The following is a 57311-nucleotide window of genomic DNA, read 5'->3' as shown; positions in this document are numbered from 1 at the left end:
GTACGCCGGGCGCTCCCTTGTCCAGCAGTTCACGGATCTGCTTGAAGGCCCATTCGACGCCGACCGCCTGTGAGGCCACCTCGTCGTCTTTGACCAGCTCCAACTTGCCGAGCAATTCACGCGGCACGTCGGCTCCGCAGAAGTTGCAGAAGCGCTTCACTTGGTCGAACGACAGCGCCGGCATCACGCCCGGCAAAACCGGGATTTCGATGCCCAAGGCGCGGCAATTGTCGACAAACTTGAAATACAGCTCGTTGCGGAAGAAGAGCTGCGTGGTGATGAAGTCTGCCCCCGCATCGGCCTTGATTTTCAAGTTGGCCAAGTCGGCTTGCAGGTCCGACGCCTCGGGATGCTTCTCCGGGTAACCGCCCACACCAAGGCAGAAGTCCGGAAAACGCTCTTTAATAAACGCCACCAGATCCGACGCATAGGCCAGGCCCTCGGGGTGTGGTTTAAAGTCCGTCTGGCCCTTGGGCGGGTCACCGCGCAGGGTCATGATGTTGTGGAAATCACTCTTCTGGAAGCGCTCCAGGATGCCCACGAGGTCGTCCTTGGAGTGGCCGACGCAGGTCAGGTGCGGCATGACCTCGTAGTCAAACAGGTCGCGTAGCAACTCACCGTATTCGATGGTGCGCTCACGGGTGGAGCCACCGGCACCGTAGGTGATGGACACGAAATCCGGATTATAAGCCTTCAGCGAGTGGGCGGTGCGCAGGATCTGGCGCGCGCCTTCTTCAGTCTTGGCGGGAAAAAACTCGACGGAGAACACTTTGCGGCCGTCTGCGAACTTGGAAATAATCTTACGAGGCATAACGCATCAATTTATTTTGATATGTTGATGGGAAATATTTCTGCGTCAATGATTATTCAGAAAAACCCAACGAATGCGGCAAAAAAACAGAGCCACTCCACGAGGAATGGCTCTGCTGTAGTAAATTTACTCGCTGCAATTTGCCCAATGGGCAAATAACTGGATGCGACTGCAGGTTGCCTAGCGGAGGCGGACGAGGAGATCCTTGGCTTCGACTTGGTCACCAGCCTTGATGGTCAGCTCGTCGACAACGCCATCGCAGGGCGCGTAAACGGTGCTTTGCATCTTCATGGCTTCGAGGACGACGAGCTTGTCGCCCTTCTTCACCTTGTTACCCACGCTAACGGATACGCTGGAGATCATTGCCGGAATCGGCGCGCCCACCTGCTTTTCGTCACCCGCATCGACTTGGGGACGCTTCTGAGCCTCGGAGGCGATGGACTTGTCCCGCACCACGCATTCGCGGGCACGGCCATTCATCTCGAAGGTCAGCGTGCGGAAGCCTTCCTCGTTGGGCTCACCGATGGTGATCAGCTTCACGAACAGCGTTTTGCCCTCTTCGATCTCGACGGAAATTTCCTCGCCGGTCTTGAGGCCGTAGAAGAACGCCGGAGTCGGCAGTACCCGGGCGTGGCCATACTCCTTGACGAAATCCACGAGCTGCTTGTAGACGTCGGGATACATCAGGTAGCTGTAAAGGTCGTCCGTATTCGCCTCGCGGCCGCGCATCTTGGTGACCTTGGCCATCGTCTCGTCGAGGTCGATTTTTTCGGCGTAGCTGCCGGGCCGTCCCTTGCGCGGCTTCTTGTCGCCGAGGACCGTTTTCACGACCTTCTTCGGGAAACCGCCCTTGGGCTGGCCGAGGCCGCCGCCGAGCATATCGATGACCGACGCTGGGAATGGCTGGCTGCCGGGCTCGAGGTTGCAAAGGTCCCTTGGCTCGATGCCACGGGTGAGCAGGAAGATCGCCATATCGCCGACCACCTTGGAGCTCGGCGTGACCTTGACGATGTCACCAAAGAGCTCGTTGACCTCCTCATAGTAGCGGACCACCTCCGGCCAGCGTGCGCCCAGACCGAGGGCCGACGCTTGCTCGCGCAGATTGGTGTATTGGCCGCCAGGCATTTCGTGCGAGTAGACCTCGGCGCTGCCAAACTTGGGCGACGTGTCGAACGGCCCGTAATATTGACGCACGGCCTCCCAGTAGATGGACAGCTCGTTGAGGAAAGTCTGGTCGAGCCCCGTGTCGCGAGGCGAACCGGCGAGCGCGTAAACGATCGAGTTCAGGTTCGGCTGCGCGGTGAGGCCGGACAGCGAGGAAATCGCGAGGTCCACCACGTCGACCCCTGCCTCGGCGGCCTTGATGATCGAGGCGCTGGCGATGCCGCTGGAGTCGTGCGTATGGAAGTGGATCGGCACGCCGACCTCCTGCTTCAGCGTCTTGACGAGCTTCTCGGCGGCCATCGGGTGGCACAGGCCGGACATATCCTTGATCGCGATAATATGCGCGCCCATCTTTTCCAGCTCCTTCGCCAGATCGACGTAGTATTTCAGGTCATACTTGTCGCGCTTGGCGTCGAGGATGTTACCCGTGTAGCACAAGGTGCCTTCGCAAACGCCGTGCGTTTGGCCGGCCACGGTTTCCATGGCGACCTTCAGGTTCGGCAAATAATTCAGCGAGTCGAAGATACGGAAAATGTCCATGCCCGCCTCGGCCGAGTGCTTGATGAAGCCTTTAATGACGTTGTCCGGATAGGCGGCGTAACCCACGGCGTTCGACCCCCGGAAGAGCATCTGGAAACAGATGTTCGGGATTTTTTCGCGGAGCTTGCGCAGGCGCTTGAACGGGCCCTCTTTCAGGAAGCGCATCGAGGTGTCAAACGTCGCCCCACCCCACATTTCCATGGAGTAAAGCTGCGGTGCGCGGTGAGCCATGGCCCCGGCGACCTGCATCATGTCGTAGGTGCGCACGCGGGCGGCGAGCAAGCTCTGGTGGGCGTCGCGGAAGGTAGTGTCGGTGATTAGCAGTTGCTTCTGCTTAGTCGTCCACTCGGCAAACTTCGTGGCACCGTGCTTGAGCAAGTAGTCGCGCGTGCCGGACGGGACGGCCTCCTTGTGGTCGTATTCCGGGACGATAACGGGGAGGTCCATTTTGGGCACCGGACGGCCTTTGACCTGGTCGTTGCCGTTGACGATCGTGTCGCCGAGGAACTTGAGCAGCTTCGTGGCGCGGTCCTTGCGCGGCTTGAACTGGAACAGCTCCGGCGAGGTGTCGATCATGGTCGTCGTCGCCATGCCGGAAACGAAGTCCGGGTGGTTCACGACGTTTTCGATGAACGGAATGTTCGTCTTCACGCCGCGGATACGCATCTCCTGCAGGGCGCGCAGCATGCGGCGGCAAGCGATGTCGAAGCTTGAGGCGGACGCCGTCAGCTTAACGAGGAGCGAGTCGTAAAACGGCGTGATGACCGAGCCGGTGTCGCCCATGGCGCCATCGAGGCGGATGCCAAAACCGGCCGCCGAGCGGTAGTTAACGATCTTGCCGTAGTCGGGCGCGAAATTCTTTTCCGGGTCCTCGGTCGTGATGCGGGCCTGCATGGCAAAGCCGTTGCGCGGCACGTCTTCTTGCTTGGGCAGCGCCAGCTCGGGGTCGGTCAGCTTTTTGCCCTGCGCGATGAGGATCTGCGAGCGGACGATGTCGATGCCGGTGATGACTTCCGTGACGGTGTGCTCCACCTGCACGCGGGGGTTCATCTCGATAAAGAACCACTCGTCGGTGTCGAGGTCGTAGAGGAACTCGACGGTGCCGGCGTTCTCGTAATTTACAGCCTTGGCGACCTTGACCGCGGCGTCACAAAGCGCGATACGGGTCTCGTCCGGGAGGTTGATCGACGGTGCCACTTCAACCACCTTCTGGTGGCGGCGCTGCACCGAGCAATCGCGCTCGTGCAGGTGCATGACGTTGCCATGCTTGTCGCCGAGGATCTGCACTTCGATGTGTTTGGCGCGACCCACGTAGCGCTCCAGGAAAACGGCGGGGTTGCCGAATGCGGTCTGGGCTTCGTTCTGCGCTTCCTGCAAAAGGTTTTCGAGATCTTCCTCTTTCTTGACGACACGCATGCCGCGACCGCCGCCGCCGAAGGCCGCCTTAATGATCAGCGGGAAGCCAACTTTCTTCGCGGCCGCCTTGGCCTTCTTGGGGTCCTTGATCGGGTCCTTCGTGCCGGGGAGCGTGGGCACTTTGGCCATCTCGGCAATTTTTCGGGCCTCGGTTTTGTCGCCCATGCGCTCGAGCATTTCGGGCTGCGGACCAACGAACACCAAACCGGCATCCGCGCAGGCGCGGGCAAAGTGAGCGTTCTCCGAAAGGAAGCCGTAGCCGGGGTGGACATACTTAACTCCCTTCTCAACCGCCATCGAGATGATGCTCTCTATATCAAGATAGGCGGCAACGGGGCCCTTTCCCACCCCAACCTTGTAAGACTCATCAGCCTTAAATCGATGAACCCCAAAGCGGTCTTCATCGGCGTAAATGGCAACGGTGCGCAACCCGAGTTCGGTCGCGCTGCGCATAATGCGCACGGCAATTTCACTGCGGTTGGCAGCAAGCAACTTATCCATACCGTAGAGAGACTAATAGCAGAGCCGCGAAGTCAAGGTTTAGTGGTTAGACATATAGCCTATGCAGGCATGATCGGTGTCCTTGCCAACTGCGCAACATATCGTGTTTGACGCTATAACTTCGACCACCTTGGCCTATCGGCCATTCGCCGCCAATAAGCGTCAACGCAATTTCAATATTCAAAAGCCGCATACTCCAGACGGAGCATGCGGCTTTTCTTTCAGTCAGTAAAAATTGTTAAAACTAGCTTTGTTGGCGACGACGGCGCATCCAAACCAAGGCCAGCCCTGTCATGGCGAGGAACCAAATCGTCTCCGGCTCAGGCACCTGGGTGACGGTTAAATCCAACGACGTTGCGTTGAGCGTCAGGAAGCCCTCGAAGCCATCCGGCACATCGCCAAAGATAAAATTGTCTTCATCGAAACCGCTGCTGGAGCCGAATTCAAAGAGCGTGTAAGTGGTCTCGGTCAGCCCGCCCGAATCGGAGATATTCAAAACGGCCGAGGTGATCGGACCACCGGCGAAAACCATGCTGCCTTCGATATCGACGAGGTCAGAGCTGGTGCCCAGTTCGAAGTCAAACTGCGTGTCGGCATCGAAATTCAGGTCGCCAGCTACTTGGATCGTGCCGGGGCTGTTGCCGGGAGAAAGCGTCGCACCGCTGTTCAGCGTAAGCGCGGCGAACTGGCCATTGCCCCCCAAGGTTGCATCGGCCAAAACCGTGGTCAGCGTGCTTTGATCCTCGCCGTTGATGATCACCACGCCACCGGAAATTTCACTGCTTTCAAAGTTGGAAATGATGCCCGCATAAGTCAGCGGCTCATTGATGCCAGAGGACAAATCGATCGAGTCCGTGCCGGTGCCACCGTCGATGTTTCCGGTGACGGAGCCGCCAATCAGGTTAACGGTGTCATTGCCGCCTTCGGTCTGGATCGCGATGCCGTTGTTACCCTGGATCGTGCCGTAATTATTGATCGTGTCATTGCCGCCACCGGTCTGGATCGCGCCGCCGGTCCCCACGCCATTGCCTTGGATCGTGCCCGTGGCGCTGTTGGCGATCTCGTCGTCAAACTCGCCCACAAACTTAATCGCGTAGCTGGACACACCGCGGATCGAGCCCGCGTTGTTAATAGTGGTCGTAGCCACGCCTGAGCCACCCATGCCGTCATCGATCAAAATGCCTCGCCCTTCACGGGAGAGATTGCCCGTAGCCGCCTGGCCATAAATATCGCCGCCTTCCATGTTGTGGATGATGCCGCCGCCAGCCGCAACACCCTCGGCATTGTTGGGGTTGCCGCCGCTGTCGTTGCCATCAGCGCCCAAACCGGCAATGGTGCCATAGTTGGTCAAGTTGAGCACGCCGTCGACATCCACGCCATCGCCGTCGCCCGTGGTGACACCGGAGAGCGAGCTGACGCGGCCTTCGATCGTGCCGCGATTGGTGACCGTGGCACCGGAGGTGGTGGTGAGCCCGTCGATATTCACGCCTGAGCCGTTAAGCCCGGTGATAAGGCCGCCGACTTCGTTGTTCACCTCAATCGTGTAAGTGTCGGCACCCCCCGTTACGCCATGGCGGCCTTGAATCGTGCCACTATTGGTCACTGTAACCCCGGTCGCTTCACCAAGGCTGATGCCGTCATCCGACTGCAGCTCCGTGCCGTTGACGACTGCGGTCGCCTGAATGTAGGCACCACTTTGGTTGATGACAAAGCTGTTGTCGCCGACGCGAATGGTGTCGCCGTTGGTGCTCTCGATGTTGCCAAAATTATTAATGGTCATGGTGCCACCGGCTTCGATTGCACGGTCAGCCTGCGAGCGGATCACCCCGTTATTCAGGATTTGGCCGCCACCTCCGACCAGCACGGCGACGTTGCCGGAGGCGTCAATCGTTCCGCCAACCATATTATTGAGGTCAAAATTCGTGCCGATGTAGCTATCAAAATCGATAGCCTGCCCGCTGCCCAAGGTCGTGATCGTGCCGGCGTTGTCCAAGTCGATACTCGGGTTGCCAGTGCCGGCATTCCACTGAATGGCGTCCGCGTCACTCGTCTGGATAAACGCACCGGAATGGTTAACCAGATTAAAAGTATTCGGCAGCGTATTAATACGCACCGCGCGACCCGTGCCATTTTGCAGAAGGAAGTTACCGTTGATCAGCGTGCTGTCGCCAGTAACCGTGACGGCGACACTACTCCCGCTGACCGTTAATACGCCGGAGCTGGTAATCTCGCCCGTGCCCGAGCTGAGCGTCTGCGGCGAGCTGCTGGCACCGTTGATCGGGTTTGGCCCCGGCGCAAACTGTGCATGCGCCAATGGCAGTGTGAGTGACGAAATGATGAGAGCAGTGGAAGTAGGCTTGGATAGCATAAGAACTTCTACTGTTAATAGACTCAGACTGGATATCAATAGTAGAGTCTAAAGAATCTAGTTACAATTATGTGAAATCTGCGGACCTTAAAACGTGATTGGCATTCGCGGCCTGACTATCTTCAATCAACGCCCATGCATTCCCCCAACATAGTTTTCGTTATCTGTGACGACCTCGGCATCAATGACCTGCACTGCGATGGCCGCGAGGATCACAACACTCCGCGCCTCGACGCCCTCGCCGCCGAGGGGACGCGCTTCACCTCGGCCTATGCCTCGCAGGCGATTTGTTCGGCCTCACGCGCGGGCTTGCTAACGGGTTTTAATCCCGCGCGCCTGCACATTACCACGTTCCTGCCCGGTCGCCCCGATGGCCCGGCCCAGCGCGTCCTCCATCCGGAAATCGAGATGAGCATCCCCACCTCGATCAAGACGCTGCCCCGCTATTTCAAAGAAGCCGGCTACACCACCGGACTTATCGGGAAGTGGCATGTGGGCAATGAGCCCGGCCCCGAAGAGCATGGCTTCGACTACGTCTACCGGCCCTCCGACGGCAAGAGCACCGAGCCTTCCGAGACCGAAGGCGGCAAGGCCGAATACGAACTAACCCACAAGGCCATCGAATTCATCGAGGCTAATCAGGACAAGCCCTTCATCGCGTATCTCGGCCACTACACGCCGCACATTCCCTACACCGCCAAGCCCAGCCTTATCGAGAAAAACAAGGACGCCTTCGAGCCCGTTTATGCCGGCCTAATCGAAGAGCTCGACAACAGCATGGGCGTCTTGCTCGACAAGATTGACGAGCTCGGCCTGGCCGATAACACCATCGTCGTTTTTACCTCGGACAACGGTGGCCTCCACGTCCCCGAGGGCGGGCATCAACGCGTTACCCACAACACGCCGTTTCGCGCTGGCAAGGGCTACGTTTACGAAGGCGGCCAACGCGTGCCGCTCATCGTCCGCTGGCCAAAGAGCATCCCCGCTGGCCGGGTGATCGATACACCGGTCAACAACGTGGACTGGATTCCGACGCTGCTGGAGCTAATTGGTGCCGAGGCCCCCACGAACCTCGACGGTGCCAGCTTTGCCCGCGGCCTGCTCGGCGGGGAAATTATCGAGCGCCCGCTGTTCTGGCATTTTCCGCATTACACCAACCAGGGCGGCCGCCCCTGCGGCGCGATGCGCGATGGCGACTGGCTACTCGTCGAACGCTACGACGTCGAGACCGCCGAGCTCTACAACCTCGCCGCCGACATCAGTGAACGCGAAGACCTCGCCGCCGAAAACCCGCAGCAGCTCGCCGCCATGCAAGCAGCTCTCGATACGTGGCGACAAGAAATCGGCGCGCAATACAACACGCCGAACCCCGACTGCAATGAGGAACTTTTCCGCAAGCTCTACGTCGACACCGACCCCAGCCAGTTCGACCCGCTCAATGCCACCGACGAGCAATGGGCCGAGATCCAGCAGTGGTCCAAAGACATGCTCCAAGCCCGTGGGAAGTAGACAAATTTAAAAGTTCCTTGAGCCCCAGGGAGGTCTGCCATTTAGTTACAATGGATGCACCCCTTAGACTACACCATCGTCGCGGCTTATTTGGTCGGCCTGCTCGGCATGGGCTTCTACCTCGCGCGCAAGGCCAGCCAAAGCGCGGATGACTACTTCCTCGGGGGGCGCAAGATGCCGTGGTGGGCGCTCGGGGCCTCCGGCATGTCGAGTAATCTCGACGCCGCCGGCACGATGACCATCGTCACGCTGATCTACCTGTTCGGCCTGCACGGCTTTTTTATCGAGATGCGCGGTGGCGTCGTTTTGCCCATTGCCGTCTTTCTGGCGTTCATGGGAAAATGGCACCAGCGCTCGCAAGTGATGACCACCGCCGAGTGGATGGAGCTACGCTTTGGCGCTGGTTGGGAGGGTAAGCTCGCGCGCCTGCTCGCCGCCCTGACCTATCTGATCATCACCGTCGGCATGGTCGTGTTTTTCATTGCGGCAGCGGGTAAATTCCTCGCGGTGTTCCTACCCTTCGAACCCGCGACCTGCTCCGTTGCGATGGCTATTATCGCACTGGTGTATACCATGGTCTCTGGTCTGTACGGCGTAGTCTGGACGGATGTATTTCAGGCTTTCCTCATTGGCGCGGCGGCGATCTATGTTTCCCTTCGCGCATGGCTTCTGGTCGATCCCGAGCTACTCGCCGCTTGGCCGGGCGCGGACTACAACACCGTCTTCCCCAGGCTTGGCAGCGCCGTGGGCGACTACGAAATCTTTGGCCTGTTCCTGCTCGGCTGGTTGGGCAAAGGGCTCATGGAGGGGCTCGGCGGCTCGGGTGGCTCCGCCTACATGGCGCAGCGCTTTTACGCCGCGCCGGACGAGCGCGCCTGCTCGCGCATCGCCATGCTCTGGGCGGTGTTGTTTGCCTTTCGCTGGCCGATGGTGCTGGGCTTTGCCGTGCTGGCCATCCACTTGGGCATCGGGCAGGATGACCCCGAGCGCATTCTTCCCCTGGTGCTCCAATCAGAGTTTTTTCCCGCCGGCATTCGCGGCATTGTCGTAGCGGCGATCTTTGCCGCATCGATGTCTACCTTCGACAGCACGATCAACGCGGGTGCATCCTACGTCGTCAAAGATGTATTCCAGTTGGCCAAGCCACAGGCTTCGCAACGCGCCCAAGTCATTGCGGGTTATGTGGCCTCGATTGGCATTGTTGCCGCTGGTCTTGTACTGGCGCTGCTAACGGTGGAGTCCGTCGTCGATGTGTGGGTAACGATCGTCATCCAGCTCTTCCCTGCCTTCCTTGTGCCGTTCACGCTGCGTTGGTATTGGAGCCGCTTCAACGGGCTCGGATTCGCACTGGGGATAGTCTTCGGCTTCGGCGCGTCGTTCTCGTTGGTCTTTGTCGACCTGGGCCTAAACGAGCTTCAAATTCTGCTGAGCGTGATGGGGGTGTCGGCCATCGGTTGCTTGCTGGGAACATTTCTCTCGTCCCCAACCTCCCGGGTAGTGCAGGAAAATTTCTACCGCCAGATTCGCCCCTTTGGGCTCTGGCCACGTGCTTGGAAAAAGGATGACACCCGCGAGCATCGCCGCGACATGACGAGACTTATCGCTGCCCTGGTTTGGCAGATCGCGACTTTCCTACTACCGATGACGTTCGTGCTCAAGCTATACCCCAGCTTCACCGGACTGTTCGTACTTTGGCTGGCGCTTTTGGTCTACCTGCTTCGCACTGAAGCCACACCAGCCAATGATAACTAGCTGATTTAGACTGGTCCTGATGTGGGATATCACCTTCACTAAGACTCAGCATGCACCGCTACTTTGGCAAACATCTGGACCGCACGACGGCCCGGCACGACCACCGGCATAACTGGCAAAAAATCGCCCGGCAGTGTATCATCATCACCGTGGCCACGGCGCTGCTCGTGCTCGGGGGCCTGCTGCTCAAGGACCAGATGCCGGACATTGAGGCGTGGATCAAAGCACAAGGTCACTGGGCTGGCGCGATATTCATTTTGGTGTTCTGCATTGCAGCACTGTTCTTGGTGCCAGCGAATTTATTCATCTTCATCGCAGGCGTTTTGTTTGGCTTTGGCTGGGGCTATGGTTACACAGCCATCGCGTTGTGCTTCCTGATGCTCGCTCAATTTTGGATCGGCCGCCACTTGCTGAAGGGGCGTATGGAGTCCTTCATGGCGCATCACCCGAAGTTCAACGCGATCGATAAAGCCGTCTCCGAAAAAGGACTACGCGTGGCGTTCCTGCTTCGACTTGGCCCAGTGCCGGTCGGCCCACTAAGCTACATTCTGAGCGTGAGCCGCATCACGTTTCGCACGTATGTCATTGCGTCACTGGGGGCCTTCGTCAGCCCGCTCGCGGTGGTGTATTACGGCAATCTCGCTGGCCACCTGACCAAGCTCGCCACCGGCCAGGAGCACCACAGCGCCGGGCACTACATCGCGATGGGCGGCGGCGCGGTCGTGGCGGTCATTGCAACAGTTTACATCAGCCATGTGGCGCGCGAGGCGTTGAAGGATGCGTAGGCGGTTGGCTTTAGCCATCCGCATTTCAATGCAGCGATGCATGTTGGCTTTACGATACATACCGGCTAAAAAGCACGTGCTTAGCCATAGCAATATGTCGGCCTCTAAAGAGACCGACCTACGTCTAAAAATCCGAATCCTGAAACATATAATACGTCAGGTCGAAATGGCCGGCGAGCGGGGCGCGGTTCGCAAAATTCCACTCCGTAAACCAATCAAAGGTCTGCCAGAAATCGGGTTCATTGCGCAGCGCGCCGTATTTCTTTTTCCACGCGGTCCAGTCGGCAGTCGTCTTTACCGCCTTCAAATGCTGAAGCATCGTCAACGCATCACTCAGCTCTACTTCGACGAGTAAGTTCGGGAAATCGCCGATTACGCTTTTATAAACGCTCATCGTATCGAGCTCGGGTTGGGCGGCACCATTCTCGTCGAAGACCAAGTCGTTAAAGGCATAGGCTCGGTTGGCGACAATCGTATAAACGTGGTCCTGCGCGCCGTCCTTTAAACGCACGTAAGTCAGACTCGGCAGAAACGGCGTGAAGCTCTGGTGCGTTCGCATAGTCAGCCCGGCGACGGCGTTTTCCCAATCGGCGATGCTCTCAATTCTCTCCGGTAAAGTCACCTTATCGCGGGTCTGCGCGGGGTTGAGCGGATCAGGCGGACCGCTCACCTGCTCCCCGAGTCGCGCCTGAATCTGCGCAAGCACGTGGCTGATCGGGTCGGTGTCGTCGCCCTTCACGGCGCTGGGCGCATCCTCACCGGGGAACGGCATGGTAAAGAGGATGTCCTGCCCGATACCCTGCGTCCATTGGTTACGGTAATGCTGGCGCTCGCTCGGTGGCAGCAGCCGCAAAAAGTTGTCTTCGAACTCCTGGCGCAGGTAGCCCATAAAGGTCCACGTGCTGAGCTTTTCCTCGGTGCTGCCCCAGTAAGTGTAGTCCGCGACGAGCGAATAATACAGCCGCTCCAGCCCACTAAAATCGACGAGCCAAAACGTTGGCGGGATGCCGCCCTTACGTCCGTAAACCACGCTGGCGTTAGTCTCGTTGCGCAAGATCGTCAGCCACGCGTTGGGGTTCTTTCGGCCGCCATCCCAGATGTCGGTTATCGCATAGCCATCGGGTTTGTATTGATACAGCACCTGCTTGTAGGCCTGTTCGTAAGCTTCGTTGCCACGCTCGCTGAAACTCATAAAATCCTCCCAATGCTTCATGCCGAGCTCGGGGTTGAGCACCGCCGGATCGCTCTCGGGCTTCACGAAAAAAGCCCAGAAGTAATCCTTGATCGCATACGTCGCGAGGTTGCCCACGCAGACCGGTCCCTGGATCATGCCGCTGACGATGAGCTTGGAATTTTCATAGAGAAACGTCGCGCGTTGCATCGCGGGGATCGCCCGAAAAACTTCAAACGGATTGTGCGAGGCGTAGCCCGGATTAAGCGGCCCGTCGCCGTTCCATTTTTCCGCGAAAAAGATTTCCTCCAAGCGCGCGCGGTCGGCGTCGCCCAGCTCCCAAACGAAGAAGGATTTCTGCGCGCGGGCTTCGGTGATTTTTTGCAGCCGGTAGTAAACTTTCTTCACCTCCTTGCTAACGAACGGATCGTCAAACGGGCGCGAGGTAACGATCTCTTCGATCGGTTGCCCTGGTGGCGTCGCCGAGCGCACCAAGCGGAAATACGCATCCGGCATCGCATCGAAATGATACGTCGCCAAAAACGTGTGTTCGTAAAGGTAACGCGAAACCAGCGGCGAACGTTCGTCATCCTGATTGAGAAATTTTTCCCAAGAATCGATGGTCGACTGCGACGGGATAAAATTCAATGCCGCCTGCGCCTCCGGTGTCGGTCCGGGTGCGCCATCTTTGATCCAATCCGTGAGCACCTGAATCTCCGTCGCGTTGAGCGCGGGCAGCGCAAACGGCATCCCGGCGGCGGGATTATTTTGCAACCAGGTGTCGATTTTGCCGCCGCTCGCGCAGACGTGGTTATTGGCGTTGGCGTGGACATCGGCCACCGGCGCGAGGGCGAAATCACCCTGGTTGTGCGCGTAGCCCGCCATGATCATTTTATAGAGAATGCTGTTCTGCAGGCGCTCGCCCTCGGGCTTGTCTTCTGCGACCACGGAGAAAAAGCCACGCTTGCGCCAAGCCTCGACGGATGGCTCGTCATTGAGCCGCACCGGCCGCTCGGGGAAGAGATGCGTGCCGTCGGGGTTGACCGGCCGCGCACCACGCGCCAGGCCCTCGTAGCAGGTCAGCTTGAGCAGACAAGGCGAGTTCAGGCAACCGTGGCAGGCAATACAGCGCGCATTAAAAATCGGCTGAATCTGTGACAGGTAGCGATCCTGCGCAATCACGGCGGCGGGGTCGGAAATAATCGCATCGCCATAGTTGGGCGAGTCCGCCACGAAGCTATCGAACTTTTTCTGAAAATCGGGTGCCAGATTATACACCGCCACCAGCGCGCCAATCAGCAACACCAGCAGCAGCACCAAGCCTAGAAGAATCTTAACCATCGGATGCCTCATGCCCTCAGCTTGGGAGGGCGCGGGCCGTGGCACAACCCGAAAGCGCGGCGGCGAGCCTTGCTTTTTGGTTTACGCTCACGCACGCGGCGATAGTAGTTGATTGTAAATGAGTGACTTGCCGCCTCCGACCACTTCGCTGAAACCCTCCGACTTGCGGGGCATCCTTGAGTATGTCCCGATGTTCCGCGGGCAAATTTTTGTCGTGGCGATTGACGGCTCCGTGGTCGACGACGACAACTTCGGCAACGTGATTACCGACCTCGCCGTGTTGAAGAGCCTGCACATTCGCATCGTGCTCGTGCACGGCATTGGGCGGCAGCTCAAAAATCTTTCTGCCGAGCGCAACATCCCCATCAGCGACGCCTACGGCAGCGCGCCGACGGACGACGCCACGCTCAAGCTCGCCACCAAAGCCTCGGCTGAGGTCGGTCAAAACGTCGTGCGGCAGCTCACGCGGCATAACCTCAAGTGCGCGCTAACCAACGCCGTCCGCGCGACCGAAGTCGGCGTGATACGCGGCGTCAACCACCTGCATACCGGCAAGGTCGACAAGATCGATTTTAGTCTCGTGCGCGACTTGCTCGACCGCGACATCGTGCCCGTGTTCAGCCCGATTTGCTTCGACCGCGAGGGCGACCCGCTGCGGGTGAATTCCGACCTGATGGCCACTGAGCTCGCTACCGGCATGCAGGCCTCCAAGCTCATTTACCTGACCCCACACGAGGGGCTAATGATCAAGGGCGTCACCAAGGTCAACGTCCCGTTGGACGAGTTGCAAAAAACGCTCAAGAAAAGCCCGGAAGACGTGGACACGCGCCTCATCAGCAAGGCCCGCGAAGCCTGCGCCGCGCTGGAGGCCGGCGTGTCCCGCGCACATATTTTGGACGGCCGCGTCTTTAGCGGACTGCTCACCGAGATCTTCGACAAGGTCGGCCTCGGCACGATGATTCACGCCAACGCCTACCAACAAATTCGCGAAGCGCGCAAGAAAGACGCGCAGGCGATTTATCAGATTTTGCGCAACGCCGCCAACCGCACCGAGGCCGTCGTCACCCGCACCCGGCAGGATGTGGAAAACCATATCGACGACTACTTCGTTTACGTGGTCGACGAGAGCATCATCGGCTGCTGCGCGCTGCAACCACTCAAAGGCTCGCGCCCCAAGGCCGCCGAACTGGCGGGCGTGCTCGTGCAACCGTTCTATCAGGGCAAAGGTGTCGGCCGCACGTTGACGGAATTTGCGATCTCCGAAGCCAAGCGCCAGGGCTATAAAAAGCTGATCGCGCTCAGCACGCAAAGTGCGCGTTTTTTCGAGGTCGCCGGCTTCGTCGAAGGCAGCCCGTCGGACCTCCCAAAAGTCCGCCGCGAAAAATACGAATCCACCAAGCGCGCCAGCATCGTGCTGGTCAAGGCACTGGACTAAGCACACGTTTTTTGGTAGGGACGTACCGCCTACTGCTCGCGCGCCGTCTTATAATGTCGGGGCACCCGCTTGGTGATCGAGCAGAAGATTTCCCACGGGATGTTGTGGCACCAGTGGGCGAACTCCTCCACCGTGATGCGCGCCAGTTGTGGGCCTTCGCGGTCGGGCTCGCGCAAGTGCGGCGGCAAGGGTTGGGCACCAATCAAAGTCGCCACGTCCCCCGGTGCGGCCTCGGGCAGGTCGGTCACATCGACAATGGTTTGGTCCATCGTCACGCGGCCGAGCACGGGGCAGCGTTGGCCGTGGATCAGCACTTCGGCGCGGTTACTGGCCGTCGTCGGAATGCCATCACCGTAGCCAGCGGTAAGCACCGCCAGCCGACTCCGCCGTCGCAAACGATGCGTCTGCGAATAGCTGATCGGCACGCCGGACGGCAGCTCCTTGATGATGCCCACCCGCGCGTGAAAGCTCAGCACCGGCTCGGGTTTAATGCGGTCCAGCAGTGAGCCGCGATACGGCGCGTGGCCGAACTGCAGCAGCCCCACGCGCACGGCGTTAAAGGGGCTGTCCGGTGAAAGCGTGTCGAGCCCGGCGCTGTTATCCGCGTGAATGAGCAGCTTCTGGTCTGCGAGTTCGGGCAACTTGTCGAGCAGTTGTAGGAAACGTTTGCGCTGCAGCGTGGTGTATTCTGGATCGCTGTCGGCGCTCGAAAAATGGGTAAATACGCCCTCCAGCGCAATATGCTTGGCGGCGATTAATTTCTCAAAAACCGGCCGCGCTTCGGTGTGCCAAACGCCGAGACGACCCATGCCGGTATCGACCTTTAGGTGGACGCGGACTGGGCGTTTGTGCTTGCGCCCCAACTTGTCGAGGCGCTCGATTTCCTCCGCCGTGGAAACGGTCGCAACGAGGTCGTAATGCAGCAGATGCGCCTCCTCTTCGGGGAGCACCGCCCCGAGCACCAGGATCGGCCAACCGGCACCGATCTCGCGCAGCTCGGCGGCTTCGTAAACATTGGCCACGGCAAAGGCGTCGGCTCCGCTTTGCATGAGCCGCGCCACCGTCTGCGGCATGCCATGGCCGTAGGCATCGGCCTTGACCACGGCCACGTAGCGAATATGCGACGGGAGCGCCGCCCGGATTTTCCCCAGGTTTCGCTCCAGTGCGGCCAGGTCGATCTCCGCCCAACAACGTTGCGTCGCGCCATTCATTGGCAGTCAGTCTTGGCGAAATTGAGCATGGGGCAACGTGTATTTTTCACGGCGGAAATTACATCTCGATCTCCGCCCAATCCGGATCATGAGTGACGATTACATCGACCACCAAATAGGGGTACGCTGGCTTGAGCTTATTGAGAATCGCGCGGCGGCAGGCGTCCTGCTCCGCCACGTTTTGCGGCCAGGGCGCGTCCTTCGCGATCACGATAAACAAATGCAGATAGACAAACCGCCCGGCGCGCACCGCCCGGACTTCGCTGCTGAGGTGAGCCTTGTCTTGCAAAAATTCCGCCAGCGTCTGGCGCGCATCGACGAGTAGTTGCGCATCCACATTACGGCCCAAAATCTGCGCCCAATTATGGCGGATGATCTGCACCGGGATCGGGAAGAAGACCAGCGTCAGCACCATCACCGCAAAGGGGTCTGCATAAGGCGTCCAGGCGCTGAAGCGCGAATTCTCCAGCAGGTAAACCACCAACAATGCGACGGCAATCACGGCGCTCAAGATGGTATCGAGCAGCCAGTTTTTCGCGTCCACATCGACAATGGGCGAGCTGCATTGCCGCGCCATTTTCCGCAGATTCAGCGCAAGAAACCCGGCTATCACGGTCGCGGCAATCGCGTAGAAAAACGCCACGCCCGCCTCGATCTCACGGCCACCATGGATCAGCGCCTCGACGGACGACACGAACGCCAACAAGCAGACCAATGCGATCAGCAGGCCTTTGCCCAGGTTGAGCATCGGCTCGTAGTAAACGTAGCCAAACGGGTAGCGGTCATCGGTGGGGCGCAGGATCATTTTGGCGACCTTCAGCGAGAGGAGCGCCACCACGAAATTAATCAGCGAAAACACGCCATCGAGCAGAACGGCATCCGACCGGCTGAACACCGCAAAAATAATCCCGAGAAAGCCCAGCACCAGGTTCCCCCAGATGCTAAAGCGCAGCGCGCGGTGCTCGGCGGCAATGGCTTCGCTAGGCATGGGCCAAGACCGCGGCGTCGATCTGCGGCAGGCAGCCGAAGGGTGCGCGGAAAATTTCGCCCAGGCTGATGCCACCGCCGGATGCTTGCAGGCACAGGTCCGAGTCAAAGGTTTCGGTGTGGGCACTGGCGATATCTTCCCGCCAGGGCACATCGGCCGCAATCGGCTCAAAGGTAGCCGGCGAGACCGTGCACGAGCCAAGGCCGAGCGCCGCAGTGGCCGCTATCTCACTGAGCTGCGCCAACGGCAGGCCATTGCTCAGCGGGCCGCCAATCATCGTCCACTTGCCGATCGGCTCGCGGTCGCGACGCGCGCCCAGCAGGCAGGCGTCGATGATGCCTGGGATGATGCCCCGCTCCGCGCGGAAGACCGTGCCCGCATACCCCCACTCCAGCGCGCGGGCGCAAGCACCGAACTCGTCGTCGGATTCGTCGATGATAATCGCGGGCCGGTCCGGCCACTCGGCAAAAAGCGCCAGCGCAGCGTTGCTCAGCGTATCATCCACGGCAAACGGCTGCTCGATGCAGACGATGCTGCGGGAAAATTTCTTTAGCTCCGGCGTGGACTTAACGCCGTCCCACAGTTCACGCAGCGCACGTGCTTCGGTGAAGGCCGCATTACCCTCCAGGCTGACGGCGTAGCGGCCTTCGATCCGGTCCAGCGATTCTGCCAGCGAAATGATCCGCAACAGATCCGTCGAAGCCTGTCCGGTGAGGCCAAGGCTAAAATTGCGATAGCCTTTCGCCACCGCTTCATCCAGTTGCGCTTGTGGCGCGTCGGGAGCGATCAGCATTTGCAGCGGCATCGAGCCAGTATTGACCGGCATCAACAGATCACTGGGGTGCCGGCCTTTGAGCGGGCGGCAGACTTTGCCCAGTTCGATTTTAAAATCGTTATCGCGCAGACAGGCAGCAAAGGGCTTTTCCGTGCCGCGGCAAAACGCGTCCATGAGCGCGCGCTCAATGATGGCGACGCCAAAGGCCGCGGCCGCTGCGGGCTTGTCGTTGGTTTTCTGCCACGAGGCCAGCGCATCGCGGAGCTGCTGCCAGTAGCTGAAAACCGTTCCCGCGCGCACTTCGGTAGCCATGCGGGCAGCCTGCTCGGCGGCTTGCACGAAGTCATGATCCGCGCTGGGCGGGCGCATCAGCGCACAGCCGCGAACGGCACCGCCCGACCCCAGCGTGAGGGACAAAAAGCAAATCAGGGCAGTGTCATCAGGAGAGTTGAACCGGCGGATGGAGGAGCGACGAACGCGGATCATACAGGGTATCTACGTGCTCACCGCGAAGAGGCCAAGCGCAATCGGTCAGCTTAATTCCACCAGCGGCACGAGCGGCAGGCGGCGATTCAGGCGGCAAATCGCGCAAAACAGCCGAAAACGCCAGCGCAGCCCGGGCCCCATCTGTGTGTGTCCGGCGATAATGGAATTAACCGCCGCAAACAGTTGCAGCGTGTTCGTCGGGCTCATGAAAACCGAGAAGCCATGCGGGTCGTAAAACAGGCTGACGAGCTCGTTCATCACCGCCACGCGATCATTGATCTGCCGCGTGTAGCCCTGCTGTTCAGCCGGGGTCAAGGCACCGCGTTCCCGGGCTTCGTTGATCAGCTTTGCCGCGCTGGAGGCCGAGGAAAGCGCCAAATAAACGCCCGAAGAAAACACCGGATCGAGGAAGCACGCGGAATCCCCCAGTAGCAGCCAATTGTCGCCCGCAAACTGCGATTGGCGGAAGGAATAATCCGCCTCGACGTGGAAATCTCCCAGCGCCTCGGCACCAGCCATCCAGTCGCGCATAAATGGATTAGCCGCCACGGATTCAGCAAAAGCATCCTCCGGGCGCTGCTGCTTGGCCCCCGTCGTGACCAGCCCCACCGAGGTCCGCTCGGCATCCAGTGGTATCGACCAAAACCAGCCCACCGGCACGCGCACGATCGTGATATTGCCCGCCTCGCGACCCGGCCGACGCCGGACGCCGCGAAAGTGGTTAAACACCGCATAGCGCTTCGGCAGATGGTCGAATCCACTACGCTTGAGCCCCAGCGTGCGCGGCAGCACGCCGCCGCGACCGCTGGCGTCGAGCACCCAATGGGCAGTCAGCTCCGAGCCATCACTGAGCGTGGCCCGCCATTGGCCGTTTTCCTGCATCAGGGATTTTACGGCAACGGGTTGGCGCACCTCGCAGCCAGCTTCTTTAGCCCGGTCCAACAGCAGTTGGTCGAACTTCGCGCGCTCGACTTCGTAGGTAAATTCATAACCCGGCACAAAGCCATTAGCAAAGACGTTGTGGACCATCTGCTCGCCGTCCCCGTAGAGAAACTCCGCGCCGTATTTGCGGAGAAAGCCCGCTCCGTCCATCCGGTCCCACACGCCGAGCTCTTTTAGCACAGGGTTCACGGCCGGGATCAGCGACTCGCCCACATGAAAGCGCGGGTAGTCCTGCTTTTCGACCACAACCACACGATGCCCCGATTGCGCCAGCAATATACCCGCCGCCGCGCCCGCCGGACCGGCACCAATAATCAGGCACGATGAATGGGGATCAGCCATGGCAACACAGATCACCCGCCGCGGCGGCTAGGTCAAGACTGCCGGCCAGGAAAGTTCGATTTCTACGAGAAGCTCACTCCGGCAAATGTCTGAGCGAACGATGTTCGTGCGCTCGCGGGTGCACCAAGCATGCTCGTCGATACACGCCATGACCGCGTCCATATGCTCAGGATGGCGCACATACGCGCGGCCATAGGCCTGGCCCACGGACTTAATATCCTGACCCAACGAGCTGACGCTCTCAGCAATGATCCGGTCAAGGTTTTCACCCGTCACTTTGAGCTGCCCCGCCAAGTCGCCCGGCGAAATACTCTCCGAGCCGCGAACCGAAGCCGTGCCGGAAATGTAAAGTGCGGGCGACTCACCCGGCACGTAGGAGGCACGGCTAAAACACGGCGGCCGAGGCCCGTAGCGCTCGGGGTAATTATAGGCCGGCTCTTGCAAAGGGTTTTCCTGATGCAGCGCACGGCGGTGCGTCCCGAGCACATTGACCACCAGACAGTCATCGTCCACACCCACCGCAGAGGCCGAGCAATACTGCTCATTGGCGCGCGCGCCAAAGTGCTCCACAAACGCCTCGTGGCGGCCCAGGCAAAAGGCGCGGTAGTTCTCCAGGCCGTCGACTTCCTCGTTAATACCCGGCACGAAATTCCAAATCCGCACCAACTGAGCATCGGCGAAATCGCGTAAGACCCGCTGATACGCCTCGTGCGCGGTGTCGGCCATCGTGCTGCGAATCGGCAGCACATAGGCCGCGCTGAGCCAGCCTTCGCTCTCGGAAATGAAGTGATGCTCCGATTGCTCGAAGATGTCCTGCGGCCCCGCAACAAGGTCCTCCACGCCGCTGCCCAGCAGCATCGGCGTAGCCACGTGAATATCACCGTTGGCCGGATCGAGCCCGGACTTTTTGGCACCAAATACAACCCGGATGGGCATAGCTACACGGTGCGCTTCCGGCGATTGGCAGACGTCTCACGCGCGTGAAAAGTTCCCCTCGCCTGGTATGTGCAAGGAGCCGGTAAATGCGGTATGTTCGCGAAAGAAGTCGGTCGTTTCATAAGGCGCCTACTCGAATTTTTCGGCGTAGTATTCACTAAAGCACCCCAGGAGCAAGTTATGTTTTGGCTCGCGGAATCCAGCCTTGCGCAGCGCCTGTAGGACCTCCGCCGTCGGGGCCATCTGGTCCATCGTGTCCCAGTAATACGCCATCAGGTAGCGCGCGGATTCACTGCCGGTAAAGACCTTCGTCAGCCCCGGCAGGATGTGCTTAAAGTAGAGCTTGAAGAAGACTTTGCCCACCCGGCCGGGCGGTGTAGTGACGTCCATAATCAGCATTTTCCCGCCAGGTTTAAGGCAGCGGTGAAACTCGCGGAAAGACTGCTCCAGCTCGTCCACGTGGCGCAGCGCAAAGCCCATCGTCAGAAAGTCGAAGCTCGCATCGGGCACCGGCATGGCGTCCGCGCCGGCCTGAATATGCTCGCAGTTAATCAGCTTGCGGGACTCGGCGATCATGCCGGCGCTGGGCTCCAGGCAGGTGATGTCGGCCTCGTTTTCCTTGCCAATCACGTCGCGGGCAGCGCGGGCGGTGGGGCCCGTTCCGGCGGCGACATCGAGCACCTTCATGCCCGGCTGCAGTCCATACTTTTTCAAGGTCCACACGCGGTAATTGTGCCCGGTGCCAAACCAACCCCATTTGGCGATGCCTTCATAATGCGGCGCGGCATCGTCGAACACCCGGCGCAGGAAACCTTGTTTCTCCTGAAGCGAATCGTAGTGCTCAGTCAGTTCGGGGTGCGGTTGCATCGCAAGGTTCTCGCAGAAAACCAACGATTCCGGCAACGCAAAAACACACTAAGAAAGGTCGGTGATCGAACTGAAACGAGCTATTCAATGAAACAGTAATCTTACATGTAGGGCTCGCGCTTGCGCGATTCCGCCATTGCCTCACCATCAGCAGGGTACGGCATCGCGCAAGCGCGAGCCCTACATGACAACGCCAATGATCGCTAACCTTAAGCCTTACGACAAATCCGTGATCGAGCCGAAGTCCGGGTCGAACAAACGCTTGTAGAGACGCGCGGCCTGTGGGTCCGTCAGGCTGGCGATGAAGTCGCACAGGTAGCGCGCGCGCGCGGCTTCGCTGTCGGCGGCAATCGTCCAGCTATGCGCGGGCTCGGGCAGGAGCTTGAGCGCGCGGCCACTCACCCGGCCCGGCAGGTAGTGCTCGGCCAGCGCGTTGAAAAGCTTGGTAAGGATCACACCGCCCTTGAACTCGATTTGCTGGATGCGCGTGGACTTAAAAATCACGTCCAGCGCGAGCTTCTTGTAAATCGCGCACTCCTGCTTCACCTCGGGCTCGATCACCACCGTGTAGGCGTGGCGCTGCGTGAGGTCGCTGAGGAAATTCTCCACCGGCTCCAGCTTACAGGCGTGAATGAAGTCACCGACTTTGCGGGCAAACTTCGGCTCAAGCTTGTTCGCGGCCATGTTGGCCAGCAAGTCGCGGAATTTCGGGTGATCGGCCATCCAGGCGTGCTTATCGTCCAGGCCGGCTGCCCAAGATTGGACGGTGTCCACGGTCAGGAAGCCCGCCTTCGCGCCATCGACGATGTCATGCAGCGAGTAGGCGGTGTCATCGGCCCAGTCCATGATCTGGCACTCGATGCTCTTAAAATCATTCAGCTTCAGGCCGTCGGGGGCCGCGCGTCCGCCAAAAACAAAGTCACGAATATTGGCCTGCTCATTGTAGATAAAGTGGTTTTCCGGCGGCTCGCCCAAGCGATCCGTTTCCTCCGAGCGCAGCGCCTTGTATTTGAGCACGCCATCGAGAAACGCGCGTGTCGGGCTCATGCCGGTAGCACCGTCGGCGCGTTCGTAAATGAGCTGCGTCAGAATGCGCAAGGTCTGGGCATTGCCTTCGAAGCCGCCGTAGTCGGCCATCAGCTCGTTGAGCTTACGCTCGCCGATGTGGCCGTAGGGCGGGTGTCCGAGGTCGTGGGCCAAGCCAATCGCTTCCAGCAGATCGAGGTCGACAAACTGCCCGCCCATTTCCTCCCGGCGCAGCCATTCGCCAATCGAGCGCGCGATGCGAGCCACCTCTAGCGAGTGCGTCAGCCGCGTGCGGTAAAAATCGTATTCGCCCGATTGAAAAACCTGCGTCTTCGATTGCAGCCGGCGAAAGGCAAACGAGAACACTACCCGGTCACGGTCCACCTGATACGGCGAGCGATGCGGATCATTCGCCGGCGGTTGCGGGCCATGGTCGCCCCAGGCGGCGGAGTCGAAGTCGGTGTAAAAAGCGTCGGGCATCGCACGTTCATGAAAGCCCATCCGCCAGCGATGGCTAGCCAATTTTCGGCGGGCGCTTAACCCGGGGTTCGCGGCCACCGGTGATCAAGCGCGCGCCGCGGGCGGTGAAGATATACGTCCACAGCCAGCCAATGCTCACCAGCACCTTGTTGCGAAAGCTGATCAGGAATAAAATGTGGATTGCCGCCCAAAGCACCCAGGCAATGAAGCCCTGCATCTTCAAGCCGAAGACGTCCGCCACCGCGCGGTTGCGGCCAATCGTCGCCATGCTGCCTTTGTCGAAGTAGCTGAACGCGTTGCGCTCTGGGGGCTGTCCGCCGCGCTGCTGCGCCTCGATTTCCTGGCGGATAATTTTCCCCACGAACGCCCCACCCTGCATCGCGCCCTGGGCAACACCCGGCACGGGCTTACCCGTCTTGGCGCTTTTGGCCGCGGCCTGATCCCCGATCACGAAGACGTTCGGGTGACCGGGAATGCTCAAATCCGGCCCAACAACGATGCGCCCCGACCGGTCCAGCTCGACGCCCAGCGTCTGCCCAACGGGCGCACCTTTCACGCCAGCGGCCCACAGGATGTTATGCGTCGGGACAAACTCGTCGCCGCAAAAAACGCCGTCCTCGTTCATATCGGTCACGCGGGTATTCAGGCGCACTTCGACGCCAAGATCCTCCAGTTGCCTTAGGGCATCGGCAGAATTTTTCTCGGGCATAGCGGGGAGCACGCGCGGCCCGCCTTCCATCAGGATGACGCGTGCCGTGGTCGTGTCGACATGGCGAAAGTCCGCCGGAATGACTTCGTGCGCGATCTCGATCATCGCACCAGCAAGCTCGCAGCCGGTCGGCCCGGCACCGACGACAACAAAGGTCAACGCCGCTTGCCGCGCCGCGTCATCGGTTTCCAGCTCGGCTGCTTCAAACGCCAGCAAGAAGCGGCGGCGAATCTCCGTGGCGTCGTCAATCGACTTTAGGCCGGGCGCGATTTTTGCCCAGTGGTCGTTGCCAAAATAGAAATCAGCCGCGCCCGCCGCGAGCACCAGGTAGTCGTAGGACACCTGCTCGCCCTTGACCGTGATGCGGCGGTTTTCGAGGTCGACCGCCTCCACCTCACCCATGACGACGTGGACATTCTTCTGGTGCCGGAACACGCGGCGAATCGGTGCCGCGATGTCCGCCGGGTTGAGCGCCGCCGTCGCCACTTGGTAGAGCAGCGGCTGAAAAAGGTGATAGTTGCGCTTGTCGACAAGGCCCACATCGGCCGACAAGCCATTCAACTCCTTGGCCGTCGCAACGCCGCCAAAGCCGCCGCCAACAATGATTACCCTCGGTTCCCGTTGCTCAGTACTCTCTCCCATCGCGTTGCCATTCTACTCACGAACCGGCGCGATGCAAATTAATCGGCGTTATCATTGTCGTCCCACACCTTGCGCCCGAGGCTGGAGTTGACGAAAGAAAATATCGTGTAAAGCGCATCCAGATTCTCGCGGGGCTTTGCCGTTTCCAAGTAGCCCACACGCATCAGCGTGAGCATTGCCTCGGCAAAGGTCAGGTTCACCTCCTCAAAGGACTTATCCGTTAACCCGTCGTCGTGCGCCTGAAATTCCCAATCGTGAATGATGTGCGCCGGGCCATAGTCCCACGGCGAAAATCCCGGAATGGGCCAAACTAGTCGCGGAATGCTCGCACCATCGGTCGTCATGGCTTTGGGCGTAATCTGTTCGACGACAGCCCCATTGGCATCCTTGCGATGGTAGGTGAATGGGTCCGCGGCATCCGGATGATACATGAAGTGGTTCGGGCCGGACCAGCTCAGGTAAAAGCGCCCAGTGAAGGCACCGATGTTCAGCGAATTAATAAAGCGCTCCTGCCGAAAATCATGCAGGCGGCGGACACGGTTATGATAATGGCGGTTGGTTGGCATCATTGATTCCTAACCGAAATCAACAATACTTACAAGCTCAGGCTTTCGCCAAGAACTTACTCCGGCTTCTGAGCCAACTCGCCCGCACTGGGGACACTCTTTAACGCCAGCAGCGCTTGCTCCGTGGCGCGGCCATGGGCGTTAAACCACGCGATCATCTCTTTTTGCGGATCGGCTCCGACAAAGCGATGCTCATAGACCACGGCAACACTCACCGACTGATCGCCGTCCAAAGCCGTCATCGTACGCAGCATGCTGGCCACGAGGGCGTCGCCGTCTTGAAAGTAGCCCACGATCAGGTAGCCGATGGTCGCCCCGGATTCATTGCGGGCAATATTGGCCTTTTGGATTTGGCCCTTGGCCATCAGCTCCTCGCGCAAACCATCGGTAAAGCTGCGCAGGGCGTCTTTGGCTTGTCCTTCCGGCGCAAAGATCAGCTCCACGGATTCCGCAGAGTTTCCCTCCGGCGCAAAGCTAAAGATATCCCCGTCGGCCTCGGTCAGCGTGTAAGTGGTGCCATTGAGCTCGAACGTCGGTGCCGCATGGGCCGCGCAAAAGAACAGCGTGAACATTGCCAGGGCGAAAAATAGGTTTTGCTTCATCACCTGCGTAGAAAACCTGAATGTCGCAAAGAGGTCCAAGGTAAACTTTGGTAAAAACCAAAGCGAGGTGGTGCTAAGTTCAGTGGTTCCGCCCTTGCCTTTCGCGCGCCGCCGCCTACCTTGACCGGTTTTCATACCTCGAAACAACATGGCGAAAGACTGGCTGGAAGGCATTGAAGACGAATATGACGTGGTCGTGATCGGTAGTGGTCTCGGCGGATTGACAGGTGCCAACACCCTCGCAAAAATGGGCCACCGCGTCCTGCTGCTGGAGCACCATTACCAGCTCGGCGGTCTCGCCACCTGGTTCAAGCGCCCCGGCCGGCACATCTTCGACATTTCGCTGCACGGCTTCCCCCATGGCATGATCAAGAGCTGCCGCAAATACTGGAGCAAGGACATCGCCAACCGCATCGTCCAGCTCAAGAGCGTGCGCTTCATCAACCCGCAGTTCGACGTCGAGACGACCTTTGACCGCGAGGACTTCACTAAGATTTTTGTCGAAAAGTTCGGCGTGCCCCGCGAGCAGGTGGAGGGCTTTTTCGAGCACCTCGCCCAGATGAATTACTACGACCGCGATGACCGCACGGCCAAGGAGATGTTCGAGGAATTTTTCCCCGGCCGCAACGACGTGCACCGCCTGCTCATGGAGCCCATCAGCTACGCCAACGGCTCCACTTGGGACGACCCGGCCATCACCTACGGCATCGTGTTCTCCAACTTCATGAGTAAGGGCGTGTTCATCTACCAGGGCGGCACGGATCAGCTAATCGCCCAGATGAGCGACATTCTGGAAGACAACGGCGTCACCCTGCGCAAGAACTGCCTCGTCGAGCAAGTCCACGTCGAGGACGGCCAGATCACGGGCGTCACCATCAAGCCGCGCACCGGCGAAACGCGCACCGTCAAGTGCCGCGCCGTGCTCTCGAACGCCAACATCAAAAACACCATTTTCGAACTGGCGGGCAAAGAAAACTTCACGCCCGAGTTCATTGCCGAAGCCGAGGCCGTGCGCCTCAACACCAGCTCCTGCCAGGTCTACATCGGCATCAAGCGCGGTGAGTCGATCCCCTTTATCGGCGACCTCGTCTTCACCTCCGAAGCGCAGGATTTCTCTAGCGACGAGCTGACCAGCTTTACCACCAGCAGCCGCACGTTCTCGGTTTACTACCCGGAAACGCGCCCCCACGTGGAGGACGACCGCTACGCCATCGTGGCCTCGCTCAACGCGCGTTGGGACGACTGGAAGGACCTCTCCGACGAAGACTACGAAGCGGCGAAAACGCGTCTGTGCGAAGAGGCCCTCGACGGCCTGGAAAAATACATTCCCGACATCCGCAGCAAGGTCGACCACCTCGAAGCCGCCACCCCGCGCACCGTCAAGAGCTATGTCCGCCACTTCGGCGGTGCCTCCTTCGGCACGAAGTTTGAGGGGCTCAAGGTGTCCATGGCCCTGCCCGACCAGCTCACCGGCCTCTACCACGCCGGTTCGGTTGGCATCATCATGAGCGGCTGGCTCGGCACGATCAACTACGGCGTCATCGTGGCCAACAAAGTCGACAGCTTTTTGCGGAGCTAGTTGGCGGAAGAAGCGAAATCTCTATTGAGCCGTTTAACCGGAGGGCAACACTCCGTTGTTGCCACCCCTTGCCAACGATCAGTTTTGGGGATTCGTGACGCGACACCGTCCTTCTAGGCTTCATGTTTTATGAGGCGGCGACAACGGAGTGTCGCCCTCCAGCCAAGACAGTTGCATTCATTTTTACCAGAAAATGATTGCAGGCCATTACGGTAGGGAATTCCGTAATAGGCAAATCGTGCGCACTTTGCCGCGCCGCTGTCATGAGATTCTTTGGATTCATTTACCGTATACTGGCCCTGACCGGCTTTCTGTCGACCGTGCTCGTCGTGGGCTACATTGCGCTGCCCTACAAGTCCGAGCGGGTCGAGGCCGCGATCGCCAAGGCCAAGGAATCCGCCGAAACCCTGCGTGATCAGGTCTTCCCCGGCCGCTTCGAGTCACCCAATACAAACCAGCCCGCCGACGACGGCATCTCGCCGGAGTGGAACAGCAGCCTGCCGTCCTTTAGCCCAACCACGCCGCGCGAACGTTCACGACCGCAGTTCGACCTCGGTAAGCAACCCGCGCCCGATCCGGATCAGCCGGCCATCCTGCCCCTGCCCGAGCACGGGCTCTCCCACGTGGTCCACTCGCGCCCCACGCCCAACCAGCTGGAGATCATCAACGACTCGCCGGTGCTCCACTCATTGGTGAAGCTGGAAGACGCCGATACGGGTAAAGTCCTCTCCAAGCATTTCATTCGCTCGGGGGAAACCTTGTCCATCGACGCGCCCGACGGTGTTATCCGCGCCAAAGTCGCCTCCGGTCGCGATTGGCTGGGCGAGCCCTATCTCTTTGGCGACGAAACGATATTTTACGATATGTCGGGCCCCATCACCTTGAACAACCAAGAGGGCTTCTACTACCTGTCCTACGAGATCAACGTGATTACCCACCAGCAGTTGATCAAGCGCCCGTTTAAGCGTGAAGAGTGGTGAACCGCGCTACTTGTGTAACGGCGGCTGCTTCGCGGTGATCGGGAAACGCTTGCCGCGGATATCCACCTCCAGCGAACCGACGTCCGCCAGGGCGTCGACCAAGGCGCTGCCAATCGGGCAACCGAGCACCGGTGACTGCGTGCCGGAGACCACCTCGCCCACCTGCTGGTCCCCCGCGAAGACGGGGGTGCCCGCGCGGGCAATCCGGCGGTCGGCCATCATGTAGAAGACCGCCTTGCGCTTCGGGCCATTCTGACGCTCGGCCAGCAGGGCTTCCTTGCCAATGAAATCGCCGGGCTTGTCGAGCTTCACGGTCCAGCCCACACCGCCTTCGGTCGGGGTAATGTCGTCGCCCAGCTCATGGCCGTAAAGCGGCAGCCCGGCCTCCAGACGCAGGCTGTCACGCGAACCGAGGCCCGCCAAGGCGAGGCCCATCGGCGTGCCGACTTCGACAATCAGGTCCGCCAGTTGACGGGCATGGCCGCTATGGCAGTAAATTTCCACGCCGTTCTCCCCGGTGTAGCCGGTGCCGCAGATCAGGCAGGGGATGCCACCGAGCTCGGTTTCGATAATGCGGAAGCGCTTCACCTTCAGCTCCTTACCCGCCGGAGTTTGGGCCACTGCGTTAAGAATTTCCATCGCTTTGGGCCCCTGCAGGGCGAGCTGCGCGTAGGTCGCCGAGACGTCCTCCATCGTGCAGTCAAAGCCGCCGATGTGCTGGGCAATCCAGTCGAGGTCCCTCTGAGTGTTGGCCGCATTGAGACAGAGCAGGAACTCGCTCTCGCGCAGACGATAGACGATCAAGTCGTCCACCACGCCGCCAGTCGGGTGGCACATCGGCGAATAGACGCCCTTGCCCACTGGCGTGCCCGCGATCTTATTGGGCAGCAAATAATCGAGAAATTTCTCCGCCTCGGGCCCCGTCACCAGCGCCTCGCCCATGTGGCTGACATCGAACAGCCCGGCGCGCTCGCGCACGGCGGTGTGCTCATCGAGGATGCCTGTGTATTGCACCGGCATTTCCCAGCCGGCAAACGGGACCATGCGGGCACCGTGGTCGAGGTGAAATCCGTAGAGCGGGGTGTGCTGCAAATCACTCATAGGCGCGGATTGTCTGACAATCCTCTCACAAGCCAAGCAAAAACCCGACACGAGGCCGGGTTTTCACGAAAAAAGACGTTCTCTTCGGGCTTACTGGCCGTAGAAGGTGATGATCTGGTCGACGATGTATTTGTGCTCGACCGGGCCGATCTGGCCGGATTCGCGGCGCTGGTCGACTTCGGTGATCAGCGTGGACATCTCCGCATAGGCGTCGATTCCCTTGCTGTTGGGGAGCACGTCGGTCACGAGGTTCGCGCGCACAGGCTGCGGCTCCAGATCGAAGTAGAGGCCAGTGTCTTCCATGAGGCCGAAGCGGACAAGGCCCTTGCCCTCTTCGTTGCGGGTCGGCATGACGGTTTCCTTCTGCGGCTTGTAGCCGGACTTCGTCAGCACAAACTGGTGCGCCTTGAGTCGGCCGAGCTCAACGGTGACCGGGGTCTTGCCAACGCTGTCTCCATCGACGGAAACTTCCGCGCCAGTGGGAAATGAATAAACGGTAACGGGCTGCTCAAAGCCTTCTTCAAATAGTTCACAACCAGTGAATGCAAAAGAGGCTAGAAGGGCTGATGCAGCAACGAGAATTTTGGGTGTTTGCATAACGTAAAGAGTTGTCTGGGAGCTAGATCAAACGGCGTTTTAAAAGAGCGGTCAAGGTATAAAGATGACTTTAGCACCAAGAAATACTCAGGAGTCCATATCACGTAAGCCACCAAAATTCATCGTTATAGCAATCAATGCGACTGGCCGCGCAAACCGGCGCGGGTTATGCTTGCATTTAGGTATAATAACCGATGGCATACAGGATTAGTTTCCATGGAACACGAAGAGACAGACCCTTTACCTAGAACCGCGGGCCACGCGCCCGCCCGCCTGCGATGATCGCATTTGTCATTGCAGTAGTCTTCACGTTGACCGTGTCCGCATTCTGCTCGTTGCTCGAGGCCATGATCCTCAGCACCACGACCGCGGAAATCGAAGGACTCAAGCAGAAGTCGCCCCTGCGCGGCGAGCTGCTGGAAAAGTTCAAGATGGACATCGAGGAAACCTCCTCCGCGATCCTCAGCCTGAACACCGTGGCCAACACCCTCGGCGCAACCGTTACCGGTGTGCTCGCCGTCCGTGTCTTCACAGAAGACCCCAACATGGCCAAATACGTCGTGCCGGCTTCCATGACGATCGGCATCCTGATCATTTCTGAGGTCATCCCGAAGAATCTGGGCGTCCTTTACCGCCCCAGCCTGCTGCCGCACATGATCTACCCGCTTAAATACGTGCGGATGACCATGATGCCCATTTCCTACGTGTGCAAAAGACTCGTGCAGTTCATCGCCGGTAAGCGCAACGTCGAGGAATCCGGCGAAGAGGAGATCATCCTGCTGGCCGAAAGGAGCGCTAAGGAAGGCACCCTGACCGCCGACGAGAGCCAGATCATCTCCAACGCCCTGAGCCTGGACGACGTTAAGATCAGCGAGATCATGACGCCACGCACGGTCGTATCCGCGCTGGACTGCTCGGAAACCATTGGCGAAGTCTTTGCGCGCCTGCCCAATATCCCCTTTGCCCGCCTGCCGGTTTACGAGGAAAATATCGATAACATCACGGGCGTTGTCCGCCGCCGCGACCTGCTCAAGGCCAAGGCCGAAGACCGCGATGCCATCACCGTGAAGCGCCTCACCCAGCCGGTCATTTACGTGCCCGACACCGCCAACGCCGCCCATGCCCTGCAGCAGTTCCTCAAGAACCACCAGCAACTGGCGATCGCGGTGGACGAATTTGGCTCCGTCTCGGGCGTGGTCACGATGGAAGACGTCATGGAGCACATCCTTGGCCAGGAAATTTTCGAGAAGGACGACCTCGCCGTGGATATGCGCGAACTCGCCCGCCGCAAGCAGCTCTCCGAAGCCCGCAAGGAAGCACGCCACGAGGCCGAAAATAAGCCTGCGGCGCAGGAAGCCAGCTGATCAAAACCGCACTTGCGCATTGACGGCAGGCCAAAGTTAATTTGTTATAAGGGATTCTGCGTACAGAATTTGCTGTGCCAGTTGAATGACCATGTTAGTCGATATTCTCAAGTGTAAGATTTTGCGGGCCGAAGTCACCGAAGCAGAGGTGGACTACGAGGGCTCGCTCGCTATTGACTCTGAGTTGATGGAGCGCATCGGCCTGCTCCCCTACGAAAAAATCCTCGTGGGCAACATCACCAATGGCGAACGACTGGAAACCTACGCCATCGAGGCCCCGGCCGGCTCACGCCAGATCTGCCTCAATGGTGCCGCTGCCCACCGCGGCAAGCCGGGCGACCTGCTCGTGATCATGTCTTTCGCCCGAATGACTGCCGAGGAAGCCAAGGAATGGACGCCCCGCGTGGTCGTCCTCGCCGATGGCAACCGCACCATCGTCAAGGAGCGTGCTCCCGGCCTCGAAGAGGCGGAATTCCGCGTCGTTTAGAGCCAACACGATGAAGATCGCGCGCACCGTTCCCCAGTTTTTCACAACGGACTTTGCGCGCACCGTCGCCTACTATCAGGACCAACTGGGCTTTGCACAGCAGTTTGCCTACGGCGAACCAGTCGCATACGGCGGCCTGATCCGCGACGACCAATCCATTTTTCTCCGCCACGTGGACCAGGCCCTCCCCGTCCCGCCGGAGAAGTTTACCGCTGAATACCTCGACGCCTACCTGATCGTGGAGGACGTCACCCCGCTTTTTGCCGAATACGAGACCAAGGGCGTCCGTTTCCACCGCCCCCTCGACCAGATGCCCTGGGACTTCCGCGAGTTTGTGGTCCGCGACTGCGACGACCGCCTTCTCTGCTTCGGCGAATACACCGGCGAATAAGCGCCCCCGATTAGCCACCCCTTCAGTAGCCTACGGGCGCACACCGGTGCTTCGCGAGGCAACACCCCTGGCACATTCGTCATCGAACTCGCCCGAATCAGGCGGGGATAGAATCAGATGCCACACCAAGCAGCTCCAGGTCATCTACACGCGCACCCCAAGCACGCCAACCGAAGCAACTGAGCCAAAATAGCGTTTTCCTACCGTGTGCTTGGCAAAAGACCTATGCTGTGTTTTCGAAAAGCCTAATGCTTCTTTTTCAAAAAGCCTAATGCTTCTTTTTCAAAAAGCCTACTGCTGTGTTTTCAAAAAGCCCTATGCTTTGTTATGGAAACAACACCACTGTTGTTGAGGCAACATAGCCACTGTTGTCGTACCAACAACAGTAGTGGCTTTTTCAATTCTCCGCAGGGGGCTTTTCAAACCCCACGCCATCGCTCCGGCTAGAGCAGTTTCACTTAAATGCCTACTCAGGTTGGAGCGCAGATGAAAGCAGCTCAAGGCGTAGCCGATTGAGCAGACCAAAAGCCTGTGACTGGGGCTACGACACAGCGAAACCTATAGAAACCGCCGCACAACCATTAAGGAAATACCTTGGCCCCCTGGCTTAGCTCGCCTCGTTGTTCTTCACATGGAGGAACACCGTGCGATTGCTTGAATCGCGGAAGAGCAGGTATTCGCCGTCGGGGTCGTGCCCGACGAAAACCAAACCAAGATCCGGCGCGACAACGTCACCCACATGGTACAAGTTGCCATTGATGATCGCGCGGGTATGCTTACCGCCAAAACGGACGCCATTGACCTGCGCGCGATCCAAAAACTGCTGGTGATTACCAGCAAACTCGATGTCGTTGCGACGCGGGTCTTCTGCCACAATGTTCTCCACCGCAATCAACGCGGGCTGGCTCGAAGTCGCCGCCGGAGTCTTGGCACCGGTCACGACATCCCAACTGGCTTTCGCCGTCTTGTTGAGAAAGTATCCCGCAATCACCACCACGATGAGCAATGCGGCCGATGCGCAAATACCTCGAAAAACCATCCGCTTGCGCATTTCGCGCTGCTCAAGGCGCATGGCCTCCTGCACCTGCGGCGCAGCCCGGCTAATCGCGCCACGCTGACCATACACCATGCCCTTCGAGCCGCTGTTGAGTAGCGCACGCTGGGCTTCGGGTGACTGTGGCTGGATGATTGGCATGAGACTTATGCGGTAGAATCGCCCAAAAATACGACTAATGCCATCACTTCGGCAAGATTCATTAAGTCCGCCTTAACAAACTAGGTAAAAACAGTGCTAAATAAAGAGCCTTTAGCCCCTAGTTCGTCCCGTCAACTCGGCTCCTTGCCCGACTGAAGGGCCAAATCGACCGCCACCGAGGCCGCCGCAAAGCCCATGGCCCCGGTTACAAAACTCGCCGTACCAAAGCCTTGATCGCAGTTGAGCCGCAGTGACGCGCCCTCCTCCTTCGTCGCACAGACCGTCCCATTGCCCCAGGGGAAGACCGGCGGCTCGTCGGAATACACACAGGGCACCTTGAACTTCCAACGACGCTCGCGGGGGAAATCATGATCGCGGCGCAGTTGCTTGCGCACCTTAGCCAGCAGTGGGTCGCCAATCGTGCGCGACAGATCTTCCACTTTGACCGCGGCCGGATTCTTGCGCCCGCCGGCCCCGCCAACCGTGACCAGCGGGATGCCGCGCTGACGGCACTCGGCGATCAGCCGGCATTTGTTGGCCACGGCGTCGATGGCGTCGACCACCACATCGAACCCACTTTGCAGGATGCGGTCGGCCGACGAATCGGTGAAAAAAGTCGCCATCGCGTTGATCTCGCACTCAGGGTTGATGCGTCGAATGCGCTCAGCCAGCACGTCGACCTTTAGCTGGCCGACCTCGCCGTCCATCGCGGGCAGTTGGCGGTTGACGTTGCTCAGGCAGACGTCGTCCAGGTCGATCATGGTAATCTTCCCGATGCCCGTGCGCGCCAGGGCCTCCACCGACCACGACCCCACGCCGCCCACGCCCACCACGCACGCGTGCAGGGTCCGCAGCTTTTCGAGGTTGGCCGCGCCATAGAGCCGGCCAATGCCACCAAAGCGAGTATAGTAATCACTCATCGCGCATTTCTCATGCGAGTCAGCCCATCAGCGCAAGCTTTGCTTAACCCAGTTCTATTTTCAACAGCGCCTGCAAATCCCGCTGCGCTTGACGTGCCCCCTGCTTGAGCGCGGCGAGTTCCTTGGGCCAGAGTTTTTGCTCGATAACTTCCCCTGCCCCTTGTCGACCCACCGGATGCGGCAGCGCAATACTTGTGCGGCGCAACCCGTAACGGCTAACACGAAACGCCTGGCTCACGCAGACCGGAAGCACCGCGCCGGTATCGCGGACTACGGCATTCGCGACATCCGCCACCGCCGCAGCCGGAGCACGCCACGCACCGCCCTTACCACGCAGTTGGGAAAGGTCCGCCTCGCGCACAGCTTGCTCAATTGCGTGCTGCCATGAGCCTTCCCAGGGCCGCAGCTGGCTGATCGCCTGGCCGCCAATATTGGCCGACGACCAAACTGGCACCAGGTGCTTGCCACGGACGCCCAACGCACCGACCTGCACCTCACCGGATGACAAGTTAAAATGCTGACACAACCCCGCGCGCAAGCGCATGGCATCCACCACCGTGCCCATGCCCAGGATTTGCCCGGGCGGCAGATCCAGATAAGACGCCGCCAGCGCCGTCATCAACTCCGTCGGCTCGGCGGCAATGATCACCACGGCGTCCCGCCGCAGGCCAACTCGCTTCAACTCCGCGAGCAGCCAGCAAAAGGGGCCCAGGTTCCGGCGGGCCAACTCAAAGCGCGACTCCCCACTTTGCGTTGCAAAGCCACGGCAGACAATCACCACATCACTTTGCGATACAGAGTTGATTTGCGATGCAAAGTTTATCCGGATATCACGGCCCAGATAAGCGGCGCGCAAATCCGCTACCTCGGCCTCGCCCAGTTCGGCCTGGCCGTCGATCAACGTGATCTCGTGAAACAGCCCGCGCGATGCCAGCTCAGCGATCACGGCGCTGCCGAAAAGTCCGGCTCCACCGATGACCGCAGCTTTCATCTGAAGGAAGAGATTTAGGGAAAAAGGAAAAGCCCTTTTCCCCGATCTAGCCTTTCAGTTGTTGTAAAATCATGTCGGTGACCTTCTGCACGAGGTCTTCCGCATCGCCGCTGGTGGGCTTGGCCGCAGCCGGAGCTGACGGCATGCTGCACACGACGCCGGGGCGGAACTCGGAGTTGTCGCAAAGCTCGCACTCCTTCATGTTCTCACGGCGGTCCGGCATGCCGAGCTGGCGGCGGATGGCAATGAGCTCCTTCAGCTTGTTGCCGCCGTAGGTGTTCAGGCCGTGGCCGAGCTGCGATGCGATGTAAATGGTATTACAGTAAGCCTCGGTGTTTTCCATCTTCCAGTAGGCGTCTTCGACGTCCTTGCCCCAGGTGATGACACCGTGGTTCTGCATGATAATGGACTGGTGCTGCGGCGCCAATGCGCCAACTGCCTTGGCGTTCTCCGGCGTGCCGGGGGTTTCGTATTTGGCCAAAGCGATTTCGCCGAGGAATACTTCCGGCTCGGGGATGAGGCAGGTGGGAGGCGCGACGCCCGCGATGGCGAACGCCGTGGCGTGGATCGGGTGTGCGTGCACGCAGCTCTTCGCGTCCGGCGTAGCCTTCATGATGGCGAGGTGCGTGTTGACTTCCGACGTGCGCTTGCGCGTGCCGGCGACTTGGTTGCCATCAAGGTCAACCATGCAAATGTCTTCCAATTCCACGAAGCCCTTGGAGATCAAAGTCGGCGTGCAAAGCACCAGATTATCGCCGACGCGGACGGTGATGTTGCCGCCGTTGCCATCGCAGTAATTCTTGGCCCAGATGCGGCGACCCATGTCACACATGCGCTCCTTGATGATCGTGAGTTCGGGCGAGTTGAAGTAGGCTTGAATTGCCTCATAACCGACTGGATCGGTTCCGGGCTTCCACTTAAATTCGTAGTCCGGCACGATTGGCTCGGGGCCCTTTTTCGCGGGCTTGCTCGCGGTGCCGCTGGCAACAGCCTTGCCGCTGCTCTTCGCGGCGCGGATTGCGTCCTTGGCGGAGGGAGTCAGCACGGCCTTGTCGGGGATGGCGCAGAGGCCCTTGCCGCTGGCCAGCAGCTCTTCGACGTCTTTTCCGGTGAATACTTTTTTCATGACGATTTTAAGGGAGTTTATTAAAGCGAGTGGGTCTTGCCCTGGTAGGAAATTTCATCAATCAGCGCGCAGTTAAACGCGTCGACCGGTGTGGGTTGATCAAATGTTGCGGACGCTTCGCCGCCTTCGACAAAGCCAATGACATCGCCGAGGCCGCCGCCCACATTGTCGTAAACCACGACATCGGGCAGACCGGAAACCGGCGGCAAATCCTCACCACGAATGCGCGCCTTATCCATCGGGCTAACCAGCAGAAAACGCCCCGCCTTGTAGGAGGGATCGCTGTCACTCAGGGTGACTTTGCCGATGACTTTGCCGAAGCGCATTTTAAATTAAGTTCGTAGGTTGGAAGGTTTGTAAGTTCGAAAAGTTGTTACTCGTCTTCGATGGCGAGGATCATGTTGCGAATGGGGGTCTTATCGATGCCGAGGAATTCGCGAACGCCCTTGCCGTCGGTAGTGATAACGATGGTCGAGCCAACACCGGCGCCTTGCGGATCGATCGCCATGACGGGCTGGCCTTGGTCCTGGCCTTCCTCATCGATCGGCTGGCAGATCAGCAAACGCCAGCCGCGCATGGTCTGGTGACACATGGTGCTGACTACATTGCCATCTACGCGGGCGCGGATCATTGGGAAGTTCGTAAGGTTTGAAAGTTCGTAAAGTTCGAAAGGTTGGTTGGTTAGTTGGATCGTAACTTACGAACTCTTCGAACTTACGAACCTTTCGAACACTAAAATTTAATACATCTGAAGAGAGTCGACCAGGACGCAGCGGCGCCGGCGGGTAAAGGTGTCAGGCGTGGTGATGCCTTCGCCGGTCGTCGTGGCGATGGAGAAGCTGGAGTAGCCTTCGCCGCCCGTGCCAAGACCGGCTACGCAGGCGCCGTTCTTGACGAACAACGTGGTGTCGAGGGCGCGGGCCATCTTACCCATGTTCACGACGTTCAACGTGTGGATCATGCCCGAGTGCTTGTAGCCATGCTCGGACTTGACGGCCATTTCGATGGCGTGGTCGATGTCGCGGGCGCGGATCACGGGCACCATCGGCATCATCTGTTCTTCAATCACGAACAGGTGGTCTTCGTTGGTTTCGGCAAAGAGCATCAGTGTGCCAGCGGGCGCGGAGGTGCCGGCGATTTGCGCGAGCTTGGTTGCGTCAGCGCCCACGAGGTCGCGGTTGACGACCGGGTGCGAGCAGCCGCCGCCATCACCCTTAAAGGTGAAGGCAACCTTGGTCAGGCGGTCGAGTTGTTCCGCGTTGAGCTGGAACGCGCCGGCCTTCTTAAGGGCGCCGATAAACTGGTCGTAAACCTTGTCGACGACGAAGATTTGCTTTTCGCCGATGCAGAGCAGGTTGTTGTCGAACGCGGCACCAAAGATGATGTCGGTCGCAGCCTTATCGAGGTCAGCCGAGTCATCGACAACGACGGGCGGGTTGCCCGGGCCGGCGCAGATCGCGCGCTTACCGCTCTTCATGGCGGCGTTGACGACGCCAGGCCCGCCGGTCACGCAAAGCAGGTTCACGTCGGGCGATGCGCAAAGCTCGTTGAAGCTGTCGAGGGTCGGCTTTTCGATGATCGTCGCGATGTTCTCAATGCCGAGCTCGGCCTTAAAGCGCTTGTTGTATTCACGCACCGCAGCTACTGCGCACTTGGCGCCACCGGGATGCGCGTTGAAGACCACCGTGTTGCCCGCAGCCACCATGCTGACAATGTTGCAGGAAAGCGTCGGGATGGAGTGGGTAACCGGCGTGATCGCGCCAATGACGCCAAACGGCGTATTCTCTTCCATCGTGATGCCGTGGTCGCCGCTCATGCCACGTGGCGCGAGCCACTCAACACCCGGCAAATTCGGGATGCCCTGCAGCTTGGCAATCTTGTGCTCGAGGCGGCCGATCTTGGTTTCGGCAAACTCCAGCTCGCCCCACTCCACTGCCTTCTCGGCACAGGTTGCCTTAACGATCTTCACGACCTTGTCGCGGCCTTCGATGCCGAGCTTGCGCAGCTTCTTCTGCGCTTCCTTGGCGGCAGCGGCGGCGTCGGTGGCATTTTGGAAAACGCCCAGCTCGCCGCGCGAGCAAGCGCCATCGCAGGAGCAGCCGCAGTCTTCTTTTTTGCTTTCGGCCACGGGGCTGCCCGAGGCTTGGGCCTGAAGTTTGCGGAGAACGTCGGCGACTACGCCTTTGAGGACCGCTTCATCGATTTGCAAACTCATGGGGATCTATAAAAGGTTCGAAAGTTCGAAGGTTGGTAAGTTCGAAAAGTTGAATCGCTTTGTGTTGCAGAGTTACTTTCCGATACAGAGTTATTTGGCCTTGTAGGTTTGCTTGCCCAGCACATCGACGGTGTCGACGATGCCCACGACTGCGCAGTCGACGGGCAGCGGCTTCATGCCTTCCGTTGCGCGGGCGGAGCTGCCCTGCACAAAAAGCACCATCTCGCCTTTGCCCGCGCCCAGGCCATCCACGGCGACCACAGTATTCGAGCCGTCCCTGAACTTGGTCGGATCTTCAGGGTCGACCAACTGCGGACGTAAAATGAGCAGCTTACGCCCCTTCATTTTGTCGTCCTTCTTGGTCGCCACTACGTGGCCGATGACTTTCGCGAGAAACATGGTCTTTTAGAGTTCGAAGGTTGGTAGGTTTGAAAGTTCGAAGGTTGAATAAACTGACGAACCTTCGAACCACTGAACCTACGAACTTACTTCTTTGCCTTGGCTGGAGCCGTGGGCAGGACCTTGGAGATTTCGTCGGCCGGGCGGGCGATGACGTGGGCGCTGACGACTTCGCCGAAAGATGCGGCGGATTCTGCGCCGGCGTCGAGAGCTGCCTTTACGGCGGCGACGTCGCCTACGATCGTAGCGCTTACGAGTGCGCTGCCTACGCTCTTCATCGGGCCAACGAGTTCGACGTTAGCGGCCTTGAGCATGGCGTCGACGCCTTGCACGAGCGAGATGAGTCCCTTGGTTTCGAGGAGTCCGATTGCTTGAGATGCCATTGTATTTATTGGTTTGAAGGTTGGAAATGTTCGAAGGTTCGAAAGTTGGTTGTTCGAAGTTGGAAAGTTTAGTGAGTGAGTGAAATTAAGCGGGTTGCGCGGCGAGGAAGCGGGAAACTTCGCGCGCGATGACCAACTCTTCGTTGGCGGGGATGACGTAGGCTTTGATGCGTGAACTTGCCGCACTGATGTCGCCTTCGTCGCGGGTAGCGGCGTTGGCCGCGGGGTCGAGGATGAGTCCGAATTCTTCGAGGCCGGCGCAGACTGCGGCGCGGAGGCCAGCGTTGTTTTCGCCAATGCCGCCGGTGAAGCAAATCGCATCAAAGCCGCCCATCTTAAAGACGAAGGAGCCGGCCCAGTGGCGAATGCTGTCGACGAGGTGGTCAATGGCGAGTTGAGCGCGTTCGTTGCCGCCGTCGGCTGCTTCGAGCACGTCACGCAAATCGTTGCTGACTCCGGAAATGCCGAGCAGGCCGCCTTCCTTGGTGAGCTGACGTTCGCACTCCTCAACGCTCAGGCCCTGCGTCTTCATCATGTAGGGCACGGCCATGGAATCGAGGTCGCCGACGCGGTTGTTTTGCGGCAGGCCGCTCTGCGGAGAGAAGCCCATTGATGCGCCAATCGCGACGCCGTTCTTGATGCCGGTCACGGAGCTGCTGCCGCCGAGGTGGCAGGAGATCACGCGCAGCGGTTTGCCGTCGATCGCGGTGTCGCCCTTTTGGTAAAGCGCCTGCACCTTCGCGGCCACGTCTTCACGGCCGATGAGTTGCGCGGAGCGCTCGGCAATGAACTTATGGCTGGCGCCGTGGAAGCCATAACGGCGGACCCCGGCATCATGCCAACTTTGCGGCACAGAGTAAATCGACGACGGCTTCGGCACCCACTGGTAGAATGCGGTTTCGAAAAGCGCGACCCGGGTAACGGACGGCATCACCTGCGCGAACATGCGAATGCCGTTGGCGTATGCCGGGTTGTGCGCGGGAGCGACTTCCTTGAAGCTTTCCAGCGCGGCGAGCACTTTATCGTCCGCTTCCACGCAACCGCTGAGATCCTTGCCAAGCACGGTCTTGAAACCGACAGCGTCGAGGTCGCTTTCGCCGGTCAAGTGGCCGTCCTTTTCGAGCGTCGCCAAGCAATCTTCGATCACTGGCGCAAAGTCTTCGACACGCTCATAACCGCCCTTGGCCAACATGCGTTCTTCGCCGCCGTCTAATTGATAGAGGCGGTATTTGAACGACGTGGAGCCGAGGTTAGCGACAAGGATTTTCATTAAATGCAAAATTTAAAATGCAAAATTCAAAAACCAGCTGAGCGAGTTCTCGTAACGCGCATGCGATTCTATTTTTTGCATTTTGAATTTATAATTTTGAATTCAAATCTAGCCCATCCAGTTGCCGAGCTTGGCGAGGTCTTCGTGCGGACGCGGGATGACCTGCACACCGAGCACGTCGCCTACTTGCGATGCGGCTTCGGCACCGGCGTCAACGGCAGCCTTTACGGCAGCGACGTCGCCCACGAAAAACGCGGTTACGATGCCGGAACCGATTTTGTCCCAGCCGCTCATGGTTACATCCGCCGATTTAAGGGCGGCGTCACAGGCTTCGAGAAGAGTAATGAAGCCCTTGGTTTCGATCATGCCTACAGCTTGCTTAGCCATTTTGATGTCTTTCTTAAGGTGTTAAAAATTTAGAGTGTGAACTGCTTGAGCAGGTCGCTGTGAGGGCGGGCCATGACGTTGGAAGAGACGAGCTCGCCAACCTTAGCTGCGGCATCGGCACCAGCTTCGACGGCTGCCTTTACGCTGCCGACGTCGCCCTTGCAGAGGACCGTTAAGAAGCCGCCGCCGATGGATACTTGGCGCACGAGCTCGACGTTCGCGGCCTTAACCATCGCGTCGCTGGCTTCGACGCTGCCCACGTAACCGCGGGTTTCTACCATTCCGAGTGATTCGCTCATGATTTTTCTTAGGTTTGTAAGGTTAATTAAAGTTCGTGAGGTTCGTAGAGTTCGAAAGGTTCGTAAGTTTGTAGGAAAAAAAGTGATTTGAGTTAGATTAACTTTTTGAACTTACGAACTTACAAACTTTTCGAACGTTATTTAATGAGTTCGACGTGGCTGTCGGGCGTGAGACCGCAGGCGTTGCCTTCGTCGGTGTCGATGTGAACTTCGAGCTTAAACTCGTCCTTCACGCGGACGAAGATTCGGTCGAAAGTAACGCCAAGCTCGCCGCCCACGCGCATCTTCATGTAGTCACCCTGCTTGACGCCGTAGTATTTGGCGTCGGCGGAGTGCATGTGCACGTGGGGCGCGGCGCGGATGACGCCTTCGTCCAGCTCGAGGAAGCCGGCGGGGCCCATCAGCATGCAGCCGGGCGTGCCCTTGATGTCGCCGGATTGGCGAACGGGAATTTTATAGCCCATGGCGATCGAGTCCGTGTAGGCCAGCTCGACTTGGTTCAAGTCGCGGCACGGGCCAAGGATGCGGAGGTTCGAAATAACGCGGCTGCGCGGACCGACCATGGTCACGGATTCTTCCGCCGCGTATTGGCCTTCCTGGTAGAGCCACTTCATGGGCTTCAGCTCGTGGCCTTTGCCGAAAAGAATTTCCACCGCCTCAGGTGTCAGGTGGCAGTGCCGGGCGCTGACATTCACCACAAGCGGATTCGGGCCGCCGGTCGGCGCGGACATGCCGAGCTGCTTGTAGACGCTCTCACGGACCAGTTTTTCGATCTGGGAACGGGAAATAGCGGGATTGGCGCTCACAAATGGGTCGGGGTTAAAATTGGAGGTTTTGGAAAAGTCTGACCAATATCTTCCAAAATCTTCCATATGGTCAAGCACAATTATTTCAAATGCGCGCAAAAAACCGCATCAGCGATAGCCAATGCGGTGTCAATATGAGAGCTGGAGCATGCCGCTAGACCTTCGTTTTCTGGCGGACGCTGGATACACCGCCGTCGCAGGCCCAGCACTGACCCGTGACCCAGCTGGCATCTTCTGAAGCCAGCCAAGCGATGAGGCTCGCGGCGTCGGCAGGCTGCCCTACCCGGCCCAGCGGATGCATGGCCTCAGAAATTTTTCGCCCGGTTTCGCTGCTGAGCATGGCTTCGCTCAGGTTCGTTTCCACCAGACCTAAAGCAACGCTGTTCACGCGAATCCCCTTACTCGCGTAGGTGGCCGCCGCGCTGCGGGCCAGCGACTCCACACCTCCTTTAGCCGCCGCAATCGCTTCATGGCTCGGCAAGCCGACCTGTGCCGCAGTGGAACTGATCAGCACGATCGAGCCCCCTTGCTTCATCGCCTTGACCGAAGAGCGCAGGCCGTAAAAGGCAGAATTTAAATTGAGATCGATGGTCTGGGCCCACTCCTCGTCCTTGGTGATGTGCGCTGGCTTGAGCAAAATCGAGCCCACGCAGTGCACGTAAGCCGTCGGCGGACCGAGCTTTTCCTGTAGCTCGCTAAAGGCATCGGAGAGCGCAGCAGAATCCGTGGCGTCCGCCGCAACCACGGTCGCCTCAATATCGCCCAATCGGTCGGGATTTCGCGCAAAGCCCCCTAGCCGCCAACCGGCATTGATAAGGCGCTTGGCCAGTTCTTGGCCAATACTGCCAGTAATTCCTGCGATATAAGCGACGGGGGTCTCGTTGTTTTCAGCCATGTGCCAATAAAAACGCAGGTGCCAATTATTCAAGGCGCGGTCGCCGAAATCAGCGTTTTATCAGGCGGTTTGGCGCATGCGCCGCAGTCTGCCCAAGCGAAAATTCACCCAGAAACGCACACGGTCCAACCAAATGCGAGGTGCCGGCGGCAACCGATAACTGTCACTATGGCAGGCCCGCAGATGACCACACTCGGTTAGGTAGCCATCAATTACGTGATAGTTAAATCGATGCTCATATACCCGCACTCCGGGCAAGCCCTGGAGATGCCGTGCGCGTGTGACGTCCTGCAGACACCCACGGCCGACATGGACCAGGAATTTCGTTTTGCCATTATAGTATTCAAGCAAGGGCCGCAGGTCGAGGTATTCGGGAACCAACAGCGGGGAGCCATCAATCAGGCGTTGAATATGGCGCCCGATATAGCTACTCGCCTTGCCCCGTGCCTCAAAGGCCTCGGGGCGCAGATTCGTATACGGCGCAAAGGCCACGCTCACATCAGCCTTAAGCAAATGGCCAAACAGTAGTGACGCGTGCCCACCCGCCGATGAGCCGCTCGTAACAATCCTCTTTGGCTTTAGCCGGGCAATTTGCTCCCGAATATAGCCCAGCACACTGGCCACACCCGGATAACCTGGCGACAGCCCGAGCTGCAGCATATTGATCGAGCTATCGTAGATAAAGATGCGATGCGCCTCAGCGAAGCCCGCTTTCGCAACATAAGCGTTACGCTTATCGGGCTGGTAGTAATATAAGTTTAGAAAAACAATGACCAATGTGTCGCTACCGCTTGCCGACTCCTCGGTAAGGATAAAACTAGATTGGGGCATTTTTGGATCTATCATATACCCTTATTCTATCGACCGCATAGTAGCTTAAATATAGGAAGAATGATAACTTGATCGCCAAAATCCAATGGGCAGAGAGGCATAACTCAAATAAACTTAGCGCCACAAAAACCAGGCACACAATCAGCCACGTGAGACCCGCCCAACCGTATCCATTTTTTAATCCAATACCGCAGACAACGCTGGCGATGCCCAATAGCACGGTCGAGATAACTCCGGGCAATTGATTGCAGATCGAGTCCCAGGCATACACTTCCGCACCGAAATCGCTGAAAATCATCCAGTTCATCAGATACATGTTGTAGAGCGCCAGCGGGGCGCCGAAAATCGATATCAAGCCGACAATCAAAGCCTGGCTTTTGCGATGGTCAGCCATCCCGCACTACTTAAAACACGAGCGCGTTAAGCTCTTCCTGAATGCGGACCAATGCCATGGGGTCTGGGTCGGCGGACAGGACTTGATACTCCTGCTTGGTGCGAACGTGCAGGTAAGTCTGCACGCCGCTTTCCGGGCGCCCCTTGGAGCGCAGGATGCGCTTGCGCTCCAACAGCAGCGCCAAGACTTGCTTGAAGAGTTCGCGGTCTTCGGCGACTTCGGCCCCATCGGCCTCAAACATCGACAGGAAAAGCTCCTCACTGGTGGCCAAGGCATGTGCGCGGGCTTCCTTCTCCTCCTCGCCGCGCGGCTTAACTTCGCGGCCCCAACGGCCAAGGACGGCCTCCGGGCGGGGAAAGTCATCCACCTTGGCCTCCGAAACGTCGGCGCGTTGCAGCTGCCCCTCTTCATCGCGGTAGAGAAAACACACGACCTCATCGCCAATCTCAAAGGCTTCACCGGAGACGGCGCACTCCCGGGCCAGTGGTTTAATCTGCCAATCCATTACAAACCCATTTTCTCGCATCCACCCCCCAACGCCAAGGCAATACTCTGCCCCGACGCGTATTTTTTATCGCCGCAGCCAGCCGGTGCCCCATGCTGGCCCAAGACACTTACACCATGACCAGCTACGCTTTCATGAATCAAGAGCACCGCATCCGCAAGGCGCGGACAGTGCTCGCCATCATCGGGCAGCACATTGTGCCGGCCGAGGCCAAGGTGCTGGAGGCAGGCACCGGCAGCGGTTTCATGAGCGCGTTCTTTGCCGATAACTTTGGCTCGCTGGACAGCGTGGATGTCGTCGACGAACGACAGGTGCGCGAAGGCTACCGTTTCCACCAAGTGGACACCGCGCACATGCCCTTTGAGGATAATTCGTTCGATGTCGTCATCAGCAATCAGGTCATTGAACACATCGAAGACCAGCGCCTACATCTGGCGGAGGCATTCCGTGTGCTGCGGCCCGGCGGCTTCCTTTATGTAGCAACGCCCAACCGCTACTGGCCCCGCGAGGTGCATTCCAGCATCTTCTTTCTTGGTTACCTGCCCCAACACATGGCGGCAAAAGTGTTCGAGAAAAAGCGCGGCAAAGCCTGGGACGTTTACCCGCTGAGCTACGGACAACTGACCAAACTTCTGCGGGCGCACACCGACACGGTTACCAACTATGCGCCACGTATCATCCAGGCCCCGGAGCAATTTCACTATGTCGCCAATCAAAAAGACCGCAGCCTCCAGCGGGCCGTTAACCGCCTGCCCGAAAGCGTCTTGTCCCTGCTGACGCACATCATGCCATCGTTTTTCCTCGTGGCGCAAAAGCCGCCAGGCGCAGGGCTGAGCGATTAATGGAATAATTTCGCGTCGCAATTCCTCAGCATTATTTGTGAATAGCTTAGACTTGCGAATGGCCATGAGCACAGAAAACTAAGAATGTTTACCTACTAGCTGACCTAACGACTTTAGTGACTCATCCCGGAAAAATATACGCCATTGGCGACGTGCATGGCTGCAGCCGAGAGCTGGAGGACTTGCTCAATCTGCTCGATCTTGGCCAACACGATATGGTTGTTTTCGTGGGAGATCTGGTCAACCGGGGGCCGAACTCCGCCGAAGTGCTCAAAATCGCGCGCGAGCTACCTGGCAGCTACTGCCTACTGGGCAACCACGAGCTGCGCCTCTTGCGCTACCACGAATCGCAGGACCGCTCCATCCTCAAAGACTACGACTGGGAAACCATCCCCAAGCTGAACGACGCCGACTGGCGCTTCATGCGGGAGTTTCACCTAAACCTCCACTTCCCCGGCCTGCAAACCGTCATCGTCCATGGCGGGTTTCTGCCCAACAAGCCCTGGGACGACCAACCGGCAGACGTCGTTACCCAGATTCAGGTTTACAACAAGAAAAGCGGGGCTTGGGGCAAGCGCTCCGATGTCTCCAACGGCGAGACGTGGATGAAATACTGGCACGGCCCGCCATTCGTGGTCACCGGCCACACACCGCGCTCCAAAGTCGTCCGCACCAAATGGTCCATCTGCATTGACACCGGCTGTGCCTACGGCGGCAAGCTAACGGCCTACGAGCTGACCCAGCAAAAAATCATCCAGGTCAAGGCGCGGGAAACCTACGTGCAGAAAACGCTCTCCTCCGCTATATAGCGCATTTTCATCTCTAGGAATAAAGTCAGAGTTTTGTTGCGCGGCCGGCTTCTGCCCTTACAACTTATCGGCATGAAACAGTTTTCCATGCTCATCGTCGCCCTCTTTGCCCTGGCCCTATCCGCCCAGGCATCGACCCCACCGGCATCCGCCTCGCAACACCTCGAGACCCTGCTCTTAGCGATTGAGAAGGATGATATTAAAACCTTTCACTCGGTTTGCAATGAGACCATGCAATCAGCGATGACCCCGGAAGTCCTTCAGCGCGTCCACGATCAAGTTGGCGCAACCATTGCTGGTGGCTACACTGCGACTTATTGGGGTGATGTCACCCGCCCGGATGGTGTAAAAGGCTATTTTTGGAAGCTGAGCTTCACCACCAAGCCCAACCACGACCTCGTCGCTGAGATGTGGGTGCGCGATGGCAAAGTCGCCGGTTTCTTCTTAAGATAGTTCGGTCCAAACACCGATCAATCCACCACGCGACAAGGCAGCATCGCAGCGTCCTTCATGCCGTGGATGATCTTCTTGTCCGCCGGGCAGAAGGTTGCCAGGCAGGCCGACAGTTTGGCCTGATCGCCCTCTACCAGGAAATACGGCGTCAAACGCAGGCGGCCCTCCATCTCGTAAACCGCCTCACCGTCCTCCGAAAACACCGGATGCTTCAGGCGGACCGGCTTACGGTAATCCTGCAAAATGTGCAGCGTCTCATCGGCCAAATCGACGGCCTCTTCGATCGCCTGTTGCCAGTCTGCCTTGGAGCTGTCGCTACCCAGCGTGACACTGCGCGCGCCCCAGGCGGTTTCGTGAAAGCCGCTGGCCTTGATGATTAAGTTGCGCTCGCGCTGGCTGGCCTCCGCAAGCTGCTCCCATTCGCGGATGGGCTTGCCATCGACCCACGGCGCGTCGAGCACGGCGTTGGGCGGGAGCTCCACCGGATCAATAATCCAGGAATGCGGCACGACCTTCTTCAGCGCCTTAAAAGAGCGGCGGGGTAAATTCTCACGCCAGTAATCGTCCAACACCGGATGGTGCAGCAGGGCCAGGTTCAGCTTCTCTTCCTGATAGGCTTTCATTGGCGGCGAGACGACCACACCGCCATCTTCCGCCACGCGTAAGATATCCTGCGCCGTCGAGACATTGCCCACATCAAACAGCTCCCAGAAACGGTAAATAATGTCGACCTCCTCCGGGTTCCCTTCGACCGGAATGCACAAGCTGTCCCCCATCGGCATCAGGTCGTCCGGGTGGCGCGCATGCACGCGCAGCCCACGCTCACGCAGTCGGGCAGTCAAGTAATCAAACTCCGGTCGGTAAACGGCGGCTTCGTCGCTGACGATGACGGCGATCAGCGGGTTCTCCTTCTTCGGTGCCGTCGCGGCGAGGCATCGATACCAATCCTCCTCCACTTGGCCAACGCCACCCACGATGTCGGGCGCGAATTCGCGCTCGTTCATGCCGTAGAGTCGGTTGAGGAATGCGGTCAGCCCCAAGCCGCCGGGAACGCTGTCCATCTCTGTCAGGGCAAAGCCGTCTTCGGTCTGCAAGAGATCCGGGCGTAGCACGAGCGGCACCTGCCCCTTAAACTCCTTTAACCGGGCATGCTCGATCAGCCGGCGCGGCTTTCCACGGTCCAGATAACTGCACACCCAGGGGGCCGTCAGCTCGCGATTGCGCAGGAGGTTTTTCCCCTCGGCACAGCGGCGGTAAAGGTTGTCGAGCGCCAGATAAAAATCCAGGCACGCCTGCCCGATTTGTTCGAGTGCGTTGATTTGCTTGCTCGTAAGCCGCCAGGGTTCGGGCGACAAGCGCCAGGTTTTGTTCTCGAACAAAGGCTGTGCGGCAAGCGCGTCTTGGATTTGCTGATAGGATAGCCCCGCCATGCGTTGATATAGAAGCTACGGACCTTCATTGCGCAAATGAAATTTGCGATCTTCCGGACCGAAAAAACAGCATACAAACGCCAATTCTCAGCAATCTCAGATACCTTTCGTGGTTTTTTCATCACACATTGCCTAAAGGTTTGCGCTGTTCACGCTGATGTCATTAATTTGTAATTACCATGCTGAAGCTGCTGCTGCTCCAGATTGCTATTATCCTGCTGATGGCTATGCCGACCACTCAGGCAAAGACCGATTTAAAATCGGCAGAGGGCATACGCATTCCGCTGTTCGATGAAGCCAGCGGGGATCGTTGGGCGAAGCTCGAAATTGCCAGCATCCAGCCCACTGCCCCCAAATTTGGCCCATTCCAACTGGGCATGATGGACCATCTGGCATTCGACTCGGCGACTTTCAAATTCAGCTACTGGCCGGAAAATAACGCCCTCGCTCCGAAATTCCGGCGACTGCTTTCAGATGGGGGGTTGCCAGAACTAGACGTACGCCTGGTGCGCATTGAATGCGAACGCCACTGGTCGCTGACGCTTCGCGACGCGCGAATCCTGATCACTCCGACCATGTGCCAAATCCACGCCAGCTCAGGCTCGGTCTTAACGCCCAATGGCATGACATCCCTTTCGAATCTCTCTCTAATAACTCAGCCCATCAACGGATCCCTCCACCTGCACCATGGTAACAGAAAACTTCTCGAACTGGAATTGCCTCAAGCGCAGCGCTAGCCTCGCTGCATTAAGCGCATCCATCATCGCGGCACCAGCCCTCCACGCTGACGCCGCTACAGATATTGCGAATGCCCGCACTGCGCTGGAAAACGATAACCTAAATCTGGCGCAAACCTACCTGGTAAACGCCCTGGTTCAGGAGCCTAGCAATGATGAGGCCAACATGCTTATTTCCGCCGTCAAGCTGATGAGAATCGTCGAGCAGCCGGAATTTTCATCTCTGATGGCCAGCGCCGGCCTAACCAATTACGTCCCGGATCTTTTCAATCTAAGCGCCGATGTGGAATACTACATCATGGACGCAGAGACTCTGACCAGCGATGCAGCATGGACGGTAGATACGGTCAATTTCAAGCCCGACAACTTCTATGGCTATATCAATGTCTCCTGCGCCCAAAGCGGCATACTCGCGCCGGGAGAAAAATCGATACTTACCGTATCCACGGTCGATGCACACACCGTTTCATTTGCGCTAGAATTGGAGACCAACAACTTCGATGACGTATTTATGATCTACGTGGACGGGGAACTGAGCTTCGAATACCAGGGTGCCGTTAACTGGACAGAAGCCTACCTCTATTTTGGCGATGCTGCCCCCCACGAAATAGCCTTTGTGTTTGAGAGATCATCGGACACACCGGTCGGAAACAGTTTTGCTCGGATTGATAATCTGCGATTCTATGGACAAGACCCCAACGCAGGCCAGCTCACCGACTCCGGCAGCGGATTAACCGGCGCGCTGGACACCACCTTGATCACCAACTCAACACCAGGCCAAACGGTGGAAATCGGCGAACCAACCGAATTTCCCATTTTCAGCGAAACCTTCTCCGGCGATGAAATCGCAACATGGCTCGATGATGAGATCATGCCAACGTTGCAGGAAGTCGTAGACCACATGGATGAGATAACCGATGTCAACTTCTCCTCCACAATCTACGACGACGATATGCTCGTGGATTACGCGGACACCAGAGGCGTAAAAGCCGTCGCCGAGAGCGGTATCGCCACCATCACCATGGTCAACGCTCACAACGTGGATGTACTACTACGCACGATTGGCGACCGTCAGTTCCTGCGCTCCAATCCGGAATGGTTTAATGATGGCAGCCCCGTCCACCTGCAGTGGCTCTTTGGCACCTTTCCTGAATTTACAAAGCTCAATCCGGGTGCCGATCTGGCAACCGCAAAAGCAGCCTGGCTTCGCTTCTGGTCCGCCTACCAAAGTGCCGCTGATCTAATCCTGGCGCGCACGGACAACAACAATCACCTCTTTAATAACATGGAGTATGGCCCATTGCCCGGAACGGAGTGGTTCGTCCAAACGGTCGTGACCAACGGTGACGGCAGTGCTGTTCAAGCTGGTGAAACGGACTCATTCAATCAGCAGGATTCAGTGCTCTCCATCCCGGTCAGCGGCCCTGGGACGATCGAGTTCTGGGCTTACTTTACCAATATCGAAGGCAGCCCGTTTCCATCCAATTATCTAAACCTGTCGTCCACGGTCGAATCCTGGAACAGCTTCGCATCCTTCAATGCCCCGGAGACTCCGGGTTGGAACCAGTATACGGCCTTTGTTCCAGATGGTGTTACCACTGTCCACATTGTGTTTCAAAAATACTCCAATCCCGACAACACCGTCTTCATCGATGATATGTCATACACACCCGAGGGAGGCTCGCCCGTTCCCTTGACCCCCACCGCTACCGCACTGGACTTCGCATTGGGTGCATCATTTGGCGCTTATTCAGATCCTGCGCAAATCGGTCTCGAGCGCACGCTATCGAGCGTCGAGGACGAGGAGTTCCGCCGCGAGTTCCAGCATTTCATCGATTCGATGGATAGCGAGCTGGACTGGAACGGCCAAAAGTTCACCAGCGCACCTTACTTCAGCAACAACGTCGACCCCGCCTACCTGCGCCCGGTCTTCTACTTAAATTTTGCCATTGAGGGCACCTTCCCCGACTCGACCTTTGCCGGCATCCTGCCGCAAACCGACAATGATGCACTTTACGAAATCATTCGTAGCGATTTGCCCAGCTTTTATGACGTCTACGATGGCCTGCATTACGAGCGTCTGATGGATAACCAATCGCTCAGCCGGTTTTTCGCCTTTGAAGTTTATGAGTCCCCCCTGGGCGAGCAAATTACCTACTACCTTTACGACACAATGCTTGATTCACTCGTGAATGTGAAGCTACAGCGCAATAATGGCCTCACAGACACTTGGCGCTCCAATGGCGACGGCCTCGGCTCCGACCCGTTTGAGTTTTACTACCAGGAAGAGGAAGAGCCAACATTGTTCGGGATCGAATACAAGGATACCCTCTTCAACGGCGACAGCGCATTTTACCGCTCAGTTTTCGAACTCAACAACGGCCCACTTCAGGGCGAATAATCGTCTACTGAATCTAAGCTAGTGTATTTTAATGGCGGGCGGTCATCGGAACAACGATGGCCGTCTCTGCTACCGCGACCAGCTTTGATTGCAGTATGGATCATTCCCCGCCTCAATCAAAAGCAATCTCAGGGTGAGCTCGCCACAGGATCAGGCGTTGATTTCCACGGCGAGTAGAGCGCGTCGTCCTCCGTGTAAAGCCGCTGGTCCGGCCCCGCTGAGCGCACCTCGATTCGATCCAGTGACAGTTGATGGAAATAATACGGTTGCCCCCAGCGATCCGTTAACTCGCCATCGATAATCGCCGGATGGTTCGGCGGGACAAATGCCAAACGCGACGGATTATCCCCCGTGAGCGCCTGCGTGAATTCAGCATTCAGGCTCATGGGCCGGCGCTGGCTTTTCCATACACCAAACATCTGCACCAGCAATTGATGAACGTTCGCTACGTCGTCCTGAGCAGATAAATCAGGCGCATTCAGCCTAGCCGCGACCGGATTGAGCGGTGCGCGATACAGCCCTCCCTTTTCAGCGACCGGGCTGGGCTCAGTCTCATTCTCGACCGACGGTGGCTCTGTGGGTAATTCCGGCACAACAATGGGCGGCTCAGTGAGCACCTCTTCCGATCGCGATAAATACCAAGTCATCCCAATCGCCAGAATCAAGCCCAACCACCAACCTATGCGCTTAGGGTCCATCGTTACTATCCATTAAATTACTTTGCGACGCAAAGTTAGAGACGATACATAGTTACCCCATCATCCCCAGTGGCCCAATTGCGCCCGGCGTGTAGAAATTCCCCACGTTAGGCAGCACGGTCGACAAGTCCGACGGACTCACCCCAAACCACAGCGCCAGCTCCCCAAAATATTCATCAACCGAAGTCGACGGAATTAGCCGGCCACGGCCAGTGTCCAGCGGGTTGCCCGCGTAAAGATCCGGATAAACGCCATAGATATTTGCGCCGTTCACCGCACCACCACAAACGAAATGATTGCCGCCCCAGGCGTGGTCAGAGCCCTCACCGTTCGAAGTCAGCGTGCGGCCAAAGTCAGAGGCCGTAAAAAGCGTCACATTGTTTTGCTCGTTGATCTCCTCCATCGCGGCATAAAAGGCACCGACCGCCTGGCTGATTACCGGCGCCATGTCGGCCATGTTTCCCAGAACTTCATCGTGGTGATCCCAACCACCAAACTGCACAAAGAACGTCTGCCGCCGCATCCCCAGTGCCGAGTGCGCGGCGATGGTCCGCGCCACCATTTGCAACTGCGCGCCGAGGTAGGTCTCGGGAAAAACGGTCGTCAGCTCGATGCCCTCGGTCGCAGCGGAAAACTCCTGGTGCGCCTCCAGTGCATTCTTCGTTGAATGGGCAAAAGTCTTTTGAAAAAGGTTCTGATATTCGATGTCCATCTGGCTATCCACAGCCGCGCCACGCGCCGGATAACCGCCCCACCAGTAGTCGTAGGTATCCAGTCCCTGCGATCCATCAGAGCCGATCGCATATTGAAAGGTGTTGTTGCCGTTTTGCCAAACGTTACTCCCCGCCACCGAAATATTCATCGAGATGCGGTCGTTGTCATTGAGCGAATGCAGAAGGTCCGCCGTACGTCCACCCCAGCCGATCGCATCCCCGCTTTGCGGAACTGAAGTCTGCCACTGCTTGATCTGGTCTGCGTGCGAATACAGGCCCAGCGGCAGGTTCACCAAATCATTCTGATACTGGCTAAGCGTCGTGGGCTCGATCAAGGTGCCGACATTCGCCACCCAAGCCAGGTTACCATCGTTGAACAAATCACGCAGCTCGCTCATGCCGGGATGCACACCCAACTGCTTGCCAATTGGCGTGGCTATATTCAGCGGCAGGAGTTCGTTTTGCGGGAGCGCCAAGTCCGCGCGCACGTTGGCGTATTCATTGTATTCATCCGTGCCCGACGGTGCCAGAAAGTTAAACGAGTCCGCCCCACCTGCGAGGAACAGACAGACCATCGCGCGATAATCCGTACCTCCCGGCAGCGGTGTCTGCGCGGCAGCAGTGCTCGCCATCCGCAGGTTGAGCAGAGTCGAAAACAACGCCGTCGAACCAACGGCGGCACAGCTGGCTTGCCCCAGGAACTGGCGGCGGGATAGATGCGGTTGTTTGCTCATTTTACTTTGTAATGTAAAGTTACTTTGCCATCCAAAGTTATCGTAGCACAGCAGCATCCGCCGATGACACGATTAGATAGATGGCCGATTGGACTTTAAACTCGTCACTCGCGTTGGCGTATTCCGGCCGCGCCAACATCATGCGCAGCGTCTCATGAAGCTGCGGGCTCATGTTTCCGAAGGTCAACAGCGTATCGAGGTATTCAATCAAGGCGTCGACGTCATTCACAAGCGCAACGGCGGGTGACAAGTCCAGCGTCACGTAGTCGCTTGCGTCCTGCGGCCAGTTGAGCCGATTCTCGATGGCTTGGCGCAACTGATTCGGAATCGAGATACCCGTCACGGCCGTGAGAATTTGGAACTCCGGTGCCACCAGTCCGGCATTGCGGATAGCGCCCAGTGGCTGATAGTCCGGCGAGAAGAAATTAAATACACTCGGCGAAGAGAGCGGCTGTTGCCCGAAGGCACGGTTCACCCAGAAAATCGGATAATTGCCACTAGGCGAAGCTGCATCGAAGGCGCGGGCCAGGCCCACATAGCGTAGATAATTTTCGCGCAGCATCCCGTGCTCCAGATCGCTGATCATATCCGCTTCGCGTGCCTCATCATCGAGCAGGATGGCCCGAATCACCGACTGCATGTCGCCGCGCACACCAGTGGGATTATGCGGGCCGCCACCGTTAAACGCTTCGGCTACCCGCGCCACGTAACCGTTGGATGGATTCGACGTAACCAGGCGCTGGATCAGCAAGCGGCCGATAAAGGGCCCCACGTTCGGGTGGTTAAAAATGACATCCAACGCGCGGTCGATGTCGTTGGCCGCGTAGTTCGCCTCCGGGCTTTCGGGATCATTCCCGGGGAGCTCCACGCCGAGAATGGTCTTAGGCCCCTGCTCATGAAAATACTGCTGCACATGCATGCCAAGCTCTTCACTCCAAACCGAATAGGGACCTTCCCAGATGGTCATCGGCTCCGTGTAAGTGCGCCAATACTCGTCGTTCGCAACCGTCGGCCAGTAGAATTCCCACCACAGGCTGGTATCGCCCTGCCCCCAGCTCATACCAGTGAAGACACTGGCTAGATTGGTGATGTCGCTGTTGCTATACGTTGGGATCGGCTGTCCGAATTGATCAAGTTGCCGCGTGCCGTCTTCATTGAGCATCCACAGCCCGATGGAAAACAACTGCATGATTTCGCGCGCGTAATTTTCATCCGGGAAGCGGTTAATGGACGGATCCGCGGGCAGGTTACCACGGTGGCTGAGAAACACCCCCATACACGGATGATAAGTCACCGCCTCCAGCAGGTCCCGATAGTTGCCGAACGAATGCTCCAACAGCATATCATAATAATTGAGCATCCCAATCGCATTGCCATCCAGTCCGCCGTTGGTGTCCGAAATCACCAGGATCTCGCTTAGCGCAAACGCGACTCGCTGGCGAAGTGGGTCGGGCGCATTCATCGCCTGCTGCCACCAGGCTAGCATCTTGTGGTGCGAGTAAGGGCCACCAATCGCGCCACCAAATAAATCCCAATCGTAGCTGAGCAGTATCGGCTCATGCTCGCCGATTGGCTGGGCGAACTGATCGGCGATCCAAGCATCGAAGCCCACGGCCTGCACGTCGGCAATGGTATCCGGCGTCGGCCCAAATGTCGCTTGCGCCAAAAATCGCGAGGCCTCGCGCGCAGATATGCCCGCACTACTGTCGGCAATCGTCATGGTCGCGACACCCGGTGTGCCCACGGTGTAGTCCGCTCCACTGTTTATCGTCAGCGAAATCGTTTCGGCACCTTCACTCTGACCGTCTTCAATCGCGCTCACCGGAACCCAAGCGGCAATCTGACCGAGCGCAAAATCGATGGACGCATTCGACATTGCGTAATCGACACCCGGGGTCGCGCTTCCGCCAAAAGACAACGCCACCGTCATCGCATCCAATCCGCCCGTGCGTTGGATTAGAAAGTATCCCGGCACGGCCCAGGCTTCATCAATCTCCGATTGCAACGCAGCGACGGTCACCACATTGCCCGCGGCCAGCGCCGTCTCAATGCGCGCGAGATCATCCTGGCTGTAGCGTGCGGTATTGGCCGTGTCTGGATCGAAACCCAGTTCCAACTCCTCCCAGTCAAACACACCGTCGCCGTCCGAATCGAGATCCGTAACGACAATGCGGAAAAAGCCTGGGTGCGCGGCAAAGTCCACCTGCGCCTCTTGCGCTGCAGCCTGCCCGTTAAAGGTTGCCAGCGGTTGCCACGGTCCGCCGAGCACCGGCGCATATTCGAGCTGATACAACTTACCGCTGGAGCCCATCCAGTCTAGCCGCAGCATGTTGCCGCTGGCCTCGACATCCATGACCTTAAAATTCGACGACGGATCAAACGGATCCGTGCCTGCCTCCGCCTCGGCCAGGTTTGTCATCCCGTCGCCATCGGCGTCACCTCCCGGCAGCAGACCCTGCGCCTGATAACGCATTTCCCAAACATCGCTTTGCGCGTTGCCATTTTGATCTACCTGCCCACTCGCCTTCCAAGAGAAGAGCGCAGCGGCGACAATAATGCCAATGAATAAGGTCTTCATGGTTGGATATATTTAAAGAGGTATTAGCGGGCTGTTTTGCCATTCACTGCAAAAGTGGGGTTAGAATGCCTCACACCCCATGAGCCCACAACCTCACAAACACAACCGCACAGCGCCTACAGCGGGTTTCACTAGAAATTAGCGAAAACTGGGGGGTGAAATGCGATTTTCAGCCGCTTTCAAAATATATTTTTAACGATTTCAGCGCGCCCGCATACGGATCGTGTGCAAGCAATCAAAGCTGCAATCGGCGAGCTGAACGGACTCACCATATAGCCGGTGGTAAAGCCGGTCGCCCAAGACAAGGCCCATCTCTTCGCGCAACACACGAAGCACCGCGCAGCGCGAATAAAGCCCCCACGCATCCAGCACACACGAGGCCTCGCCAAAATATGGAAACCCGCGAATCCAGCCATCGCCCAGTGCCACGGGCAACCGACAGATTTGCCAATGCAGCGGAACAGACGCCGACACGGTAAACTCACTTGGGGCCGCGATCCGAACCCCGGGACTGACAACCATACTTTGCATTACAGAGTTACTTTGTAATGCAAAGCTTATCTTTGTTCCAGACAAAAAGAAACGGCTCCGGTTACCCGGAGCCGCCCTTTACCAGTCTTGTCAGTCTTGTCTTGCGTCAGTCTGTTTTCTTTCCAGCTGAGAATTCTTATTGGCAGGCTTCGCATTCGCCGCCGTTCATCAGGGCGTCGAGGCTGCAGGCCTTTACCTCTTCTTCGGTGTATTGCTTCTTGGGCGCTTCGGCGGCAGGAGTTTCCTCTGCCTTGCCGGCGATGCCGCGCACTTCCTTCTTCACGCTCGTGGTGGCCTTCTCGATATTGGAGGCACCCAGCGTGCGCAGGTAGTAAGTGGTCTTCAGGCCCTTGCGCCAAGCTGCGCGATACATGTGAGAAAGCGTCTTGAGGTCTGGTGTTTTCAAGAAGAGGTTCACGCTCTGGGATTGGTCGATCCACTTTTGGCGACGCGCAGCCGCGTCGATAAACCACTCGTAGCCAATACCAAAGGCGGTCGTGTATTTCTCCTTAATGTCGTCCGGAATGCTGTCGATGTTTTCGAGTTCGCCATCGAAGTACTTCAGTTGGTCGAGCACTTCATCGGTCCAGAGCCCGATCTTCTTCAGGTCGCGAACGAGGTGGTGGTTCAGCACCACGAAGTCACCGCCCAGGTTGCTCTTCACGTAGAAGTTCTTGTAGTAAGGCTCGATGCAGGGGCTAGTGCCCATGATGTTCGAGATGGTCGCGGTTGGCGCGATGGCCAGCACGTTGGAGTTGCGCATACCCTGCGCGTTGATCTTGGAGCGCAGCGAATCCCAGTCCATCTTGCCACCACGGGGAACATCGATCTCCAGGCCGCGCTCGGACTCAAGCATGTCCAGGGTGTCACCGGGCATCAGGCCGCGATCCCACTTGGAGCCCTTA

53 protein-coding genes (2 of these 53 cut by a window edge) are annotated in these 57311 nt (G+C 58.4%); 14 read left to right on the top strand and 39 right to left on the bottom strand.

Features of this window, described 5'->3' with window-relative positions; translation table 11 throughout:
* The 3 genes from metF to O3S85_RS17910 all read right to left on the bottom strand — a co-directional run.
* Positions 1–811: the 5' portion of a methylenetetrahydrofolate reductase [NAD(P)H] gene (gene metF, locus O3S85_RS17920; RefSeq protein ID WP_269542203.1), read on the bottom strand. The gene continues 74 nt to the left of window position 1, outside the view; 811 of the gene's 885 nt are visible here — the first part of the coding sequence; it begins with the start codon at positions 809–811; the stop codon falls past the left edge of the window.
* Positions 812–991: 180 nt separating this feature from the next.
* On the bottom strand, positions 992–4432 hold the full coding sequence (locus tag O3S85_RS17915; protein WP_269542202.1) for a pyruvate carboxylase: 3441 nt from the start codon (positions 4430–4432) through the stop codon (positions 992–994).
* 244 nt (positions 4433–4676) lie between these two features.
* On the bottom strand, positions 4677–6800 hold the full coding sequence (locus tag O3S85_RS17910) for a beta strand repeat-containing protein (protein WP_269542201.1): 2124 nt from the start codon (positions 6798–6800) through the stop codon (positions 4677–4679).
* Between the two features lie 135 nt (positions 6801–6935).
* Between O3S85_RS17910 and O3S85_RS17905 the strand changes: the two genes are divergently transcribed.
* From O3S85_RS17905 to O3S85_RS17895, 3 genes are read left to right on the top strand one after another with little or no spacing between them, the layout of a single operon-like run.
* Entirely contained in the window at positions 6936–8309 is a 1374-nt protein-coding gene (locus O3S85_RS17905) for a sulfatase (RefSeq protein WP_269542200.1), read from the top strand.
* 54 nt (positions 8310–8363) lie between these two features.
* Positions 8364–10061 carry a sodium:solute symporter family transporter gene (locus tag O3S85_RS17900; protein WP_269542199.1) on the top strand — a complete coding sequence of 566 codons (1698 nt, stop codon included), beginning with the start codon at positions 8364–8366 and terminating at the stop codon, positions 10059–10061.
* A gap of 50 nt (positions 10062–10111) precedes the next feature.
* Positions 10112–10846: a TVP38/TMEM64 family protein gene (locus O3S85_RS17895; protein WP_269542198.1), complete on the top strand. Its 735-nt coding sequence runs from the start codon at positions 10112–10114 to the stop codon at positions 10844–10846.
* 124 nt (positions 10847–10970) lie between these two features.
* Here O3S85_RS17895 and O3S85_RS17890 read toward each other — a convergent pair whose 3' ends face one another.
* Positions 10971–13358 (bottom strand): fatty acid cis/trans isomerase, encoded by a 2388-nt coding sequence (locus O3S85_RS17890; RefSeq protein ID WP_269542197.1) that lies wholly within the window; start codon positions 13356–13358, stop codon positions 10971–10973.
* A gap of 118 nt (positions 13359–13476) precedes the next feature.
* Between O3S85_RS17890 and argA the strand changes: the two genes are divergently transcribed.
* Positions 13477–14793, top strand: coding sequence for an amino-acid N-acetyltransferase (gene argA, locus O3S85_RS17885; protein WP_269542196.1), 1317 nt, complete (start codon positions 13477–13479; stop codon positions 14791–14793).
* 29 nt (positions 14794–14822) lie between these two features.
* Here argA and alr read toward each other — a convergent pair whose 3' ends face one another.
* The 10 genes from alr to O3S85_RS17835 form a co-directional block, all read right to left on the bottom strand.
* Complete coding sequence (alr, locus tag O3S85_RS17880) at positions 14823–16004, bottom strand: alanine racemase (protein ID WP_269542195.1); 1182 nt, start codon at positions 16002–16004, stop codon at positions 14823–14825.
* Between the two features lie 58 nt (positions 16005–16062).
* Complete coding sequence (locus O3S85_RS17875; RefSeq protein WP_269542194.1) at positions 16063–16992, bottom strand: cation diffusion facilitator family transporter; 930 nt, start codon at positions 16990–16992, stop codon at positions 16063–16065.
* Positions 16985–18253, bottom strand: a complete 1269-nt coding sequence (locus O3S85_RS17870; protein ID WP_269542193.1) for an enolase-like domain-containing protein — start codon at positions 18251–18253, stop codon at positions 16985–16987. The genes O3S85_RS17875 and O3S85_RS17870 overlap by 8 nt, the downstream gene beginning before the upstream one ends.
* A 45-nt stretch (positions 18254–18298) precedes the next feature.
* Entirely contained in the window at positions 18299–19537 is a 1239-nt protein-coding gene (locus O3S85_RS17865) for an NAD(P)/FAD-dependent oxidoreductase (protein WP_269542192.1), read from the bottom strand.
* Between the two features lie 27 nt (positions 19538–19564).
* Complete coding sequence (locus O3S85_RS17860; protein WP_269542191.1) at positions 19565–20473, bottom strand: chorismate transformation FkbO/Hyg5 family protein; 909 nt, start codon at positions 20471–20473, stop codon at positions 19565–19567.
* Positions 20474–20602: 129 nt separating this feature from the next.
* Entirely contained in the window at positions 20603–21340 is a 738-nt protein-coding gene (locus O3S85_RS17855) for a class I SAM-dependent methyltransferase (RefSeq protein ID WP_269542190.1), read from the bottom strand.
* Positions 21341–21556: 216 nt separating this feature from the next.
* Positions 21557–22846: a dGTP triphosphohydrolase gene (gene dgt / locus O3S85_RS17850; protein ID WP_269542189.1), complete on the bottom strand. Its 1290-nt coding sequence runs from the start codon at positions 22844–22846 to the stop codon at positions 21557–21559.
* A 34-nt stretch (positions 22847–22880) separates the two neighbouring features.
* Positions 22881–24197 carry an NAD(P)/FAD-dependent oxidoreductase gene (locus tag O3S85_RS17845; protein ID WP_269542188.1) on the bottom strand — a complete coding sequence of 439 codons (1317 nt, stop codon included), beginning with the start codon at positions 24195–24197 and terminating at the stop codon, positions 22881–22883.
* Between the two features lie 38 nt (positions 24198–24235).
* A complete protein-coding gene (locus O3S85_RS17840; RefSeq protein WP_269542187.1) occupies positions 24236–24766 on the bottom strand; it encodes a DUF1353 domain-containing protein in 531 nt (176 codons plus the stop codon).
* A gap of 53 nt (positions 24767–24819) precedes the next feature.
* Positions 24820–25365, bottom strand: coding sequence for a hypothetical protein (locus tag O3S85_RS17835; protein ID WP_269542186.1), 546 nt, complete (start codon positions 25363–25365; stop codon positions 24820–24822).
* Between the two features lie 148 nt (positions 25366–25513).
* Between O3S85_RS17835 and O3S85_RS17830 the strand changes: the two genes are divergently transcribed.
* On the top strand, positions 25514–26944 hold the full coding sequence (locus tag O3S85_RS17830; protein ID WP_269542185.1) for a phytoene desaturase family protein: 1431 nt from the start codon (positions 25514–25516) through the stop codon (positions 26942–26944).
* A 263-nt stretch (positions 26945–27207) separates the two neighbouring features.
* Positions 27208–27924 carry a hypothetical protein gene (locus tag O3S85_RS17825; RefSeq protein WP_269542184.1) on the top strand — a complete coding sequence of 239 codons (717 nt, stop codon included), beginning with the start codon at positions 27208–27210 and terminating at the stop codon, positions 27922–27924.
* 6 nt (positions 27925–27930) lie between these two features.
* On the opposite strand, the gene gcvT is transcribed toward O3S85_RS17825, so the two are convergent.
* Together gcvT and O3S85_RS17815 are read right to left on the bottom strand one after the other, a co-directional pair.
* Entirely contained in the window at positions 27931–29025 is a 1095-nt protein-coding gene (gene gcvT, locus O3S85_RS17820; protein WP_269542183.1) for a glycine cleavage system aminomethyltransferase GcvT, read from the bottom strand.
* Between the two features lie 90 nt (positions 29026–29115).
* Complete coding sequence (locus O3S85_RS17815) at positions 29116–29622, bottom strand: PEGA domain-containing protein (protein WP_269542182.1); 507 nt, start codon at positions 29620–29622, stop codon at positions 29116–29118.
* A 278-nt stretch (positions 29623–29900) separates the two neighbouring features.
* Between O3S85_RS17815 and O3S85_RS17810 the strand changes: the two genes are divergently transcribed.
* The 3 genes from O3S85_RS17810 to O3S85_RS17800 all read left to right on the top strand — a co-directional run bounded on the left by O3S85_RS17810 (position 29901) and on the right by O3S85_RS17800 (position 31864).
* Positions 29901–30986: a CNNM domain-containing protein gene (locus O3S85_RS17810; protein WP_269542181.1), complete on the top strand. Its 1086-nt coding sequence runs from the start codon at positions 29901–29903 to the stop codon at positions 30984–30986.
* Between the two features lie 91 nt (positions 30987–31077).
* Complete coding sequence (gene panD, locus O3S85_RS17805; protein ID WP_269542180.1) at positions 31078–31473, top strand: aspartate 1-decarboxylase; 396 nt, start codon at positions 31078–31080, stop codon at positions 31471–31473.
* Positions 31474–31483: 10 nt separating this feature from the next.
* Positions 31484–31864, top strand: coding sequence for a VOC family protein (locus O3S85_RS17800; RefSeq protein ID WP_269542179.1), 381 nt, complete (start codon positions 31484–31486; stop codon positions 31862–31864).
* Positions 31865–32471: 607 nt separating this feature from the next.
* On the opposite strand, the gene O3S85_RS17795 is transcribed toward O3S85_RS17800, so the two are convergent.
* The 17 genes from O3S85_RS17795 to O3S85_RS17715 all read right to left on the bottom strand — a co-directional run bounded on the left by O3S85_RS17795 (position 32472) and on the right by O3S85_RS17715 (position 44480).
* Positions 32472–33059 (bottom strand): hypothetical protein, encoded by a 588-nt coding sequence (locus tag O3S85_RS17795; RefSeq protein ID WP_269542178.1) that lies wholly within the window; start codon positions 33057–33059, stop codon positions 32472–32474.
* Between the two features lie 131 nt (positions 33060–33190).
* The gene (locus O3S85_RS17790; protein WP_269542177.1) at positions 33191–33979 is read right to left on the bottom strand and encodes a tRNA threonylcarbamoyladenosine dehydratase; all 789 of its coding nucleotides are present in this window, start codon (positions 33977–33979) and stop codon (positions 33191–33193) included.
* Between the two features lie 43 nt (positions 33980–34022).
* Entirely contained in the window at positions 34023–34970 is a 948-nt protein-coding gene (locus O3S85_RS17785) for a lactate/malate family dehydrogenase (RefSeq protein WP_269542176.1), read from the bottom strand.
* Positions 34971–35016: 46 nt separating this feature from the next.
* On the bottom strand, positions 35017–36096 hold the full coding sequence (locus O3S85_RS17780; protein ID WP_269542175.1) for a class II aldolase/adducin family protein: 1080 nt from the start codon (positions 36094–36096) through the stop codon (positions 35017–35019).
* Positions 36097–36116: 20 nt separating this feature from the next.
* Positions 36117–36422, bottom strand: a complete 306-nt coding sequence (locus O3S85_RS17775; protein ID WP_269542174.1) for a EutN/CcmL family microcompartment protein — start codon at positions 36420–36422, stop codon at positions 36117–36119.
* A gap of 47 nt (positions 36423–36469) precedes the next feature.
* Positions 36470–36727, bottom strand: coding sequence for a EutN/CcmL family microcompartment protein (locus O3S85_RS17770; RefSeq protein ID WP_269542173.1), 258 nt, complete (start codon positions 36725–36727; stop codon positions 36470–36472).
* Positions 36728–36835: 108 nt separating this feature from the next.
* The gene (locus tag O3S85_RS17765; protein ID WP_269542172.1) at positions 36836–38311 is read right to left on the bottom strand and encodes an aldehyde dehydrogenase family protein; all 1476 of its coding nucleotides are present in this window, start codon (positions 38309–38311) and stop codon (positions 36836–36838) included.
* Positions 38312–38401: 90 nt separating this feature from the next.
* Positions 38402–38710, bottom strand: coding sequence for a EutN/CcmL family microcompartment protein (locus O3S85_RS17760; protein WP_269542171.1), 309 nt, complete (start codon positions 38708–38710; stop codon positions 38402–38404).
* A gap of 86 nt (positions 38711–38796) precedes the next feature.
* Positions 38797–39093, bottom strand: coding sequence for a BMC domain-containing protein (locus tag O3S85_RS17755; RefSeq protein WP_269542170.1), 297 nt, complete (start codon positions 39091–39093; stop codon positions 38797–38799).
* Positions 39094–39178: 85 nt separating this feature from the next.
* Entirely contained in the window at positions 39179–40363 is a 1185-nt protein-coding gene (locus O3S85_RS17750) for an acetate/propionate family kinase (protein ID WP_269542169.1), read from the bottom strand.
* A 108-nt stretch (positions 40364–40471) separates the two neighbouring features.
* Positions 40472–40750 carry a BMC domain-containing protein gene (locus tag O3S85_RS17745; RefSeq protein ID WP_269542168.1) on the bottom strand — a complete coding sequence of 93 codons (279 nt, stop codon included), beginning with the start codon at positions 40748–40750 and terminating at the stop codon, positions 40472–40474.
* Positions 40751–40779: 29 nt separating this feature from the next.
* On the bottom strand, positions 40780–41049 hold the full coding sequence (locus O3S85_RS17740; RefSeq protein WP_269542167.1) for a BMC domain-containing protein: 270 nt from the start codon (positions 41047–41049) through the stop codon (positions 40780–40782).
* A 137-nt stretch (positions 41050–41186) separates the two neighbouring features.
* Positions 41187–41855: a phosphate propanoyltransferase gene (pduL, locus tag O3S85_RS17735; protein ID WP_269542166.1), complete on the bottom strand. Its 669-nt coding sequence runs from the start codon at positions 41853–41855 to the stop codon at positions 41187–41189.
* Between the two features lie 154 nt (positions 41856–42009).
* The gene (locus O3S85_RS17730) at positions 42010–42750 is read right to left on the bottom strand and encodes an SDR family NAD(P)-dependent oxidoreductase (protein WP_269542165.1); all 741 of its coding nucleotides are present in this window, start codon (positions 42748–42750) and stop codon (positions 42010–42012) included.
* Between the two features lie 60 nt (positions 42751–42810).
* Positions 42811–43581, bottom strand: coding sequence for an SAM-dependent methyltransferase (locus O3S85_RS17725; protein ID WP_269542164.1), 771 nt, complete (start codon positions 43579–43581; stop codon positions 42811–42813).
* A complete protein-coding gene (locus O3S85_RS17720; RefSeq protein ID WP_269542163.1) occupies positions 43568–43975 on the bottom strand; it encodes a hypothetical protein in 408 nt (135 codons plus the stop codon). Before O3S85_RS17720 ends, O3S85_RS17725 begins: the two co-directional genes overlap by 14 nt.
* A 10-nt stretch (positions 43976–43985) precedes the next feature.
* Positions 43986–44480, bottom strand: coding sequence for a hypothetical protein (locus O3S85_RS17715; RefSeq protein WP_269542162.1), 495 nt, complete (start codon positions 44478–44480; stop codon positions 43986–43988).
* Between the two features lie 116 nt (positions 44481–44596).
* Here O3S85_RS17715 and O3S85_RS17710 point away from each other — a divergent pair, with 116 nt between their 5' ends.
* The 3 genes from O3S85_RS17710 (at position 44597) to O3S85_RS17700 (ending at position 46584) form a co-directional block, all read left to right on the top strand.
* Positions 44597–45322: a class I SAM-dependent methyltransferase gene (locus tag O3S85_RS17710; protein ID WP_269542161.1), complete on the top strand. Its 726-nt coding sequence runs from the start codon at positions 44597–44599 to the stop codon at positions 45320–45322.
* 116 nt (positions 45323–45438) lie between these two features.
* Positions 45439–46131 (top strand): metallophosphoesterase, encoded by a 693-nt coding sequence (locus tag O3S85_RS17705; RefSeq protein WP_269542160.1) that lies wholly within the window; start codon positions 45439–45441, stop codon positions 46129–46131.
* A gap of 72 nt (positions 46132–46203) precedes the next feature.
* Positions 46204–46584 carry a nucleoside hydrolase gene (locus O3S85_RS17700; protein ID WP_269542159.1) on the top strand — a complete coding sequence of 127 codons (381 nt, stop codon included), beginning with the start codon at positions 46204–46206 and terminating at the stop codon, positions 46582–46584.
* Positions 46585–46601: 17 nt separating this feature from the next.
* Here the strand turns inward: O3S85_RS17700 and O3S85_RS17695 are convergent, their stop codons facing one another.
* The gene (locus O3S85_RS17695; RefSeq protein WP_269542158.1) at positions 46602–48014 is read right to left on the bottom strand and encodes a hypothetical protein; all 1413 of its coding nucleotides are present in this window, start codon (positions 48012–48014) and stop codon (positions 46602–46604) included.
* A 179-nt stretch (positions 48015–48193) separates the two neighbouring features.
* Between O3S85_RS17695 and O3S85_RS17690 the strand changes: the two genes are divergently transcribed.
* The gene (locus tag O3S85_RS17690; RefSeq protein ID WP_269542157.1) at positions 48194–48751 is read left to right on the top strand and encodes a hypothetical protein; all 558 of its coding nucleotides are present in this window, start codon (positions 48194–48196) and stop codon (positions 48749–48751) included.
* Entirely contained in the window at positions 48702–51152 is a 2451-nt protein-coding gene (locus O3S85_RS17685) for a hypothetical protein (RefSeq protein ID WP_269542156.1), read from the top strand. The genes O3S85_RS17690 and O3S85_RS17685 overlap by 50 nt, the downstream gene beginning before the upstream one ends.
* Positions 51153–51280: 128 nt before the next feature.
* Here the strand turns inward: O3S85_RS17685 and O3S85_RS17680 are convergent, their stop codons facing one another.
* The 5 genes from O3S85_RS17680 to O3S85_RS17660 form a co-directional block, all read right to left on the bottom strand.
* On the bottom strand, positions 51281–51850 hold the full coding sequence (locus O3S85_RS17680) for a hypothetical protein (RefSeq protein ID WP_269542155.1): 570 nt from the start codon (positions 51848–51850) through the stop codon (positions 51281–51283).
* Positions 51851–51902: 52 nt separating this feature from the next.
* Positions 51903–53297 carry a DUF1501 domain-containing protein gene (locus O3S85_RS17675; RefSeq protein WP_269542154.1) on the bottom strand — a complete coding sequence of 465 codons (1395 nt, stop codon included), beginning with the start codon at positions 53295–53297 and terminating at the stop codon, positions 51903–51905.
* 37 nt (positions 53298–53334) lie between these two features.
* A complete protein-coding gene (locus O3S85_RS17670) occupies positions 53335–55875 on the bottom strand; it encodes a DUF1800 family protein (protein WP_269542153.1) in 2541 nt (846 codons plus the stop codon).
* 201 nt (positions 55876–56076) lie between these two features.
* A complete protein-coding gene (locus tag O3S85_RS17665; RefSeq protein ID WP_269542152.1) occupies positions 56077–56349 on the bottom strand; it encodes a hypothetical protein in 273 nt (90 codons plus the stop codon).
* A 193-nt stretch (positions 56350–56542) separates the two neighbouring features.
* Positions 56543–57311, bottom strand: partial view of a ribonucleoside-diphosphate reductase subunit alpha gene (locus tag O3S85_RS17660; protein ID WP_269542151.1) — the final stretch only. The gene runs 2492 nt beyond the window's last position; the window shows 769 of its 3261 coding nt (coding positions 2493–3261); its start codon lies off the right edge, out of view; its stop codon occupies positions 56543–56545.

The sequence above is a fragment of the Cerasicoccus sp. TK19100 genome (assembly GCF_027257155.1).
Lineage (GTDB): Bacteria > Verrucomicrobiota > Verrucomicrobiia > Opitutales > Cerasicoccaceae > Cerasicoccus > Cerasicoccus fimbriatus.
Note: the sequence above shows the minus strand (reverse complement) of the source record. Positions and strands in the feature narration are given on the sequence as shown.

Coding starts and splice junctions, on each gene's coding strand:
- O3S85_RS17915 (WP_269542202.1), bottom strand. CDS start 4,432: ATGGATAAGTTGCTTGCTGCCAACCGCAGTGAAATTGCCGTGCGCATT.
- O3S85_RS17910 (WP_269542201.1), bottom strand. CDS start 6,800: ATGCTATCCAAGCCTACTTCCACTGCTCTCATCATTTCGTCACTCACA.
- O3S85_RS17905 (WP_269542200.1), top strand. CDS start 6,936: ATGCATTCCCCCAACATAGTTTTCGTTATCTGTGACGACCTCGGCATC.
- O3S85_RS17900 (WP_269542199.1), top strand. CDS start 8,364: ATGCACCCCTTAGACTACACCATCGTCGCGGCTTATTTGGTCGGCCTG.
- O3S85_RS17895 (WP_269542198.1), top strand. CDS start 10,112: ATGCACCGCTACTTTGGCAAACATCTGGACCGCACGACGGCCCGGCAC.
- O3S85_RS17890 (WP_269542197.1), bottom strand. CDS start 13,358: ATGGTTAAGATTCTTCTAGGCTTGGTGCTGCTGCTGGTGTTGCTGATT.
- argA (WP_269542196.1), top strand. CDS start 13,477: ATGAGTGACTTGCCGCCTCCGACCACTTCGCTGAAACCCTCCGACTTG.
- alr (WP_269542195.1), bottom strand. CDS start 16,004: ATGAATGGCGCGACGCAACGTTGTTGGGCGGAGATCGACCTGGCCGCA.
- O3S85_RS17875 (WP_269542194.1), bottom strand. CDS start 16,992: ATGCCTAGCGAAGCCATTGCCGCCGAGCACCGCGCGCTGCGCTTTAGC.
- O3S85_RS17870 (WP_269542193.1), bottom strand. CDS start 18,253: ATGATCCGCGTTCGTCGCTCCTCCATCCGCCGGTTCAACTCTCCTGAT.
- O3S85_RS17865 (WP_269542192.1), bottom strand. CDS start 19,537: ATGGCTGATCCCCATTCATCGTGCCTGATTATTGGTGCCGGTCCGGCG.
- O3S85_RS17860 (WP_269542191.1), bottom strand. CDS start 20,473: ATGCCCATCCGGGTTGTATTTGGTGCCAAAAAGTCCGGGCTCGATCCG.
- O3S85_RS17855 (WP_269542190.1), bottom strand. CDS start 21,340: ATGCAACCGCACCCCGAACTGACTGAGCACTACGATTCGCTTCAGGAG.
- dgt (WP_269542189.1), bottom strand. CDS start 22,846: ATGCCCGACGCTTTTTACACCGACTTCGACTCCGCCGCCTGGGGCGAC.
- O3S85_RS17845 (WP_269542188.1), bottom strand. CDS start 24,197: ATGGGAGAGAGTACTGAGCAACGGGAACCGAGGGTAATCATTGTTGGC.
- O3S85_RS17840 (WP_269542187.1), bottom strand. CDS start 24,766: ATGATGCCAACCAACCGCCATTATCATAACCGTGTCCGCCGCCTGCAT.
- O3S85_RS17835 (WP_269542186.1), bottom strand. CDS start 25,365: ATGAAGCAAAACCTATTTTTCGCCCTGGCAATGTTCACGCTGTTCTTT.
- O3S85_RS17830 (WP_269542185.1), top strand. CDS start 25,514: ATGGCGAAAGACTGGCTGGAAGGCATTGAAGACGAATATGACGTGGTC.
- O3S85_RS17825 (WP_269542184.1), top strand. CDS start 27,208: ATGAGATTCTTTGGATTCATTTACCGTATACTGGCCCTGACCGGCTTT.
- gcvT (WP_269542183.1), bottom strand. CDS start 29,025: ATGAGTGATTTGCAGCACACCCCGCTCTACGGATTTCACCTCGACCAC.
- O3S85_RS17815 (WP_269542182.1), bottom strand. CDS start 29,622: ATGCAAACACCCAAAATTCTCGTTGCTGCATCAGCCCTTCTAGCCTCT.
- O3S85_RS17810 (WP_269542181.1), top strand. CDS start 29,901: ATGATCGCATTTGTCATTGCAGTAGTCTTCACGTTGACCGTGTCCGCA.
- panD (WP_269542180.1), top strand. CDS start 31,078: ATGTTAGTCGATATTCTCAAGTGTAAGATTTTGCGGGCCGAAGTCACC.
- O3S85_RS17800 (WP_269542179.1), top strand. CDS start 31,484: ATGAAGATCGCGCGCACCGTTCCCCAGTTTTTCACAACGGACTTTGCG.
- O3S85_RS17795 (WP_269542178.1), bottom strand. CDS start 33,059: ATGCCAATCATCCAGCCACAGTCACCCGAAGCCCAGCGTGCGCTACTC.
- O3S85_RS17790 (WP_269542177.1), bottom strand. CDS start 33,979: ATGAGTGATTACTATACTCGCTTTGGTGGCATTGGCCGGCTCTATGGC.
- O3S85_RS17785 (WP_269542176.1), bottom strand. CDS start 34,970: ATGAAAGCTGCGGTCATCGGTGGAGCCGGACTTTTCGGCAGCGCCGTG.
- O3S85_RS17780 (WP_269542175.1), bottom strand. CDS start 36,096: ATGAAAAAAGTATTCACCGGAAAAGACGTCGAAGAGCTGCTGGCCAGC.
- O3S85_RS17775 (WP_269542174.1), bottom strand. CDS start 36,422: ATGCGCTTCGGCAAAGTCATCGGCAAAGTCACCCTGAGTGACAGCGAT.
- O3S85_RS17770 (WP_269542173.1), bottom strand. CDS start 36,727: ATGATCCGCGCCCGCGTAGATGGCAATGTAGTCAGCACCATGTGTCAC.
- O3S85_RS17765 (WP_269542172.1), bottom strand. CDS start 38,311: ATGAGTTTGCAAATCGATGAAGCGGTCCTCAAAGGCGTAGTCGCCGAC.
- O3S85_RS17760 (WP_269542171.1), bottom strand. CDS start 38,710: ATGTTTCTCGCGAAAGTCATCGGCCACGTAGTGGCGACCAAGAAGGAC.
- O3S85_RS17755 (WP_269542170.1), bottom strand. CDS start 39,093: ATGGCATCTCAAGCAATCGGACTCCTCGAAACCAAGGGACTCATCTCG.
- O3S85_RS17750 (WP_269542169.1), bottom strand. CDS start 40,363: ATGAAAATCCTTGTCGCTAACCTCGGCTCCACGTCGTTCAAATACCGC.
- O3S85_RS17745 (WP_269542168.1), bottom strand. CDS start 40,750: ATGGCTAAGCAAGCTGTAGGCATGATCGAAACCAAGGGCTTCATTACT.
- O3S85_RS17740 (WP_269542167.1), bottom strand. CDS start 41,049: ATGAGCGAATCACTCGGAATGGTAGAAACCCGCGGTTACGTGGGCAGC.
- O3S85_RS17730 (WP_269542165.1), bottom strand. CDS start 42,750: ATGGCTGAAAACAACGAGACCCCCGTCGCTTATATCGCAGGAATTACT.
- O3S85_RS17725 (WP_269542164.1), bottom strand. CDS start 43,581: ATGCCCCAATCTAGTTTTATCCTTACCGAGGAGTCGGCAAGCGGTAGC.
- O3S85_RS17720 (WP_269542163.1), bottom strand. CDS start 43,975: ATGGCTGACCATCGCAAAAGCCAGGCTTTGATTGTCGGCTTGATATCG.
- O3S85_RS17715 (WP_269542162.1), bottom strand. CDS start 44,480: ATGGATTGGCAGATTAAACCACTGGCCCGGGAGTGCGCCGTCTCCGGT.
- O3S85_RS17710 (WP_269542161.1), top strand. CDS start 44,597: ATGACCAGCTACGCTTTCATGAATCAAGAGCACCGCATCCGCAAGGCG.
- O3S85_RS17700 (WP_269542159.1), top strand. CDS start 46,204: ATGAAACAGTTTTCCATGCTCATCGTCGCCCTCTTTGCCCTGGCCCTA.
- O3S85_RS17695 (WP_269542158.1), bottom strand. CDS start 48,014: ATGGCGGGGCTATCCTATCAGCAAATCCAAGACGCGCTTGCCGCACAG.
- O3S85_RS17690 (WP_269542157.1), top strand. CDS start 48,194: ATGCTGAAGCTGCTGCTGCTCCAGATTGCTATTATCCTGCTGATGGCT.
- O3S85_RS17685 (WP_269542156.1), top strand. CDS start 48,702: ATGGTAACAGAAAACTTCTCGAACTGGAATTGCCTCAAGCGCAGCGCT.
- O3S85_RS17680 (WP_269542155.1), bottom strand. CDS start 51,850: ATGGACCCTAAGCGCATAGGTTGGTGGTTGGGCTTGATTCTGGCGATT.
- O3S85_RS17675 (WP_269542154.1), bottom strand. CDS start 53,297: ATGAGCAAACAACCGCATCTATCCCGCCGCCAGTTCCTGGGGCAAGCC.
- O3S85_RS17670 (WP_269542153.1), bottom strand. CDS start 55,875: ATGAAGACCTTATTCATTGGCATTATTGTCGCCGCTGCGCTCTTCTCT.